The following is a 57,671-nucleotide window of genomic DNA, read 5'->3' as shown; positions in this document are numbered from 1 at the left end:
TTATTGCCTGACTTTACATCGTCTACATATTGCGGATAATAATTTATTATGTCTTTTGGTTGTATTACATTTTTATCCTGTTCTTGTTTATATATCACTCTACATTCCAAAGTCAAAGGCAACTGCTTTATTCCGGGTACACTTATTATTTCAGCTTCTTCAAGTGTAAGACCTAAATGTTTTATCTTGTCTACATCTCTACCTGATTTTGTTCCGCAAAAGCCTATTATTTTTTTGTCAAAATCACCTATAGGAACGTTTATTGTAAATTCCGGATTTTCGTCCAACATAGATTTTGTAAATCTTCTTTCTCTGACAAATGTATTAAAAATAGGCTTATTCCATTCTATGCCCAACATTCCCCAAGCAATTGCCATTGTGTTCACTTTTTCATCTACTTTTGTAGTTATAAGTATGCCTTGGCTTAGTGATTTCATAATATGACCTGCATATTCAAATAAATCTATTTTTCTTTTCATAATTTGCCTCCTTTTTTAAAAACTCTTTATTATATCCCTGTCAAGCTCTTTTATTATTGCTGTTGCCAACTTGACCATATTTTCATAATCCTGATATGTTATGATACCGTGATGAGTATGAGGATATCTCACAGGTACGCCGATTACAATAGTAGGAACACCTGAATTTGATGTGTGTATAGCACCTCCGTTTGTTCCTCCTCCTGTTCTTACCGCATCTTGACAAAGTATGTCATATTTTTTTGCAATATCAAGCGCAAATCTTTGAAATCTCGGATTTGCTATCATTCTTGGATCCATATGTCTAAGCATAGGTCCTTTTCTCAATTTTGTCTGCATTTGATAAGGTTCTGCAAAAGTATCATCTGCGGGTGTACCCTCCATAACTATAGCTATATCCGGTTTGACAGCATTTGTAGCCACAATTGCTCCACGAGTTCCCACTTCTTCTTGTGATGTTAACGTACCTATCAAATTCACTTTCAAATTTTCATTTTCAAGGTTGTTCATAATTTCTATAACGCTCGCACAACCTGCCCTGCAATCAAATGCTTTGCTTTTAATTATGTCGAAATCTTCATCATATTCAAACACGCCCTCTAATATGACAGGCATTGCAATGTCTATTTTAAAATGTTCTTTCACCTCTTTATCCGTACTTGCTCCTATGTCTACAAACATATTTTCAAGCGAAAGCTCTTTATCCTGTCCTTTGTAATGAACAGGTGTGCTTGTGATTATACCTGTTATATATTTGTTTTCAGAGTTTCGTATTTTTACTCTGTGGGCAGGCAAATTATGTGCTACAAATCCGCCTATCGGAATTATCCTGATGAGTCCGTTAGGCTTTATAGATTGTGTTATAAAACCCACTTCGTCTATATGCGCATCAAGCATAACCGTAGGCAAAGACGTGTCATTTTTTGTCCTCTTTATGTATAAATTCTGCATAGAATCTCTGTATGTTATCAGAGTGTCCGAAAGATATTTTTTTGCCTCTTCTACAGCTTCTTCTTCAAAACCTGATATACCGTTTGCAAGTGTCAAATCTTGCAACATTTTTAAATTTAATTTTTTATCCATATGCACTCTCCTCAATTTCTTTTAACTAATATTAATAATTATATCATATTAAGCAAAAAAAATGTTATAATATATTTTAATGTATAAAATATTTTTACATAATGATAAATTTTTTAATAATTTTAATAAGCCTATAAAGATACTTTTAAAATTATAATATCTTTAATATTTAAAAACCTAATTAATTGCAATTATACATATCGTCAATTAATTTCTAAATAAAGTAGATCACGATAACTGTAATTTCAATCAAAGACAAAGTATTGTAATAAAATTGATTATAAAGGAGTGCAAAATGATACCTATACTAACAATTGCAGGCTCTGATTGTAGCGGTGGAGCCGGAATACAGGCAGATTTAAAAACTTTTTCAGCACACGGACTTTTCGGTATGAGTGTAATCGTAAGCGTTGTAGCTGAAAATACCGCAACAGTTACAAGCGTTGAAACAATATCTGAAAAAGTCATAATAGACCAAATAAACTGCGTGTTTGACGACATATATCCGAAAGCTGTAAAAATAGGCATGCTCCCAAGCATAGAATCTATGAAAGCAGTAGCAAAAAAATTAAAGGAATATGATGCAAAAAACATAGTAGTAGATCCTGTTATGTATGCGAAAAACGGATTTCCGCTTATGGACGTGGAAAACATAGACACGCTTATAAAAGAAGTAATTCCTATAGCAGATTTAATAACTCCTAATATACCTGAAGCTGAAGCTATATCCAAAATGAAAATAGAAACTGTAGACGATATGAAAAAAGCCTGCGAAAAAATAATAGCAATGGGACCGAAAGCCGTACTTGTAAAAGGCGGCCATCATATAGGAGATGCAATAGATGTATTATTTGACGGCAAAGAATATCACACATTTAAAACGAAAAGAATAGAAACCAAAAATACTCATGGCACAGGCTGTACACTTTCATCAGCAATAGCCTCCAACTTAGCACTCGGATTTGATATGTATAACTCCGTAAAATCAGCTAAAGATTATGTTACAACTGCAATAGAGCACTCATTATCACTTGGCAGTGGTTGTGGACCTACTCACCACTTTTACGATTTATACAAAAAAGCAGGCATTATAAAAGAATAAAAAAACATCACCTCAAATCAATGTCAAGAACTTATTAAAAAAACAGACGTTATAAAATAATGAAAAGGGAACATACTATGATTAGCTCAAAACAATTTTTAGAAAATATAAAAAATAAATCTCCTCTTGTACACCACATAACCAACTATGTCACTGTAAATGACTGTGCAAACGCAACTCTTGCAATAGGTGCATCACCTATAATGACAGCTCAGATAGAAGAGTTGGAGGACATAATTTCAATATCATCCGCTCTTGTTGTAAATATCGGAACTATGGATAAAATAGAGGCTTTTTTGACAGCGCCTAAAATTGCAAACGCAAAAAATGTACCTGTCATACTCGATCCTGTAGGGGCAGGGGCAAGCAAAAAAAGAAATGAAGTAGTAGAAAATATGCTTATAAATTCAAAGTTTGCAGTTATAAAAGGCAATTTGTCAGAAATCTTGTCAATCGCAGGTATAAGCGCAAACACAAAAGGCGTAGATGTATCAGAAGAGGCTAAAAATACAAGCACAATAAAAATATCTCAAATTGCAATGAAACTTGCAAAAACTTATAACTCCATAATAATAGTGACAGGAAAAGATGATATAGTTGCAGATGAAAACAACGCCTATAAAATATCAAACGGTGTCGCTTATATGTCTAAAATTACAGGTACCGGCTGTATGAGTGCGTCAATTTTAGGCTCATTCATAGGAGCAAATGAAGACTATCTCACTTCATCAATAATTGCAATATCAACTATGGGAATAGCAGGAGAACTTGCATATGAAAAGACAAAAAATATAGGTAGCGGAAGTTTCAGAGTATCTCTCATAGACAATTTGAGCATGATGAATGAAAAAATATTTGAAAAATACGCAAAAATAGAAAAAATATTTTAATTTTAAATAATTTATACTTAATAACAAAAAAATTTTAACAACTATTATAAAATCAAAAAAATAGGAGAATATATGAAAAATATTGACTATACAATGTATTACGTCACCGATGAAGACCTTTTGAGCAGTAATCACACCTTGGAAACATCTGTGCAAGATGCCATTTTAGGTGGCTGTACAATGATACAGCTTCGAGAAAAACATTCATCCACTCTCGATTTTTATAACAAAGCCGTAAAAATTAAAGCTATTTGCGACAAGTACAACATACCTCTTATAATAAATGACAGAATAGACGTAGCTCTTGCAATAAATGCAGACGGAGTACATCTCGGACAAGACGATATGCCTCTTGATATTGCAAGAAAAATTATGGGAGATGGCAAAATTATAGGAATATCAACCTCAACTTTAGATGAAGCTCTAATCGCTCAACAAGGCGGTGCAGATTATGTAGGTGTAGGTGCTATGTACAGCACAAACACAAAAACTGATGCCAATTTGACAACTATAGACGAGCTTACAAAAATAAAAAACAATTTAAAAATACCTGTTGTTGCAATCGGCGGTATAAACCTTGACACTATACCCGCTCTAAAACCTGCGCAAATAGACGGAGTTGCAATAGTATCCGCTATATCTATGCAGGAAGATACCGTATCTGCAACAAGAAAATTAAAAAATACTTTTTTGAAACAATATCAAACTAAAGGCGTAATATTCGATATTGACGGTACTCTGCTTGAAACTATGAACATATGGGACAATGTACTTCTAAATCTTATGAATACGCTTAATATCCGCTATACCGAAGATGAAATACAAAAGATATGGAATATGGGTTTTGCAGAGCTTGCACAGTTCAGCATAAAAAAATTCAAGCTTGATATGAGTGTAAAAGAATTTTGGCAACTTATAAAAAAATTATCAGTCGAAGAGTATAAAAATAGCAAAATACACTTAAAAAAAGGTGCAAAAAAACTGCTTGAGTATCTCAAAGAAAAAGGTGTAAAATTAGCCATAGCAACTGCCCTTTGCAAAGAACAGTATGAAATAGTGCTTACAAAGACAGGTATCATAGACTATTTTGACATAATAGCATCAAGCGTAGATTTAAAAATGGAAAAATCAGATAGACAAATATTTGACTATATAGCAAAAAATCTACAAGTTCCAAACAAAAATTTTATTTTCTTTGAAGACGACATAAACTCGTCAACAGGTGCAAAACGTGCAGGAGTAAAACTGTGCATTGTATCAAACAAGAAATATAATGGTAACAGCAAATTTGACGCTCTCATAGATTATAAAATAGATGATTTTGAAAATAAATTGATATATGATGAAATAATAGTGGAGAAAAATTAGTGAAAATTTTACTGCAACTGTCAATAATATTGGATATATTTATTTATGTATGCTTTTTTATAGGTTTTGCACTTGGAATTGTAGGCGTGGAAATCGGCTTTTATATGATTGGATTTATTTTCAGATATGGACTTATAATATTCATAGCCGGCATTTTATTAAAGCTCGTTGTTATTATTTTGAGTTTTAGTAGAAATAAACATACATTTTCTATTGCCTTATCTTCTATGCGGAATCTACTTATTATTGGCGGATTGATAGCAGGAATTTACTATATAGGTAAGATTATGAGTGCTGTAGGATAGCATTTTAGAAAATTTTAAATTATTGGCAAAAAATTATTTTATGACCACAAGTAAGGAGTATTATTTATGAAGTTAAGCGAAATTTTATTCAATTCGGTAGAACATATATGGAACAGCTATTTAACTCACCCTTTTATAACAAAAATGGCTGACGGTACGCTTGAAATAGAAAAATTCAAATATTATATGCTTCAAGACTATGTATACCTCAAGGACTATATAAAAGTTTTTGCTATAGGCAGTACAAAATCGGATGAATTTGATGAAATTAAATTTTTCTGCGACAATATGTATGCAGTATTAGACGAAACATACAAGGTACATATACCATATATGAAAAGGCTCGGAATAACAGAAAAAGATATAATGAATGTAAAACCGCACATAGACAACACAAGCTATACCAAATATATGCTCTATGAAGGGCAAAACGGCAATATGCTCTCCTGTCTTATAGCTATACTGTCATGCTCATGGAGTTACGCATTCATATCAAAAAAAATCGTAGAAAAAAACAAATCTTGCCTTGAAAACGAAACATACGGCGAATGGTTCAACGGATATTATTGCAAAGAATATCAGGAAACAAACGAAAAATTAATACAAAAAGTGGATAATCTATCAAACAATCTATCTCAAAAAACTATAGACAAACTCACAGAAATATTTGTAAATTGCAGTATATACGAAGCAAAATTCTGGGATTTGTCATATGATAGCAAAAACCATTAAGATTAAAACTATTTTCTAATAAAATTATGGGCAACTTATATAAACATATAACATTTATATGAATTATTTATTAGAAAAATTAATTTTAGTTTTATAATATTAAATACAACACTTAATTATGATAATTTCCATTATTTTATAAATTTTTACTACAAATTTTATTTATAGAATCATCACTATAAATTATCTATTATTCTATTGAAAATTGATACAAAAAATGCCCTACGCAAAATATATTTAAGCATCATATTAAAAAACATCTATAATTTACTTGGAAATAGTATAAAATCATAGTTTGAAGCCATGGTTTTATACTATTTATTATATTGTTTAAATATACAAGCTATTTTGTTTTTCATATTTCTATATAATTTTTTATCAGATATAATCATCGAGCCTTTATCATTTCAAGTGCGTTATAATTTGCTTTTATAGTATATTTTATATCTTCCTCACTCATAGCTGTATTGAAAAATATAGCTTCAAACTGTGCAGGAGGTATCAGTATATTCTGTTCAAGCATTGACTTGAAATATTTTGCATATAATTTTACATCTGATGTCTGCACATCTTCATAATAATTTACTTCTTTTTGTGTAAAAAATAATGACATCATAGAATGAAATCTGTTTATTTTAAAATCTAAATTTAATCTTTTAATATTTTCTTTAAAGCCTTTCTCAAGCTTTATCGCTTTTTGCTCTAAATCTTCATATACTTTTGGATTGTCTTTCAATTTCTGTAGAGTTTTAACTCCTACGCTCATTGCAAGCGGATTTCCTGATAGCGTTCCGGCTTGATATACTTTTCCAAGCGGTGATACCATACCCATTATATCTTTATGTCCTCCATATGCACCTACCGGAAGTCCTCCACCTATTATTTTTCCAAAACACACCATATCAGGCTCAATATTAAATATCTGACTTGCACCGCCATAAGACAATCTGAAACCTGTTATTACTTCATCAAATATGAGTATTATATTTTTTTGCCTTGTAATTTTTCTCAGCTCTTTCATAAAATTTTCGCTCGGCGCAACAACTCCCATATTTCCTGCCACCGGCTCTATTATTACTGCTGCAATATCGTCATCTATCGCATCTATAACCGAATTAATATCGTTATATCTGCATACTACTGTATTTTTAATAAATTCATCAGGTACTCCAAGGCTTGTAGGTGTATTAAAGGTAAGAGTGCCTGAACCTGATTTTACCAAAAGTGAATCGCTATGTCCATGATAGCAACCTTCAAACTTGATTATTTTTTTCTTGCCTGTATATCCTCTTGCAACTCTTATTGCCGACATTGTAGCTTCTGTTCCTGAGTTTACCATACGCACCATTTCACAGGCAGGATAAGCGTCTGTTATCATCTGTGCCATTTCGACTTCAACATATGACGGTACACCGTAGGTTATTCCGTTTTCTATGGCTTTTATAAATTCCGATTTTATATCTTCATCATTATGACCGAATATTAGAGGACCCCATGAAGATATATAATCCAGGTATTTATTGCCGTCTACATCATATATATATGCTCCGTTTGATTTTTGTACAAATATCGGAAAAGTATCAACACTGCCAAATGCTCTTACAGGGCTGTTTACTCCGCCTGGTATTATTTTTTTTGCATGTTCAAATGTAGATAGTGATAGCTCTCTGTTCATCATATTCCTTTCATCCTTGATTTTGAAACTATTCGATAAAATTGCAAATTAAAACTCATTTTTTTGCCTTTTATAGCTATAAAATCATAAATAATATAAAAAATTATTTTTATTGAAGTATTATTTTAAAACTTGAATAACTGTTTTAAAGATAAATATATTAATAAATCTTGCAAAATTAAACAAGGCGGTCAAAAGTATTTATTTTTTCAATAACTCTGCTAAATATTTTGCAAAATATGTGATTATTAAATCCGCTCCGGCTCTTTTTATGGCAATCATAGTTTCGTATATGACATCTTCTTTCATTATACCGTTGTCTACTGCATTTTTAAGCATAGAGTATTCTCCGCTCACATTATATGCTACAAGAGGCATATCACATTTTTCTTTGAACATCCTGATTATATCGAGATATGCCAAGGCAGGCTTGACCATAATCATATCTGCACCTTCTTTTATGTCAAGATATGCTTCTCTAAGTGCCTCTTTTGAATTGTGATAATCCATTTGATATGATTTTCTGTCGCCACTGCTTGGAGCAGAGCTTGCAGCTTGTCTGAACGGACCGTAATATGACGAAGCATATTTGGCTGTATATGATAATATTGCTACATTTTCATAATTATTTTCATCTAAGCATTTTCTGATTTTTCCTACTCTGGCGTCCATCATATCCGACGGTGCTACCATATCAGCCCCGGCTTTTGCGTGACTGAGTGCAATTTTAGCAAGATATTCTAAGGTTTCATCGTTTTGCACATACCCTTCTTTTAATATCCCGCAATGTCCGTGTGAAGTGTATTGACACATACATACATCTGTTATTACGTAAAAATTTTCGTCTATTTCTTTTATTTTTTTTACAGCTTTTTGAACTATTCCGTTTTCATCATATGCACTGCTGCCACATTCGTCTTTATAAGAAGGTATACCAAATAATATAACTGCACATATACCTAAGGATTTCAGCTCATTTATCTCATCTTCTATCTTATCAACTGAATAATGATAGCAATCTTTTAGAGAATTTATCTCCTCTTTTATGTTTTCTCCTTCTACTATAAACATAGGATATATAAGCTCTTTTACAGATAAGCTCGTTTCCCTTACCATATCTCTTATGATTTGTGTTTTTCTAAGTCTTCTCGGTCTTTGCATTATATCCATAATGATTTTATTCCTTTTTAATATTATTTTTATTTCTGTTTTATACTGTTATCTGATATCGAACAGCTCTTCTAATATTTTTATATATTCATTTTGTCTTTGTTTTTCATCTGTCTGTTTCAATACCTGTATAGGTACTTTTATCATTCTTTTGAGTGCCGACAAAAGCATTTTTTCCACTATTTTTTGCTCTCTGTGATTTAATTCTACTTTTCTGTTTATATATGACATCGTGTCTTTGTATATTATATCACATTGTTCGTTTAATTTTTTTATAGCTTTGTCAACGCTCATATTATCTGCCCATTTGCAAAATTCACTTATATCGTCTTCTATGATGTTTATAGCTTCAACACCTAATTTTTGGCGTCTTTGTATGTTTTCTTCAGATATTTTACTTATGCTGTCTATATCATAAAGCTCTACGTTCTTTAAATTTTTTACATCATTTTCAATATCTCTTGGCATTGATAAATCCAGCATAATAACTTGTTTATAAGATTTTTGAATATCTTTTTTGTGTATGATTGTATGTGGAGAGGTAGTTGAAGTTATAAGTATATCTGCATCTTTTATGAGATTATATCTATCATCATAATCAAAATGTTTTATAAAGGGATAGATTTTTATCAATTTTTGCACTTTATCATAGCTTCTGTTGACACAGAGTATGTTTCTCGCTCCGTTTTCGGCTAAATAGCTTATGGTCAAAAAACCTATCTTGCCGGTTCCGACAACAACTATTTTTTTATCTTTTAAATCATTTAATTTTTCACATAACATCTTTACAGCGATATAGCTTATAGATATAGGATTTTCAGATATTTTAAGTTTGTTTTTTATTTTTTTTGCAGTTGTTATAGCTTCTCTGAAAAGCTTGTTGAGATATTTTGAGCTTGTGCCTAAATCAATGGAGTTTTCAAGAGCGTCTTTAACCTGTCCAAGTATCTGATCTTCTCCAACTATCATCGAATCTAAGCCGGCAGCTACTTTATATATGTGATTTATTGCGTCAATATCTTTTTTTTCAAAAAGATAATCATCTATGTTTTCTACGTTAAAATAATTTACAAAAAAATCTTTTACAATTTTGCAGTCTTTTTCCATATCTTCAGTTGAAACATAGATTTCACAACGATTACAAGTAGACAATATTATTACTCCGTCAAGCCCTTTTTCAGATAATATCTCCAATGTTTGTATTTTTTTATATTCCGAAAAAAATATTTTTTCTCTTATATATATGGGTGTATTTGCATGAGATACACCGATTAAATAGCAATGCAACGAATCACTTCCTGTTTTTATTCATATTTCTATCATTATAATACTATTATTTTGAAAAATAAAGCATTTTTCTGTAATTTATATAATACAGATAAACTCTTATATCAGATAAAATTTTATTAAAATAAAGAGTTTTGAATTTATATTTTGCTTCTTTATTACAATAGTATATTAGACAAAATTCATATATTTTAGTATAATAATATTATATCATTTTATATTATTACTCAATTAAATAATAGATACTTATCTTTAGCTTTAAAGTATTTATTTTACAGCATCTCAGTAAAATTTAAAGCTGTTTTAAGCAAAATTTAAAAAAGTGAGGTTATAATGGAATTCAAATTCGTTCATAATAATTTTAATGTACTTAATTTGGAAAAAAGTCTTGAATTTTATAAGGAGGCATTGGGCTTTACAGAAAGCAAAAGGATAGTGGCAGATGATAACAGTTTTATCCTTGTGTATCTTACAGACGGAAAAAGTGAACATTTGCTTGAGCTTACTTATTTAACGGATAGAGCAAATCCATATGATTTGGGAGAAAATGAGTTTCATCTTGCAGTGGAGACCGATGATTTTGACGCATCTTATAAAAAACACTTGGAAATGGGCTGTATAGTATTTGAAAATAAAGCGATGGGCATATATTTTATAGCAGATCCCGACAATTATTGGATAGAGATACTTCCGTCAAAAAAGTAAATTTTGAAATGTTTTCATTGATGTCCTCTTATAAAATAGAAATTTTAGATTACAAAATAAACTGCAACAAAAAATGTTATTGCTTTATTTTATCTTTATAAATAGGATTTGAAAGGAACATTAATGAGCTGGGAACATAAATTTTTACAACGCATACAAAACTATAATACACCTTTTTTCGTAGATAAGTTTATGCGAATGTCATCGTATATCACCGATAACGGTATTGTTTTTATTTTTATTTCGCTTATGCTTATCATGACAAAAAAATACAAAACTGTAGGATATAGCTGTATGCTTTGTTTGCTTATCAACGCATTTTTATGTAATATCGTGCTGAAACCTATGTTTGCAAGAATGAGACCTTTTAACAGATATTATGACTTGAATGCACTGTTGTCAAAATTGCCTGTCGATTATTCTTTTCCGTCAGGTCACACAAGTGCATCATTTGCATTTGCTACAGCTTTGTTTTTATATGACAAAAACCTCGGAATTATAGCATATGTTTTTGCGACATGCGTAGCTATGTCAAGAATGTATCTCATGGTACATTATCCTACAGATGTTTTATGCGGTGCATTATTTGGAACTTCTGTTGCTATAATATGCAATAAAATTATCACATTTTAATGTGTTTTTTATTTGAAGAAGGGTATCAATATTTAAGGTTAATAATATACAACTTCTAAAATTAATTGGAGTTGTATTTTTAATATATATTTTGGTGTTTAAGGGAGCGGATTTAATGGAATATTCTACAATTAAAATACAAGATAACTTGTATTACATCGGTGTTAATGACAGGCACACACATATGTTTGAAAATATGTGGCCTCTTGAAAAAGGTGTGAGTTACAACTCTTTTTTGATGACAGGCGAAAAAAATATCATAATAGACTCTGTTCACGCTGAAAGATTTGAAGTATATATAAGTAAGATAAGATCTGTTATAGGCGATAACGGCATTATTGATTATCTCATAATCAACCACATGGAGCCTGACCATTCAAGTTCTATAAACTTACTTTTACAAGCATATCCGAATATGAAACTTATCGGAAACAGCAAAACGGAAGAATTTATACAAGCATTTTATAAAATAGATACCAAAGATATATTTATAAAGGTTGAAGACGGCGAAAAACTGAAATTAGGTGAACATGAATTCACTTTTTACAAGACACCTATGGTTCACTGGCCTGAATCAATGGTTACTTACTATGAAAAAACAAAGACTCTTTTCTCTCAAGATGCTTTTGGAGGCTTCGGAACATTAGATGGCGGAATATTCGATGATGAAGTGAATTGGAGAGAACATGAATACGAAACAAGAAGATATTTTACAAATATAGTAGGAAAATTTTCTCAACAGATACAAGGTGCTTTGAAAAAATTATCCGCATTGCAAATAGATGTAATTTGTCCTGTTCATGGCTTAATTTGGAGAAAAGAACCACAAAAAATAATATCTCTTTACGATTCTCTTTCCAAATACGAAACAAGAGAAGGGGTTGTAATAGCATACGGTTCTATGTATGGAAATACTGAGAAAATGGCAGATATGCTTGCCAACACACTTTCTAAAAACGGAATAAAAGATGTACTCGTATATGACGTTTCAAAAACTCATATATCTCACATATTAGCTAATATATGGATATACAAAGGATTATTGCTTGGAAGTTGCTCATACAACAATTCTTTATATCCTGTAATGGAACATGCTTATCGTGTGCTTGAAATCAACAAACTGAAAAACCATACCTTGGGAATATTCGGAACTTACGGCTGGAGCGGAGGCGGAGTAAAAACTTTAGTAAACTTGCCTAAATCAAACCCTGCGTATGATTTTATAGAAGAAGTTGTAGATGTAAAATGCTCACCTTCATATGAAGATTTCCAAAAATGTATAGCACTTGCAGATGAAATGACAAAAAGAATAAGAGCATAAATAAAAAAGTGATTGTTATAGACAAATACCTTGTTTATAATAATCACTTTTATTTTTTATAATATAGTTTTTTCTAAAATATGCTTTCAAATTCTCCAAAGTCCATTCTGTCATCTAAGCCAAGATATTTTCTTTCCATATCATCCAATATAGATAAACAGCGTTGTTGTACTCCGTTACTTTCTGCATCTTCCTCAAATTTTTCACAATCCCTATCTATTTCGTTCATAATTTCAGGAGAAAGGTTCCTTTGAGCAAATGTGTATACCAATTCATTTTCTTTATTGATATGTCTTTCCAAAAGATGTGTGTAGGATATAGAATTTGCTATTATGTCGAGTACAGAATCAATATCACCCATTTTATAATTATCTAATGCTATACCAAGCTCTGACATAAATAGCCTGCCCATATCGTGTTCAACAAGCATACCGTGAGTTACCAATTTTTGTGCTGCAGGACCGAGATGCTTAACCATACGATTAAAAAGCAGTCTTTCTTCTTTTCCATGATGATGTTTGTCTGCATAATTTTTAATAAAATATATCATTTTTTCAAAATCATCAAAGTTGACTTCTTCTTTATCATATAATTTTCTACAAAAAATTCTCACTATTTTTAACATTCTTTTTATATTTCCATGCTCAAGCATCATAAGCTCTATAGAATTCATCGCTTCCTCCCTAAACCTTGTAATACACCATTAAATAATTTATAATAAATGAATTTTAGCTACTTTAAACATTTTCAACTTCAAATTAAAACATCTGTTAAATTTATACTAAAGATTAATAGAAAATCATAATAATTGATTTTTCCGGTAGACTATTTATATTAATGTTATATCATTATATAAGTTATCTATAATTTTATTAGAAAATAGTATAAGAATTTATTAGCTGAGTAAAATTAAGCAAATTTAAAATAAACAACCTATATAAATATATCTAATAATTAAACAGATATTTGTATTATTTATAATTTGATAAAAATATTTAAATCTTAACTATTGAAAATATATTTTCCTCTATATTTTCATAGTCTTCATCGTTTAACTTCACTTCAAAAGTAAGGCTTTCATCAAGTGCATTGATAAATGATTTTATCCACTCGTTTCTTAAAATATAAAAATATTTTATGCTTATACCTACTTCATCCCAATAATCTCTATGAAGACATCTTGTATAATGAAAAGATATTTTACTGTCATCATTTGCAAGAAATTCTGTAGTTCTATCGCAAGGCATCCCCTCCAAAAGAAAGTTGTTCAATATTTCATAGGCATCTTTCGGTGTTAAATCATCAGATTTAAGCGGTGTGCCTATTTTATTTCCGTGCGCTTTAAACACTTCTTTCAATTCATCAATATTTGAACTGTCTGAATCAATTATATATTTTACAAGATATGCCTGCCTATATTCCGCTTTTTGTATCTGATTTTGTAACCAACCATGTATGTTTGACGTATCTATTTGTTCTTCCAAAGGTTTATCTTCTGTAGGATAACCGAATTCATCATACATCTTATTTATATCTATTGACACGCCTTTTTTATCGGCAAACTTCAATATATCGGTCTCCAAATTTTCAAAACATCTTATCTTATCGAATAGCCAAAAATGTATTTTCCCCAAAAAAAGACTCATAACTTCTCCTTTATTTCTTAATACTAAAACCTATTTAAAAAGATAATACTAAACTCCCATAAAAATAACGGTGCAAAAGAGAAGAATAAGAGATGATACCTTTCAAAAAAAACATGCTCAAAAGTATAACTTTAAAGGATTTGAACATGGCATCTATTTGATGGAATATTAGTATAAAATAATAGTTAACAATAAAGTTTATTAAATGTTACTACTTTAATTAGGCAATAGTATGAGTATATCTTAAATTCAAATAAAATTCTGTATTAATTGTTATTTAACGCTTCAATTATTTCATCTGCGTTTAAACCATGAATCATAGCAGCTTCTTCTATTGTTTCCGCTTGTGATGACGGACATCCTATGCAACCCATTTGAAATCCCATAAGTATTTCAGCAGCCCCTTCTTTCATTCTCAATATTTCACCTATTGTCATATCTTTAGTTAATTTCATTTTATTATCCTCCTGAGTATATATTTTTTATTTTTTAGATCTTATTTTTTCATATAATACTAAATCTCTGATAAAAAAACTAATGTATGTGAGAAATTCATAAATATCCTTATATTTTATTAAATTTACACTATACTATTGTTCTATCATTATATTAAGTTTTGGTATGAAATCCATATCTCATTTATAATCATATTATAATCAAATAATGTGAATAATTCTGTAACCTATATTACATTTAATGAATATTTTATAAATTTTTTGTAAATAATATTTAAGTTTTTATATTTTATCTTATATGATATAATAAAAAATAATTGAAAAATAAAAATTTTTAGGAGGACTATTATGAAAAGATTACTTAAAAATTCATCGCTGATAGCATTCGGCTTAATAACGGGCTTAACATTATCCTCATTTGCCTCTAACGAAAGTATAATGGCTGTTCGTGATAACATAACTTCTATATTTGTAAAAGGAGAACAGATAAATACAAAACCTGATGATGCTCCAATAAATTATCAAGGCAAATTATACGTTCCACTAAGAACAATATCTGAGAAAATGGGTCTTGTAGTAGATTACAACAAAAGTTCAAAAAGTGTATATATAACTGAAAAACCTTTGACAAAAGAAGAAAAGTTGGCACAGCACGCAGAAATATATAATGAAGCTATGGCGGATTTCCAAAAAGCTCAAGCTAAAAACGTAGAAGATGCAAGAAAAGAAGATATAAAAAAAGAAAGCTCCATAGATTATAAGGACCTTCCTATATCATTTAGAAAAGATAAATTTTTTATGAAACTTACATTAACTGTTAAATCAAATTCAGACAACAACAGCGAATTTTATTTTGATGTTAAAAATGACGGAGATAGCGGAATTGTAATAGATCCGTTTTCTGCTAAATTCGACTATTCAGATGCTCATGCTGAAAGACAATTGGATACATCTGATGTAAATATAGGTCTGTTTGACAAAAAGGTTCTGTCAAGTATAGATGCCGGATTTGATGACAGATTGTATTTGACTCTTAAGGAGATACCGAAAGATATTAAACAAGGAACTTTAAGCTTTAACATATATCCTGTTGGAGAGGACTCCAATATAACTAAGGTTATAATGCCTATAAAATTGGATTAATATGTTTAATATAGCTTGTATAATAATGGCATCCGGTCTGTCCAAAAGAATGGGTAAAAACAAACTTCTCCTTCAATTTAAGGAAAAAGAGATTTTTAAATATGTTTTGGATGCCGTAAATTTATCTGATATTTCTCAAAGAATTGTAGTATCCTCATATGATGAAATATTAGACTATGCTGAAGGATTAAAAAATTTTAAAACTGTAAAAAATAGCGAAAATACTCTTGGACAATCAAAAAGCATATTACTCGGCATAAATAATTCCGATATATGCGACGGATTTATGTTCTTACCTTGTGATATGCCTTTTATAACACATAGTTTGATAAATGATATATGCAGTTTTTTTTATCAAGACAGCAAATGTATAGCTGTGCCGAGAGTTAACACAAAAAACTCTATGCCTACTATATTTCCATATTATTTAAAAGCAGATTTACTTAATATATCAGGTGATGTAGGCGGTAGAGAAATAATACGCTCAAATCCAAAAATACTTAGATATATTGATATAAAAAATCCTCTTTTGTTACAAGATATTGATACAAAAGAGGATTATATAAAATTTAAAAATGTTTGATTAAAAACTCATTTACAGTTGCCCAATAATTTTGGGCATCTTTTTTTGCACCTTCAACGTGTTTACAACCTTTACTTATATAGATATATTTGGGATTATCTGATTGTAATAATTCATATGTTTTATGTGCATTATCCAAAGGTACAAAACCGTCTTTATCTCCGTGAAGTATAAGCGCAGGCAATTTATTGGCTATAAGTGAATCCGTTGCATTAACCTCTTCAATATAATAACCTGCTTTGATTTTTGTAATTATACTTGCCAAAGAAATGAATGGAAAAGACGGAAGATTGTATAATTTTTTAAGTTGATATCTAAGCTCTTCTTCGGCATCTATATATCCGCTGTCTCTATAAATACCTTTACATTTTTTGTAAGCTCTTCATCCAGCACATTCATAACAGTTGTAGCACCCATACTTATTCCAAACAGTGCTATATCAGGCTTATCATGCGTATCGTTTAAGACATCTATCCATTTTTTCATATCTTTAGAATCATAACCGCCCATAGATATAAATTTACCCTCACTTTTTCCAAGTCCAATCAAATCAGGCGCAAATACATTATATCCCAAATCATAGAATTTTTTAATATAATATGCCATATTATATGCATTTGAACCATAGCCATGTGTTACTATAACCCATTTATCAGACTTATCATTCAAAAACTTATATCCAACTAAATTAAAACCTGTTACAGAGGTCATTTTAACTTCTTTTTTATTATTTAAAAACCAATTCTCTTCTTCAATATAATATTCTTCCTCTTTTTGCTCCTGATTGCTTATGCTGCTCTTATCAGTTGAAGAATCAATAGCCACAGTATAAAAATAATCTCCGATAAACACGAGTAAAAACAAAATTGATGCCAATATTACCGCTATTATAATTTTAAATTTTTTCATAAGCCCTCTTACTAAGATGCATTTTTATAAATTCATTTCTCTTAACTGATTTTCTATAATTTCTTCTTCATCCTTCATCGCCAATAGTGTTTCTTCCAAAAGTCTATCTATGTCCCAACCGAGCATATCTGCACCTTTATTTATAATATCTCTGTTGCAACCTGCTGCAAATTTTATATCCTTAAACTTTTTCTTTAAACTTTTAAGCTCCATATCTTTGCAACTTTTTGACGGACGCATTAAAGCACACGCACCGATAAGCCCTGTAAGCTCATCACAAGCATAAAGTATTTTTTCCATCTCATGCTTAGGCTCTATATCCACTCTATGTCCGTAACCATGAGAACATATAGCATCCACCATATCATTATCCACGTTTACATCTTTTAAAAGCTCAACCACTTTTATACAATGTTCATCAGGCCACATCTCATAATCCAAATCATGTAATAATCCTACAATACCCCAATAATCTTCTTCTTGAGAATATCCGAGTTTATTTGCAAAATATCGCATTATCGACTCCACTGTAAGAGCATGCTTTATATGAAATATTTCTTTATTATATGTCATAAGCAATTTCAACGCATCTTCTCTTGATATTTGGCTTTTTCTCATATTATTTTCCCTTCTTTTTCATTATGACAAAATCTGCAATTAAATAAACATAATATATAGAATTTATAAAATATACTATGTACTTAATTACAGATTTCTAATATAGTAAATAAAATTTATTAAATCTGATATTTTTCTAATTTCAAAAATTTAATTATAAATTAATTTACTAAAAAATTTTTATAAAACTATTTATTTTTATCTTTCTTTAAAAATTTATCTTTCTGCGTTTTGAAGCCACGTTTTCAATAAGTCCTATAGCAATCATACTCATAAGCATAGAACTGCCACCATAACTTACAAATGGTAAAGGTACACCTGTAACAGGCATTATTCCTATAGCCATGCCTATATTTTGTATAAATTGATATAAAAACATAGAGAGCACACCGACTATTATAAGACTTCCGTACAAATCTTTTGATGACATAGCTATGCCAAGCATTCGGCTCATAAATAAAAAATATATGCCTATAACTATAAACATACCCATTATTCCATATTCTTCACCACATACTGAAAATATAAAATCCGAATCGCTCACCGACAAAAATCCGAGATTGTTCTGTGTGCCGGAAAATGCTCCTTGTCCGAATATTCCACCTGAAGCTATCGCTATAATAGAACGAAAAACTTGATAATTATCTGCCGTAGCTGTCGAAGAAAAAGCAAAAAAATCCTTTATTCTGCTCATTTGATACGGCTTTAATATCTTGTCCAAAACATATAAATATATCAGTGGAAAAGTAAGAACAGTGACTATTATAGCTCTATTTACCACTTTCATATTTATTTGCGCAAGAAACAGCATACCGAATATTATACAAAAAAATACTATCGCTCCTCCAAGATCCGGCTGAGCAAGTAATAACAATATTATCGGCATAGGTATTATAAAAGCTTTTACTATGTCCTTTAATGTATTTATATTTCCTGAATTTTTTTCAAGATATTTTGCAAACACCAATATAAAACCTATTTTTGCTATCTCAATAGGCTGAAAATACATAATTTTCAAATCTATCCAGCCTCTTGCACCTCCCATTGTTTTTCCAAGTCCCGGAACATACACCAACAGCAAAGATAGTATTGAAATTATATATATGTGTTTGTCATATCTCTTAAAATCGTCATAATTTATCATTTTCATAGCAAATATCATAACTATTCCAAGCATAAATGCACCGAATTGAACTATAAGTCTTTTCGGACTTGCTCCATCAGGCACGTGAATAGCTGATGCTATAAGCACTTCCCCTATCAAAAAAAGTATTGTAACTATCAGAAGAAGTATTTTGTCAAAACCTTTATTACTATCCATTTTTTTACCTTAAAATATCTTTTTTATAGGTACATTAGCTGTAAACTGCGGAGAGTAACTTTCATTAGTGGAATCTTTTTTGTTAACTATGCTTATCTCCACATTGTCTCCATCAAGCTCAATATACTTGCTGAGCACCTCAATCAAATCTTTTTTTATAAGTTCTCTTTTTTCAGGCGAAAAATCTCCCCTGTCATGTATCAACACCAATTTTAATCTGTCTTTTGCGACATCTTTGGAATTTTTATTAGAGGTCTTAAAAAAATTAAATAAATTCATAAATATGCCTCCTTATTTACCACTAAATAAAGATTTTAATCTGTCAAAAAATGATTCTTGTACTTCCATATCTACAAACTCTACCTTTTCGCCTTCCAACCTTCTGGCTATATTTTTATAAGCTTGTGACGCCAAACCTTTATTTTCTAATATTACAGGCTCTCCTTTATTGGTAGATATAACTATGTTTTCATCATCAGGTACTATTCCGAGCAAGTCTATTCTAAGTATGTCAAGCATATCTTCAACATTAAGCATATTTCCTCTTTTTACCATTTCAGGTCTTATTCTGTTTACTATGAGTTGAGGATTATATACTTCTGAAGCCTCTAATAACCCTATTATTCTATCAGCATCTCTTACAGCTGATACTTCAGGTGTTGTTACAACTATTGCATCTGTAGCACCTGCCACAGCATTTTTAAATCCGTTTTCTATACCTGCAGGACAATCTATAAGAACATAATCATATTCTTTTTGCAAATCTTCACAAAGCTGTTTCATTTGCTCAGGTTTTATAGCATCTTTATCTCTTGTTTGAGCTGCCGGTATCAAAAATAAAGACTCAAATCTCTTATCTCTTATAGTCGCTTTTTGATAAGTGCATCTGCCTTCGATAACATCAACTATATCAAATACTATTCTGTTTTCCAATCCCATTACCACATCAAGATTTCTAAGCCCGATGTCTGCATCTATTATTACTACTTTTTTTCCAAGTTGACTCAAGGCACTTCCTATATTAGCTGTAGAAGTTGTCTTTCCAACTCCACCTTTTCCGGAAGTTATAACTATAACTTTTGACATATTTCCTCCATTAATTTACTTGTTGTATTTCTATTCCTTTTTCTTTTATTAATGCCATCTGAACACCTGAATATGATTTTTTGTCATCTTTTGGCGGTATGGCTATAAACTCTGCTATTCTAAGCTGTGTTGCCACTATTTTATTTGCTATCACCATTGCTTTTTTATCGCCTTTTGCCCCTGCATTTGCAAAACCTCTAAGTACACCGAGCACTATTATACTTCCGCTTGCTATAAGCTCTGCACCTGCATTCACATCTCCTATTACCAATATATTGCCGTCATAACTGACAGATGCTCCGGAGCGAAGCGGACTTTTTATTATCTTTGTTTTATAATTGTCATCTTCAAGTATATCAGCTTTTACTACTTTGGGAATGTTTTCCTTCAAAATTTCTTTTTTCGGTTCTTTTGTATTTTTTTTAATAATCTTTTTTTCTTTATAGTCTATGTTAAGCTCTGTTTTCAAAAAATCTTTTATTCTTTGTATATCTATTATGTTCAAATCTTTAGCATTTATAGAGTTTATAACGCTTATATCTTTTAATATAGAGTCTCTTTCAAATTTTTGTTTTATATTGTCTATTGCCTTTTTATAATCATCAGTAAAAATATTAAGAATAAAATTAGAATTATGTGATTTTAATTCAACTATTTCATTATCCGCTGACATTTATTATACACTTTCCTCCCCAACTAATCTTATTGAAATATCATACCATATTTTTAAATAACATTCAATTTTTATATTAAATAAAATTTTATGTGTATTTAATAAAGGCATAACTTTAATAAGCTACGCCTTTATTTTTTGCTGATATTATTAAAATATAGGTGATTCGTTGCCTGATGAATTATCACTGCCTTCAGTTGATGATGGATCAGGTGTTGTAGGTTGCACCGGTTCTTGATTATTTGTAGTCTCTGTTTGTTGATTTGTATTTTCTGTCTGTCCTTGTGTTTCGCCGGTAGTCTTATTTGTATCATCTACTACCGAATTGTTTATAGATTCGTCTGTAACAGGCGGTTGTACATCCGTATTTGCATCTGTGTTTTGATTTTGCTGATTTGCTTCATTTTTCTGCTCATTTTCGAATAATACATCATCTGTTTTTAATTGAGTTGATTCCACTGTTTTTTTAGTGCTTGCCGGTGCATTATCTTCACTTTCCTCATTACTGTTGTAACTGCGTACATATCCGCTGTCATTACCTCTTCTTAATGCAGCCGCTTCAAACTCTTTGGATGGGTTCAAATCTTCGTCCGTTATTATAGAATTATTTATTATCTTTTGCATAAGTGCCTGTGTTTTATCTATATCGGCTAAATAATACCATAATTGGTTAAAATATGAAGGTGTTCCCACTTCCTGATAAAAATGTATATTTTCTTTAGGCATACTTGCTGCATCTGCGACAAGTCCCATAACTTGTGATAAATCCAAACTTGTTTCTACACTGGCGAATGCTACTTCTATAATTTTAGGTAGGGTTGTCGGATTGAGAGATTTTTCCAATATTTTTTTCATAAAATTTTGTTGTCTTTTTACTCTACCTTCATCGCCCTCTTCTCCATGCGAACCGTCATTATTATGTCTCCATCTTAGATATTCTATCGCATTACTTCCGTCAAGATATACATTTCCTTTTGAAAAATGTACATGCAAAGGAGGATCTGAATACGGATCGTCATAATACATATTAAAAGGTATATTTACTTCTACTCCGCCAACTGCATCAGTTATTTTTGCAACTGCATTATAATCCACCATAACATAGTCATGTATAGGTATACCGAGTATCTCTGATACTTTCTCAGCCAATCTTTCTACTCCGCCTTTTGTAGACGGCATTTCATATACTGAATTTATTTTTTTCAAAGTTCCGTCTCTATATGAATTTTCAACATAAGTATCTCTCGGTATGGAAATCATATTGAGAGTTTTTCCCTTAGGATCAAAAGTTGCTACCATTATCATATCTGTTCTTGTATGCTCCATGCCCAGCACCAACACGTTCAATCTGTCTTTTTGACCTTCAGGTAAATTTTTTCCGCTTTTATCTACTACATTAAATTCTTTTTTTACATTTTCATTGAATGCTTTTTGAACTGCAAAAGCAAGTCCTCCAAAAACTAATATAAGAATAACGAACACTGCTATAACGATATTCTTCTTTTTTAATTTCTTCAAAACTGAAGCCTCCTACATACTGCATTATTATATTTTTTTCTAAAATATAATATCTTAATTAATTTTATAATATATTTTAATGGGTTTATATGTTATTTTAAGCAAATATCATATAATCATTATAAAAATATACTTATTCTATCACTGATAACTTAAATTTATCTTTACGATTTTTCAGGCACATCCGATTCCATCAATTTCTTATCATATGGATAGGTTTTTACCAAATCGCCTAAAACGAAATATCTCTTACCCGTTTTTGATGAGTAATAGCAAGTCATAAGCGATATTATCGGATTTCCTCGCTTTTGAGATTCTTCGTTTTTTATCATATATATTGCTGTGTCGTCCACAGTTTTTGTGGCATAAACTTTATATTCATATATTTTATTTTTGTCTGTAACTTTTATAACATCATCTATTTTTACATCCATTAATGCACCGAATAATATGCTTTTATCCTTGTTGTAATGCCCTGCAAGGGTAAAATTATTCTCTCCCATTTTGTCATCAGGTTTCATAGTTGCAACGCCTGCCAAAAGATTGTTATCCGTTGCTCCTTTAAAAATAGTCAGATTCATATCTACAGACGGTATTACTATCTGCCCTATAAAAAGTGACTTATCTATATTCTCAACACCTAAAAAAGTGGATGTAGGAGATATTTCCTTAACTTTTGAAAAATCAAAATATTCATTTTTCAATACTTGTTCATCATTTTTTTTCAGCTCATCTGCCGGCATATCATCGACAGATATCGTAGCTTCGTTCATATTTTGCTTGATCTTATAATCATTGTAAAAAGGCATAATCATAATTAAAATCCCAACAATTATAAGTAACAGGAAAAATATTTTTTTTATCTTCATCTTTTTCCTCTAAATCTTAAAATAAAGCTTGTATTGTCCATTTTTTATACTAAATACTGATTAAAACTGCATTATAATTATATGCTTAAAAATTTATGTTTTTCAACAACAAATAATATCAAGTTTGGATATTTTATAATTCATAATAATATTTAGTATAATCTACATTTGTTCAGGTGATTTTATACCGAATATATTAAGAGCACTGCTTATCCCATATGTTACAGCTTTTGTTAGTGCCAATCTGTCTTTTTTCATCTCTTCATCATCTATATTCGCTATTGAATTTGAATGGTAGAACTTGTTAAAAGCCTGTGACAAATCTAAAACGTATCTTGCAATGTGATGAGGCTCATTTTTGAGCATAGCTTTTTCAAGTGCATCATCGAATGTACCTAATATCTTTATTATTGAAACGGCATCTTCATTGTCTGCAAGTGTCTTATAAGTAGCATTTGAATAGTCAAATCCGTTTGACTTTCTGATTACTGAACAAGCTCTTGCATGAGTGTATTGAACATATGGACCTGTCTCTCCTTCAAAGCTCAAAGTTTTTTCCATAGAAAATATATAATCTTTTGTTCTTGAGTTTGACAGCTCTTGAAATACTACCGCCCCTATTCCTATTTGTTTTGACAACTCATCAATATTTTGTAAATTAGGATTTTTTTCTTCAATTATAGTTTTTGTCTTTTCAATTGCATTATTGAGCACATCTTCCAAAAATACCACATTACCTTTTCTTGTAGATAAAGTACCCTCTTCAAGTGCTACCATACCAAAAGGAACGTGTATACAATCCTTGGCGTAATCATGTCCCATAAGCTCTATTATTTTTTTGAATTGCTTGAAATGCAGTATTTGCTGTGAACCTACTACATATATATTTTTGTAAAAATCGTATGTTTTTTTTCTATACATTGCAGCTGCAATATCTCTTGTAAGGTATAATGTTGAACCGTCACTTTTTTGAACAAGTGCCACGCCTAAATCGTATTGCTCCAAATCTACAACTCTTGCACCTTTTGAATCTTGGAGAAGATTTTTTTCTTTAATTTCTTCTATTACAGCCGGCATCTTATCGGAATAAAAACTCTCTCCGGCATAAGAGTCAAAGCTTATACCAAGCATATCATATACCTTTGAAAATTCTTTTAAAGACTCTTCTCTGAAAAATGTCCAAAGTCTGACAGCTTCTTCGTCTTTTTCCTCCAGTTTTTTAAACCAAGCTCTCGCATCATCTGTAAGTGTAGAATCTTTTTCTTCTTCCTCGTGAAATTTAACATATAATTTCAATAGAGTTTTTATAGGCTCTTGTTTCAGCTCGTCCACATTACCCCATTTTTTATATGCCACTATCAATTTTCCAAACTGTGTTCCGTAATCTCCAAGGTGATTTATACCGACAGTATTATATCCCATATATTTATACAGTTTATATAAAGCGTGTCCTATAACTGTTGTCCTTATATGACCTATGTGAAACGGTTTAGCTATATTAGGAGATGAATACTCTACAATTACGGTTTCCTTTTTAGGCTCTTTTTTACAATAATTTTCCTTTTCTAAAAGCACTTTATCAAGCACCTGCTTAATAACCATATAGTTGTTGAGATAGAAATTTACATATCCTCCCAAAACTTTTATTTCGCTTATAAAATCAGGTTTTTGTATATTTTCACTGATTTCACTCGCTATTATTTGTGGCGCCTTTCTCATAACCTTTGACAGTTTAAAACACGGGAAGGCAAAATCTCCCATATCTGAATTTGGCGGTATTTCTATAATATCCAATATTTCTTCTTCGCTTAATGATTCTATACTGCTTTTCAAAAGCTTTGCAATTTCAACTTTAAAATCCATACTATCTCCCTAAATTACTTTTTATCTATACAATTTTTACATATACCTCTTATAGTTATATCTAAACTTGTTATTTCATTGCCTTGTTTCGACAAAAAGTCAAAATTCATATTGTCTGTTATGTCAAAATCATATATACTTCCACATTTATTGCACAAAAAATGACCGTGTGACGATGTTATTAAATCATATCTCGATTCGCTTGTGTCAGCATTTATACTTCTTGCCACTCCCTCTTTTATAAAAAGGTTGAGAGTATTATAAACCGTAGTTTTTGATAAAGACGGTATCTGCGCAACCAAATCCGTATAAATCTGATTAACTGTCGGATGGTCTTTTTTACTGCTCAATCTTTGTAATATCTTAACTCTTTGGAATGACGGTTTTATGTTATGTTTCATCAAGAAATCGCTCAATTCTTGAATGTTATCGTAATTTTTCATAAAAATCTCCTCAGATTTTAAAAATGCTTAAAAAATTAATTTTCTTTAAATATGTATTATATCATATGTTACACGAGTTTTCTATATAAATTTAAAAACAAATCAATTTTATAGTGCCTAATAAATAAGTTAAATATATATATTTTTTTATAAAATTTTATGAAAATATTTAATTTCATCTTTTAATTAATCTTGATATTACTCAATTTTAAAATTTTTCAAAAAAAATATTGACCAACGGTCATTTCAGTGTTATATTATATATTGACCAACAGTCATTATCAATATAGATTTATTTTAAATGTATAATTTATATTTATACTAATACTTAATGGAATTTTATATTGTTTGAATACTGAATTATTTTAGTTTTAATTTACTAAAAAATAAATTTTAATATATTTATGAAATACAGTATTAATTTTAATTTAGCACTTGGATAACGTATCTGACAAATGAAAGGCGAAGGTGTATACTTATAATGTTACGTAACTGAACCTTGATATGAAGTCCAACGAAGTTAGGCAAGTGATAAATTAAAATTTTATTGACGAGGTGAAAATTTATGAGCTCTATAAAAAGCACATCTGTAAAAACGGATAAAAAAGAAAATTTAATTAACTCGGCTATGGAAATATTTAAAACAAAGGGTGTAGCCAATACAACAGTTGCCGATATAGCAAAGTATGCCGGAACTGCAAAAGGCACGTTTTATTTATATTTCAAAGATAAAGATGAGATAATACGCACAATCATAATGAATGAAGCATCTAAATTACTTGAAAATGCAATTAACCTTTCAAAAAATTTAAAAACAGAAAAGGCAAGCGACAAGGTCATATTCGTTGCAAATGAATTAATGAATGCGTTTTTAGAAAATATAAAGTATGTGGAAATAATACACAAAAACTTATATACCGGTCTTTTTTCAAAATCCGATAATGATGTGTTTTCAAATGCTGTGAAAGAGTTTGTCGCAAACGGAAAAGAAAAGGACACTGTAAAAGCTGAAAAAAAACTGTATATAATAATTGAAATGGTAGGAGGAGTTTTTTATAACTCGATAACAAACAATGAACCATATTGTTTGGATGATATAAAAGATGAGCTGTTTGAATGTATTCGTAGTATTGTTGACAACTAAATTTATACTTATTCATTTATGCTTGAGTAAAATTTGTTCTATAAAACATATAGTATTAATTTTAATTTAGCACTTGAATACAAATGAAAGGCGAAGGAGCGTACTAATGCTATGTGACTGAGACTTGATGTGAAGTCTAACGAAGTTAGGTAAGCTGATAAATTAAAATTTTATGATTAGTCTTTAAATTATTTATTGCTTAAGCAGTAAAAATTTTTTATAAAATGAATTTTTTTGAAATATTTCATCAAATTCAGCATAGTATAAAAATTAAGAAAAGAGATGATATTTTGTTAAATTTTTTTGCAAAACTTATTACAAAGAACAATAAATTGGTTGTACTTATATCTGTTTTGCTAATAGTACCTTGTATTTACGGAACAGTTATGACACGTATAAACTATGATGTTCTTTCTTATTTGCCTAAGGATAAAGAGTCCGTAATAGGTGAAAATGTACTTGAGGATAAATTCAAGACTGCTGCTACCACGTTTTTGATGATAGATAATATGCCTCAATCAGATGTCAAAAAACTTTCTAAAAAAATAAAAGAAATCCCTGCTGTAAATGATGTAATCTACGTCAGAGATATAATCGGCATAGGAATACCTAAGGATTTTTTACCAAAAGAACTCTCCGATATATTTTATTCTGAAAAAGGTGAGCTTTTGATGATAAAATACGAAGAAAAAGCGGCATCAGAGTCTACAATGCAGGCAATAGATGAAATGAACAAATTATTAAATGAGCAATGCTTTATAAGCGGTCTGTCTGTCTTGTTAAAAGATATAAAACAATTAATTTTAACGGAGATGCCAAAATATGTTTCACTTGCAGGTATACTTTCGCTTATTGTATTGATTGTTTGTTTGGAGTCTTGGATTTTACCTTTCATATTTATGGCTACGATAGGTATTGGAATCATATATAATTTTGGAACAAATATATTTTTAGGTGAAATATCTTATATAACTCAAGCCATAGCATCTATACTTCAACTTGCTGTAACCATGGACTATGCGATATTTGTAGTACACAGATATGATGAAGAAAAAAATAACTATGCTGAAAAAAATGTTGCTATGCAACACGCAATCGTAGGTGCTTTTTTATCACTTGCCGGCAGTTCATTAACTACAGTTGCAGGTTTCGGTGCCTTATGTTTTATGAGTTTTACTTTAGGTATGGATTTAGGTCTTGTTATGATGAAGGGCGTTATACTCGGCGTGATTACTTGCGTAACTTTTTTACCTGCCTTGATTTTAATTTTTGACAAAGCTATCCATAAATATACACATAAATCTTTAATACTTGAATTTCATAAACTTACAGATTTTATACTTGAAAGAAGAAAAAGAGCAATTTTAATATTTTTAATAGCATTTTTACCTGCTCTTTACTATCAATCACATTTGTCTATATATTACGATATAAGTAGAGCTTTACCAAAAACTCTGCAATCCAATATAGGCAAAGATAAGTTGGAAAATGACTTCGGTATGGGTACTTCACATATGATAGTTATGAAAGATGGTATAGAAAGCAGAAAAATGAAAAAAATGTTCAATGAGCTTGACGATATAAAAGGAATAAAAAGATCCGTAGGATATGAAAAATTTGTAGGTCCTGCAATTCCTGACAGTTTTATACCTCAAAGTTTAAAAGATATGTTCAAAAAAGATTCAAGCCAAATGATTCTAATAAGCTCGCAGTATTTACCGGCAACGGACGAAGTAAATGAACAAATAGATAAAATCATATCAATAGCAAAAAAATATGACGATACTTCACTTGTAACAGGAGAAGCCGCACTTACCAAAGATTTGACTGATACTGTAAATAGGGATATTCAAACCACAAATTTTTTATCAATATTAGCAATATTTTTAATAGTAGCAATAGTTTTTAAATCGGTTTCGATACCATTTATATTAGTATCGTGTATAGAACTTGCTATATTTATAAATATGGCTATACCATCTGTGCTTTCTCATTCAGTTGCATTCGTAACACCTATTGTAATAGGAGCTATACAGCTTGGAGCAACAGTTGATTACTCAATACTTCTGACCACAAGATTTCAGGAAGAACTGCAAAAAGGACTTGATAAAAAAACAGCCATACAAACAGCAACACAATCCTCTGCAAAATCCATAATAACGAGCGTGCTTGTATTCTTATCTGCAAATCTTGGCGTAATATTTATGTCAACGATTGATATAATAAAAGGCATATGCGTTACACTCGCAAGAGGCTCCATAATATCAGGTCTTGTAATATTATTCATATTGCCTCCTATACTTTATGTATCAGAAGGATTTATTAATAAGACTTCATTAAAATGGAGAAATTAAATCAAAATGAGGTGAATAAAATGAAATACAATAAAATAAAAAAACATCTAAGTTTACTGCTTTCAATGTCTTTAATTTTTTCTGTCATCTTGGTAAAACCCATATACTCTCAAAACGAAATTACAAAATACGAAACAGTTTATACAAATTTGCGAAGTGACGGACAAGAAAAAGAAACAATAGTTTCAAATTGGCTTAAAGACAGCCGTTTTTATAATGAAGTTATAGACAAATCAAGTATATCAGATATTAATAATATCTCTAATGATGATATGCCCATATTTAAAAATAATGACATAATGTGGAATACAGACTCAAAAGACATATATTACCAAGGTGAAACAACAAAAACATTGCCAATCAGCACAAAAATAACCTATTATCTTGACGGCAAAGAGATTTCTGCAAATGATATAGCAGGAAAAACCGGAAAAGTAAAAATAAATATAAAATTTATAAACAATACTATCAAAAGCGTTAATGTGAACGGAGTACAAAAAGCTGTTTCCACACCATTTACCGTAGCAACAGTAATAGGTTTTGACAACGAAAAATTTTCAGATATACAGGCGGAAAACTCCAAAATATTTTCGGACGGCAACAATCAAATGGTTATGTTCATGGGTTTCCCCGGACTTAACAACTCACTTAATCTAAAATCTACTTCAATAGAACAATTAGAAGATATAGACATACCTTCAGAATTTACAATAACAGCAGATGTCAAGGAATTTGAATTAAGCTCAATAGCAATAGTGGCATCTCCACAAATACCTGAAATGCTCAAAGACATCAAAGGCATAGACGATTTGGAACAAGCCAAAAAAGACATAGATACAGCTATAAACGCAAAAGACACCATAAAAAAAATAGATGAAAAAGACACTATAAAAGAACTCATCAAAAACCCTAAAAAAACAGAAAATGCCAAATTATTGATAGATGATTTATTTGAATATTATGAATTGGACAAAGAATTATTTGACATACTGCCAAAATATATAACAGATGAAAATATAAAACTCTACGATGACACAAAAAAAGATTTAAAAGATGCAGATATAAACTACGTATTGGATAATCAAGTATTAAGATATATACCTGACAGATTAAACGACAAGCAAATAGACAAAACAAGATTGTTAATATCAGATTATGACGAAATAAAAACTTTCGATATGGACAGATTTGACAAAGCATTGGAAATAATAAACGATTATGACAATATGCAATTAATGATAGAAAGCTCTTCAAATCTGTATGATAAAATTAAAAAACACGATAAAGAACTCGACACACTAGAAAAAATGACAAAATATAGCGACAGAGTTTTTGACCTAATGGATAGAGTAGAAAACGAAGGTTTTGGAGGTTCTCTTACACAAAGCGATATAGACTATATGCTAAAAGCTCTCGCAGAGAAAAAAACAAAAGAAATGAGTCATATGTTCACATCACTTCTTCCCGAAAATGAAACAGATCCACTTTCAAATGAGCAAAAAGCAAAGCTTACCGTACTCATAGACCAAGGAATGAAAAAAGGACAAATCGGAGTTACTACCGCAAGTCAATTAAACGCACTTATAAATACAGGATATATTCCTGAGCCTTACAGAACACAAATATTACAGATGTTCACACAAGGAGCACAAAGAGAAATAATGAATCAAATAAGCTCAACAACTTCCCAAGTAGAAAGTTTATTATATGACCTAAGAACAATCCAAATAGATATACAAAACGATATAGGCTATAATTATAGAAGTGATTTGAGAACTGCACTTGAATTTACAAATGAAATAATGCCTGAAATAAGAACAATACGAGAACAAGAGAAGAAAAACGAAGAAACAGTAAAAAAAGCTATAGATTTAGCAAAAAACAAAGATGATATGAAATATTTTCAGTATTGGGCAAACAGAATAAAAGAAATGAAAAAAGATATGGATTACAACGATGAAAATATAAACATAATGAAGGATTTATTAAACGAATACAACGATCCTAAAATAAAACATTTCTATGAAAAAATACCAACTCTTAGAAAACACATAGACAAGATAAGACCTATATTAAACTCACTCTCAGACGAATTGGACATAAAAAAATACAATGATTCTTTACACAAATCACCTCAAACAGTAAAAACATTATTAAAAATGAAAGAAGATTTGGACAATAACAAAGATATAGCAGATACATTAAAACTATCATTAGATGACGAAGTTATAAAAGTTGCAAGACAAATGATAGAAGTTATAGAAAGACGAGATGAAAAAGGAGATTTGGAAAAATCAAAAAATAAATTGGATGACTTACAAGATATAATAGACAGAAAAGATGCAATAATCACATTATCCGATAATTATACAACATTTACAGGAAAACAAAACGATATGAATTCAAGTGTAACATTCGTCATGAAAACCGATGAAATAAAAATACCTGAGAAAAAGGAAGCATTTGTTCCTAAACAAGAAGAAAAACAAGGCTTTGTAGACTGGGTAAAAGGAATTTTCATAAAATAATACTAATAATAAAATGATAGAAAAATAACATTGTATAAATTTATAAAATAGAACAATATCTATAAACTTCTTAATAATAAATTATGTATGATTCTATGAGAGATTAGTATAATACTACTCCAAAATATAATATGAAATATATTTAAACATTACAAAAAGTACCCTACTTAATAATGAGCAGGGTACTTTTATATTTATTTTTATTCTTCTTCTGTATTTTCATGTCTGTTGGAATATCTTCCTCTATTGTGATTGAATCCGCCTTTTTTCAATGATAATACTATTCTTCTGTTAGGTTCTTCTCCTTCAGAAAATGTATTTATTCTGCTGTCATCTTGAAGAGCATAGTGTATAACTCTTCTTTCATATGGATTCATAGGCTCCAATTTTATATTTCGTCTTTGGAATATTACTTTTTTTGCCATTTTTTTAGCATATGCTATGAGTGATTTTTCTCTTTTTTCTCTATAATTTTCTATGTCGAGTATTATCTTTTCATGTGAATCAAGAGCTTTACTTACTACGATATTTGTAAGCATTTGTAATGAGTCCAAACTCTCTCCTCTTTTGCCTATAAACATAGCTGCATCTTCACCTTTTATTTCTACTCTTGTATTTTCCTCAGTTTGCACTATATTTATGTCGCATACTATATCCATAGACTTAAATACTTTTCCTAAGAATTCTCTTATCAAATCTTCTCTATCAACTATTTTTTTTACTTTTATTATATAGTCTTTTGCTCCTATTCCCAAAAAACCCTTACTGCCTTCATCTACAACTTGTATATCCAACTTACTTTCATCTACGCCTAATTTTTCTATAGCTTTTTCTATTGCCTCTTGTCTTGTTTTTCCGCTTATTTGTATATATTCCATAATTGCTCCTTTATATATCTCATTATAAAATGATATTATTAATTTTCATACGCAATTTGCTAATAATTAAAGAAATCATATTATATACAACATTGTATTATCTGTTATTTTTCTTTTTTATAGAAGCTTGGCTATCTCTTTTGTTTGATCTATCATCATCTCTAAAATTCATATGATATTCATACTTACCTATTAAATATTGTTGTAAAATCTGTACCAATGTTCCTGTTGCCCAGTAAAGTATAAGACCAGCCGGTAAATTAATACCCCATATAAGCATCATAAGAGGCATCATATATGTCATCGTCTTGTTCATACCTTCTGCTGTCGCATTTGAAGAAGAAGATGATGATGATCTGCTCATAGACATCTGCATTTGTACATATGTGAAAAGTGCTGATAATACAGGTAATATATATGGTAAATTTATACCTTGTATAGCTATGACATCAGGAACTTCAAGTGATTTTATCCAGAAAAATCCTTTATCCACAAGATTATAAGCAGTTTCATTCAAAAACACATATTTTATAGGTTCTCTTACAACTCTGTACATAGCTATCAATATAGGAAATTGTATAAGCAAAGGTAAACATCCTGCTGCAGGATTTACTCCGTTTTCTTTATATAATTGTGATAATTTTTCACTCTGTTTTTGCGGATTACCCTTATATTTTTTATTTATTTCGTCTACTTTCGGCTGTATAGTTTTCATAGCATTCATAGAACGCATTTGTGAAAATGTAAGTGGTAAAAGTATAAATTTTGTAACTATTGTAAATAAAATTATTGAAAGAGCATAATTATTGCTCATATCATAAAAAAGTTTAAGTAAATGCCCAAACCATATTGATATCTGATTCAAAACTTCCTCCTGTGAATACCATATAAACTGCAACAGTTTAGTATCAATTTATTTCAAAGGGTCATATCCGCCTTTGTTAAACGGATTACACCTTAATATTCTCCATATACTTAAAAAACTGCCTTTAAAAAAACCGTATTTTTTATATGCAGATAAACAATAAGCCGAACAAGTCGGATAAAATCTGCAACATGGTCTTTTCATAGGCGATATATACTTTTGATAAAATCTTATTATCTTCATCATAATTTCTGACATATACTCATCTCTTCATCTTTTTATCATTATAAAATATAAAAAAATATAAATTCCGTTTTACACAAGCATATCTGTCTTTTTTAATACATGTCTTATGGAACTTCTCATAGAATAATAATCAAGGTCATCTGAGCCTATTCTTGCCAAAAAAATAATACTATATCCGCTTTTCAAATCTTTCATCAATCTGATATTTTCTTTTATAAGTCTTCTGAGATGATTTCTAACTACTGCTTTACCTACTTTTCTTGATATGCTTATACCTATTTTTAAATCATCGGTATTATTTTTCATATAGTATATGACCAATTTTTTATTGGCAAATGACTTTCCTCTTGTATATATTTTTTTAAAATCTTCTTTTTTTCTTATCATGTCAAAATTCATAACAAAAATAACTCCTATTGAGGCTAAAACAAGCCACCTTAATGTAGATTAAAGTGGCTTTATTTTTAAACATCCGAATAACATATTTATGTTTATTCTCAATTATGCTGAAAGTCTTTTTCTACCTTTAGCTCTTCTATTTTTTATTACATTTCTTCCGCCCGGAGTTCTCATTCTTTTTCTAAAACCATGTTCTTTACTTCTTTGTCTTTTTTTAGGTTGGTAAGTTCTTTTGCTCATGTTGCACCGCCTTTCACTGTTCTGTTTTGTTAGTTTTAATCTTAACGGATGTATTCAGACATTAAAAAAATCCCTCAAAGGATTCGGTCATCTTCCTACAATCAATAAAATTCTTGATAAATACATCCCAAATTCAATAAATATTACTAATCATATATTATAGTAAAAACCGCCTCAAAATTAGTATATTACAAGTATATGATGTAATTGTCAGGTTTTAATATTAAAACCACATAAAATGATAGCAATATTATACGGTTTGTAGGGCGATTTGTCAAATTCTTTTTAATTTTTTTATTTTATTATTTTTTTATATCTAATCAAAATATAGTTATCCACAGATAAAAATTTACTACATATTGTAATTTTTTTCAAATTTTTTCATAAAAATATTTTTTTTTTAGCTAAAAAAGTGAGTAATAAAAACACTTTTTAAAATTTTTTTATTGAAACTTTTTGTTATATTTGATATATTATCTATACCAAAAAAACTGTTAAGATGTTTATAAATTTTATCCACTTATTAACATATTGTTAATAAGTTTGTGGATAACTTTATATTTTTTGTGTATTTATCCACAAAATGTTATTATTATATTGTTGATAATGTGTATAAATTTAAAAACAAATTGTTGATAATTATTTTTTTGAAAATTTTATTAACAGTTTTTTTTGTCTTATACACAAATTTTTTATACTTGAGGTTAATAAAATGGAAACTGATGGTTTGATAATATGGAAAAAAGTATTAAATTATCTGAAAGAAAATGAAAATTCAACTTATATAAATACTTTTTTTTCAGATAAAGCATCTTATATGCACGAATTTTACAATAACACTTTATTTATAAAATGTGAAAATTCCTTTATTCTTGAACATATAAAACAAAATATCGAAAAAATAAATTCTATAATCAAAAATGAATTAAATATAAATAATGTAACTGTACAGCCTATATTAGACGATTCCGAGATTAAAAAAATAATAAATCCACCTGTAAAAAATTCGGATAATATACTTGCAAAATATACATTTGACTCTTTTGTAATAGGAAACTCAAATAAATTTGCACATGCTGTATGTGTATCTGTAGCTGAACATCCTTCATTTGAAGTAACAAAAGATGCACACAATCCTCTTTTCTTGTATGGTGGTGTAGGACTTGGAAAAACTCACTTAATGCACGCAATAGCGAACAGATTGAAAGAAAAAAACAGCGATTACAAAATAGCTTATGTAACATCCGAAAAATTTACAAATGAACTTATAAATTCGATAAAAGAAAAAAATAATGAAGAGTTCAGAAAAAAATATCGCTCATTAGATGTTCTTTTAATAGATGATATACAGTTCATTGAAGGTAAAGAGGCAACTCAAGAAGAATTTTTCCATACTTTTAACGAATTACATTCAAATAACAAACAAATAATAATCTCAAGTGATAGACCTCCACAAGAGCTCGTTACACTTGAAGACAGACTTCGTTCAAGATTTGAAAGCGGAGTTCCTATAGACATACAAGCTCCTGATTTTGAAACAAGAGTAGCAATATTAAAGAAAAAATGTGAAATAGACCAAAGAGATATATCAGATGATGTTTTGATACTGATAGCCAAAAATATAAAATCCAATATAAGAGAACTCGAAGGCTCATTAAATAAAGTATGGAGCTATTCAAAAATGATGCAAACTCCTATAACATACGATATGGCTACCGAAGTATTAAAAGATATGTTAAAAAACAAAGAGACAAAAGAACTCAATATAGATTATATAAAACAGGTAGTTGCAAAAGAATTTAATATAAAAATAGATGATTTATCATCAAAAGCAAGACCTAAAAACATAGCATATCCAAGACAGATAGCAATGTATCTATCAAGAGAGCTCACTAATTTATCACTTCCGAAAATAGGAGAAGAATTTGGAGGCAGAGACCATACAACTGTTATGCATGCCTGTGATAAAATTAAAGATGATATTGAGAAAAAAACAGATAAAATAGATGTTAAAATAGACAAGATTATAGCAATATTAAAAGATTGATTTATAAATGTTGATAACTTAATAGTTATTAAATATTTATTCATAGGTTATCAACAACATTATTAAATAAAAAAAATTAATTTTTTCAAGTAATACACAGACTTATCCACATATTCACAGCTACTACTAATATTACTACTAAAATTTTAAATATTTTTTTATATTTTTAAAACAAAAAACACCAAAACTACAAAGTAAACTAACTAAATAAGAACCAATAAACAATATAAAATCATACAATAAGTTTATAACTTATTTATAGCAACAATTATATAGAAATTTAATAACTATTTATTCAAAACTATATCAAAAATACAAATTATTTTCATTTATTTATATTATATATGACTACAAATCATTAATTATAGAAAGATTACAATGATTTTATAAAAATATATATCAAAAAAATAATAATAAAGAAAAATATATAAATAATATTTTAATACTAATAATCATTTATAGTTCAAGTATTTTATATTGAATTACTTTATAATATTTTATTTATTATAAATAATTTTGTTATAGTGTAATTACATGGCTATTTAATTGTTTTTCAGTATAAATAAAAATTTCTATATTGATTACAAAAAAAGCGGAAAGAGGATATTATGAAGTTTAAAATAAATCAAACGCAACTTTCAAAAGCTATTAATATAGTTGCAAAAGCTGTATCTACAAAAACTACTATGGAAATATTAAAAGGTATATATTTTGAAATAGAAGACAACAATCTCGTTCTTACTACAAACAACCTTGAATTAGGTATACAAACAAGTGTACCTTGCGAAGTATATGAAGGTGGTAAGATAGTAATAGAGGCTAAGATAATTTCTGATATAATAAGAAAAATGCCTAATGACACTATACATTTTCAAAGTATTGAAGATACTGATTTTATTGAACTCAGATGTAAAAATTCAAAATTTAATATCAAATATTTAAAATGTGATGATTTTCCAATGCCTGCATATATAGATGAAAGAACATTTGTAAGGCTTGATGCACAAGATTTTAAAGATTTGGTTTTAAAAACAGGATATGCAATATCTAATAACAATCCTAATCCGGTTTATATGTCACACTTTTTTAAAGTAGAAAAAGATGAATTTGTTATGTTTTCAATAGACGGTTTCAGGTTCAGCTTTATGAAGAAAAGATTTGAAGAATCGTCATTTGATGAAAAAAAATTGATATTAAAAGGTAACACTTTAATAGATATCGCTAAAACAATAGAAGATTCTCAAGAAAGTATAAAATTTTCATATGATGATAAGCATATCTGCATAATTATAGATAATACAACAATTACAAGCAATCTTATAGTAGGAAATTTTTTAGATTATGAATCTATAATACCTCAGGCACCTACTTCAACTGCGAAGATAAAATTGTCCGACTTAAAATCAGCAGTGGAAAGAGTATCGCTTTTATCAAATAACAAACTCATAAAATTTGAATCAAAAGATTTTATGATGAATATAACCTCAAGAAATGATCAAATAGGAGATGCGAATGAAATAGTTGACATCGAGTTGAACGGAGAAAACTTTACAATAGCATTTAACTGTGATTATATATTGGATGCAATGAAATATATAGATGATGAATATTTGATTATGAATGTAATAAACAGTGTAAGTCCATGCACAATAACTCCTGAAAGCAATGAAGATTACAAAAATGTAGTGTTACCTGTAAGAATAAGATAGTTATATGAGGAGATTTTTATGAAAATTGGATTTGTCAGTGATACACATGGCGATGAAGAATCTCTTGAAAGAGCTGTATCATTTATGAAAGATTATGATGCCATAATACATACAGGAGATGTATTGTCTTATGGCTACAACTCACCTTGTTTTTTGACAGAATATATAAAGACTTTATCAAATATATATTTTGTAAGGGGCAACGGAGATTATTTTGACGGTATGACGCTAATGAATAAGAGTATTGATGATTTTGAGAAAATATTCACGTTCGGAAATTTGAAAATATTTGCAACTCACGGTTTTGTTCATTCTATAGAGCATTATAAACAAAAAGCTCTTGATGCAAAATGTCAAATATTGGTATACGGTCATACACATGTCAAAAAAATGGAAAAAGTAGGAGATTTAATACTGCTCAATCCGGGCTCAACTTCAAGACCGAGAGATTTTATAAAATCTTTTGCATATCTTGAAGATGATGTTTTAAAACTATATGATTTAGAAACATTTGAAATTTTAGATCAAATGAAAATATTTTATTAATACTAAATACTATTAAAATTAAGATATTTTCAAATAATTAAAGAAATATATGTTTAATAGATAATAGTATAAATATATTTTATATTTTTATAAAAGACTTTATACTTATTATATATTAAATAAGACAGAATAATCTTTAAAAAAAGTACTAATTTTTCAAATAAAACTTTTACTTTTAAATCATAATTTTAAATAAATTTGTTATTACTTTTAAAGATAATATTTGCAAAAATATTATCTTGTTTATTTTAAAAAAATATGGGTATAATCTTCACGAAAATATTAGCATATTAGTATTATATTAAATATTTCATAATATGATTTTTTGTTCATTGAAGATATAAATTTTAATTTATAGCTTTACCTAATTTCGTTAGACTTCATATCAAGTCTTAGTTATGTACAATAAGTACGCTCTTTAGTTTACCTGTATATTTATCCAAAGTTTAAATTAAAATTTATACTATATTTTTGAATATAAATTAAAGGATATTTTTTGGTGAATTAAAACTAAACAGCTTAGTATTAAAATAATGTAAATTATAGTAATTTATAAAAATATTTTGATTATTTTTTATTACTATAGTACTTCATTAACTGCTGTTTGAGTAAAATTTGTTCTATAAAACATATGGAGCAAGACGGACAAATATATCTAAAATGTGTGTGTTGAAACTACATATAAGTGAAAGATATATTAAGTCTAACGATGTAAATGTACAGTTTTAGGACAAATTTCGATAAATTATAATTTATTGAGGAGACAATTTAATGATATTTAACGCAGGAGATTATGACGTAATAGTTGTAGGAGCAGGTCATGCAGGCTGTGAGGCCTCACTTGCATCAGCAAGGATGGGACTAAAAACTCTTGTCATAACACTCTCTTTAGAGGCAATAGGATATCTACCATGCAATCCTTCTATAGGAGGCACAGGTAAAGGGCATCTTGTTAGAGAATTAGATGCACTTGGCGGACAAATGGGTATAAGTGCTGATGCCACTTTTATACAAAGCAGAATGCTTAATACTTCAAAAGGTCCTGCAGTACACTCTTTAAGAGTTCAGTCTGACAAAGAACAATATCACATTCATATGAAAAAAACTTTAGAAGATCAAATAAATTTAGATATAAAAATGGATGAAGTCATAGAACTTTTATCTGATGACAATAAAATAACAGGTGTTGTTACAAAATTAGGAGCAAAATATACTGCTAAAGCTGTTATAATATGTACCGGAGTATATTTGGATTCAAAGGTCTATATAGGAGAAGTAAATTTTAAATCAGGTCCTCTTGGATTAAACGGAGCTTACGGTTTAAGTGAAAGTATAGAAAAATTAGGTATAGAGCTTAGAAAATTTAAAACAGGTACACCTGCAAGAATACACAAAGATTCAATAGATTTCAGTAAGATGAGTATTCAAGACGGAGATGAAAAAATAGTGCCGATGTCATTTTTAAATGAAGGCGAAGATATAGGCACAAACAAAGTAAGTTGTTATTTAACAAGAACTAACGATAAAACTCATGAGATAATAAAAAATAATTTGAAACGTTCATCACTTTTTAGAGGAGATATGGATGCAGTGGCAGGGGCGAGATATTGTCCTTCTATAGAAGATAAAGTCACAAGATTTGCAGACAAGACTTCTCATCAATTTTTTGTTGAGCCTGAAGGGATGGATACTAAAGAATATTATATACAAGGATTTTCTTCATCATTAGCCTATGAAATACAGCTTGAGATGTATCAAACAGTTGCGGGACTTGAAAATTGTAAGATGATGCGTCCTGCATATGCCATAGAATATGATTGTATAGATCCTCTTATATTAAAACCCACACTTGAAACAAAAAAAATTCAAGGGCTTTATTTTGCAGGTCAGATGAACTCTACAAGCGGTTATGAAGAAGCCGCTGCACAAGGTTTGGTAGCAGGTATAAATGCATCTGCAAAAATTCAGGGAAAAAATGAATTTATACTCACAAGAGACAACAGCTATATAGGAGTTCTGATAGACGATTTGGTAACAAAAGGAACTAATGAACCATATAGAATAATGACTTCAAGAGCTGAATATAGATTACTTTTAAGACAGGACAATGCAGATGAAAGATTGACCGAATTTGGAAGATATTACGGATTGGTTGACGATAAAAGATATAATAAATTTATCCAAAAATATAAAGATATAGATGAAGAATTGCAGAGATTGAAAACTCAAAAAGTTAAACCTGATGAAATAAATGAAAAATTATCATCTGTAGGTGAGAGTGATTTATTAGGTCAAATAAGTCTTTATGAGCTTTTAAAAAGACCTAAAGTAACATATACACTATTGGAAGAAATGAATTTGGGAAATAAGTTGTTGAGTGAGGAGGTAAAAAAAAGATGTGAAATAGAGTCTAAATACGAAGGATATATTAAAAAGCAAAAATTACAAGTAGAAAATTTTGTAAAATTAGAAAATAAAAAACTTTCAGACAAGCTTGACTATGAAAACATAAAAGGCTTAAGATTGGAAGCAAGACAAAAATTAAACAAGATAAAACCGATAAATATCGGGCAAGCATCAAGAATATCAGGAGTATCTCCATCAGATATATCAGTATTACTAATATATCTTCAATCTATGAGGGATAAAAAAGATTTATAAAACTATTATTTTTCTGTTTTTAGTAAATAAATTTTGGTATTAAGATTTGTTAAATTTTATCATTTTAATTTTTCATATCCTTTAATTTTAAGAAATATATTTTTCTTAATTTTTTTAATTCTAATTATTTTTATTTTATGTTAATATATGCAAAACTGAATTTTAAAAAAATAATATATAGTATATTGTACAACAGCATTTAAGTTTATATGTTTTGCATACATTCATTATTTCATAATAAAGGAGATTAAAAATGAATCTTAAACAAAAAATGCTTACTTTTATAGGATTACCGGTGTTATTGGTAATATTTTTATTATCAGCAATATCATATTTTTACGCTAATAATGTACTGATAAATGAAGAAAAAAATGCAATGGATGAGATGGCAGAAAAATATGGTGAAAAAATTGAAAAAAAATTATTAAAAAACAGTTCATATTTGGAATCACTTACATTGAAATATTCAAATGATATGCCTAAAGATGATATGTTGTTAAAAGATTTAAACAGTTTTACAACTACATTTGATGAAATAAATTCAATTTATATAGGTTTTCCAAATAAGAAATTTTTAGACGGTGCAGGTTGGATACCTGATTCAAGCTATGATCCTACACAAAGAGGCTGGTACAAAGATGCTTCAAGTACAGATGGTGTAGCTATATCCAAACCTTATATTAATATATCTGATAATCTTTTAGCTATTACATTAAGTAAAAGCATAAAGTCAAATAATTCTCTTTTAGCTGTTTTATCTATAGATATTTCTATGAAAGATTTGGTTGCATTGATAGAAGGAATAACTATAAAAGATACAGGAAAAGCTACATTATACGATAGAGATGGAAATATAGTTGTTCATCCTAAATTTAAATTCGGAGACAATGTAAAAGAAATTGAAAATGGTATATTTAGAGAGTTTGCAGATAAATTTGCAACAGGAGAAAAAGAATTTTTTGAAACAAAAGTAAATGGAGTGGAAAAATTTTATTTCACATATCCTATAAAAGGTACAAGTTTGGTTTTAATGCTTGATGTTCCTAAAAAAGAAGTTCTTGCACACTCAAATAAACTTGCAAAATTTATGTTGATATTGGGAATGGTTTCATTATTAATGATTTCAGCAATTATATATTTTGTATCAATATCTATAACAAAACCTATTACAAAATTAAGTTTATATATACAAAAAATGTCTGAATATGATTTTACTTTAGATAGTACATCTCCTTCATATGTATATTCAAAAAGAAAAGATGAAATAGGTGTAATAGCAAGAGCTGTATTACAATTAAAAAATATGATGAAGGATGTAATGAAGGGTGTAAATGAAGTATCAGCTAAAGTTGCAGCATCATCTGAAGAACTTACAGCTTCAAGTCAACAATCGGCATATACTGCTGAACAATTATCAAAGACTATTGAAGAAATATCACAAGGCGCTATGACTCAAGCTGAAGATATGCAAAAAGGTCAAGAAGCTATGTCAGTTATGCAAAATGTAGTTGAAGAAAATGAAAAAATAATAGAAAATTTAAATTCTACATCAAGAGGAGTATTTGAAGCAAGAGAAAAAGGAATGATTTCAGTAAATGAACTGATACAGGCATCAGAAAAATCTAAGGAATCATCAATAGAAGTAAGTAAAGTTATAAAAAATACAAATGAAAGTGCAAAGCAGATATCATCAGCAAGTGATATGATAAAATCAATAGCTGATCAAACAAATCTTCTTGCATTAAATGCAGCAATAGAAGCAGCAAGAGCAGGAGAGGCAGGAAGAGGATTTGCGGTAGTTGCTGAAGAAATAAGAAAATTGGCAGAACAGTCAAATACATTTACAGAAGAGATAAAAGTTATAGTGTCAAACCTTACTTCAAAAACAGAAGAAGCCGTTAAAATAATGGATGAAGTAGGAGAAATAATGTATAATCAAACAGATAAAGTTGAAAATACTAAAAAACAATTTGACAGAATCTCATTAGAATTGAATAAAAATATACAATCAGTAGAAAATTTGAATAAATCAGGTAAAGATTTGGAAAATACTAAAGAATCATTGCTTAGAATTATAGAAAATCTGTCAGCTTTATCACAACAAAATGCCGCCTCAGCGCAAGAAACAACAGCAAGCATACAAGAGCAAACAGCCTCAGCACAAGAAATAGCACAAGCAAGTTCACATTTAGCAGAAATGGCACAAGATTTAAGTTCAATGGTAGCAAAATTTGAAGTATAAAAACTTTTAAATTCAAAATATAATATTTACAGATTAGATAAATATATAACTGACATAAAATAATAAGATGAAAATAAGACAGGATAATAATTTTGTTATATATTAAAAAAGACAGATGTTTTTAATTAAGTATCTGTCTTTTTTTATACATTATACTTTTATATGATTAATACTATTTCCTGATTATATTAAACTTATATAAAACAATAGTTCAAAAGAGAAAAATAATATATAATCCCTTTCAAAAAAATATCCTCAAAAGTATAACTTTAATGGATTTGAACATATTATCTATTTGGTTGAATATTATTATTAAATTGTGTTATAATAAAAATGCTAAATTGAATGTATTTTTTATTTATTATTACCTATTTATTTAAATTTAGTGTGAATATAGATATTTTTATATTTTAGCTTTACAATATAAGTGCAACACTAAATTATTAATTTTTATTTCTATAAATATTATTTTATAAATTGAAATTTAATTTGTATTTTTAAGTTTAACAGATACTATATATGGTAAATATAGTATGTCATATGTATAATTTCAAATATATTTTACAAAAAAATATACATAAAATATAAAAATGATGGGAGAGTTTATATGAAGTTAAGAAGTAAAATGTTGGCATTCATAGGATTGCCTGTATTATTTGTATTATTGATACTTTCAGTTATATCATACAAATATTCAGACAGTTTATTAGTTAACGAATCAAAAAATTCAATGAAAATGACAGCAGAAAAATATGGCTCGGATATAGAAAGTATAATGTCAAAAAATACAGCATATGTAGATATCATAGCATTGCAATTAGCTAATGAAACAAACTCTAATGAAAGAATATTAGATACTTTGAGGCATTATTCAAAAAGTATTCCTAATACATTAGGTTTTTTTATGGGTTTTGAAAATGGAGAATATTTGGACGGAACTGATTGGGTGCCTGATGCATCATTTGACCATAAGACAAGAGAATGGTATAAAAATGCAATTGCAAATGATATAATTGCAATCTCAAAACCGTATTTAAATGCAACTGATAATGCATTGATAGTATCTATAAGCAAACAAGTAAAATCAGACGGTAAATTAAAAGGAATTGTAGCGACAGACATATCAACAAAAGAATTAGTGGAAATGGTAAACAGCATAAAGATAAAAGACACAGGAGCAGCATTCTTGTTAGACGGAGACGGAAACTTTATGGTGCACTCAAAATACACACTTACAGACAATATAGCAACAGTAGAAAACGGAGCATTACAACCATTTATGGATAAATTTTTAGACACCGAATCAGACTTTTTTGAGGCAAAAGTAGGAGGAGTGCAAAGATTTTATTTCACATACCCGATAAAAAACACAAGTTGGGTATTAGCCCTATCAGTACCAAAAGCAGAAGTATTAGAAGGCTCATCAACATTAGGTAAATTTATGCTATTAATAAGCATAATATCACTGATAATAGTAATAGCAGTAATATACTTAGTAGCAAACTCAATAACAATACCAATAATAAAACTAAGCGAATGCGTAAAAGGAATGGCAGAGTACGATTTAACCCTAACAGAAAAATCAGCCTCAGTAATATACTCAAAAAATAAAGACGAAATAGGAATAATATCAAGAGCCTTAATACAAGTAAAAACAACAATGAAAGAAATAATGACAAACGTAAACGATTTGGCAAGTCAAGTATCAGCCTCATCAGAAGAATTAACAGCAACAAGTGAACAATCAGCCCAAGGAGCAGAACAAATATCAAGAGCAATAAACGACATATCCCAAGGAGCAATGACCCAAGCAGAAGACATGCAAAGAGGAGCAGAATCCATGGAAGTAATGGAAAAAGCCCTAAAACAAACAGAAGAAATAATAGAAAAACTAAACCAAACAACAAAACAAGTATACGAAGCAAAAGAAAACGGAATGACAGCCCTAAGAGGATTAATAAAAGCAACAGAAGAATCACAAACAGCAGCAGGAGGAGTAGCGCAAGTAATCCAAAACACAAACGAAAGCGCAATAAAAATAGAATCAGCAAGCGACATGATAAAATCAATATCAGACCAAACAAATCTGTTAGCCCTAAACGCAGCAATAGAAGCAGCAAGAGCCGGAGAAGCAGGGAGAGGATTTGCAGTAGTAGCAGAAGAAATAAGGAAATTAGCAGAACAATCAAACACATTCACAGAAGAAATAAAAGAGATAGTATCAGAGCTTACAGAAAAGACAGGACAAGCAGTAGAGACAATGGAGAAAGTAGGAAAGATAGTAGAGCAGCAATCAGTAAAAGTAGAAGACACAAGAGAACAATTCAACATAATATCAAAAGAATTAGACAACAATAAAGAAGCAGTAGAGAAATTAAATGAGTCAGGAAAAGAATTAGAAAAGACAAAAGAAAGTCTGATGGGAATAATAGAAAGTCTATCAGCCCTATCAGAAGAAAATGCAGCATCAGTACAAGAGACATCAGAGACAGTAGAAGAACAGACAGCATCATCTGAAGAGATAGCAGCATCAAGTGCACACTTAGCAGATATGGCACAAGAGATGAGCGAGATGGTAGCTAAATTTAATCTTTAAAAATTTTAACATATAAATTAATTTAACTACAATAAAAATCATTATAATATATTTATTTTATTAAATAAATTTAGTTGTATTTTATATTAATATGAATATTTGAAATAAAAATGGCTATTTTCAATTAAATTTGATAATAGCCATTTTTATTGTAGCTTTAGCGAAAATAAACCCCCAGTTCAACTGGGGGAATAAAATTCTTTAGATAAAAGTAGCCTCCTTTTGCTATAATAAGTATAGGTCCGCCAACCTATAATAAAAAGCAAAAGGAGGAAAGTCTAATGAAAGACATAAATAGTTTATCACATTCTAAGTGGAGATGCCAGTATCATATAGTATTTGCTCCAAAATTTAGAAGAAAAGAAATATATGCAAAAATAAAAAGTGATATAGGAAAAATATTAAGAAAGTTATGTGAACAAAAAGGAGTAGAAATAATACAAGCCCAAGCATGTCCAGACCACATTCATATGTTAGTTAGTATACCCCCAAGTATAAGTGTGTCACAATTTATGGGATATTTAAAAGGAAAAAGTAGTTTAATGATATTTGATAGGCATGCAAATTTAAAATATAAATATGGAAATAGACATTTTTGGTGCAGAGGATATTATGTAGATACAGTAGGAAGAAATAAGAAAGCGATAGAAAAATATATAAAAAATCAACTACAAGAAGATATAATGAATGACCAAATATCATTCAAAGAATATATTGACCCGTTTACGGGTAGCAAGAATACAAAGGCATAAAAAAAGCTGCTTTAGCAGTAGCCTGAAAATATTATACGGTTGACGGACTTATTCAGTACCTCTTGAGAGGTTGTAAGTAATATGCCCTTATAGGGCTAGTGCAAACCACCAGTTCAACTGGTGGTTATGATTTTTATAATTATTGTAAAAAAACATAGCCTTTAATTTTTGATTTAAGAAGAGTTTATAAAAAAATAGATGAATTATATTATAAAAATAAAAATACTCTTAAAACTAATTTAAATGAATTTTAAGACTATATTATTATTTATCTTAATTTTATATTTATAATATTAAACATTATTACAAAAAAATATATAATTTATTGTTTTAAAAAATATAAATTATTAAGAGTATAATCTAATACAGTTTTGATTAGTGTTTAGTATAAAATATAAAAAGTTCAATTAATATTAGCTTATAATTGACAAAAAAAATATAAATAGTATAATTAAAATGTAAAATTTAGAATGCTTACACTCAGTTAGTGGAGGTAAATATGCAAGAGTTTGATAAAAAAATAATTTCTGTTATATCACAAGATCCGGAAGAAATATTGATACATCTTAATGAGTTTAAAGAGTTGATGTTATATTACAAGTCGGCAATAAGAGAAGTAAGAACGAAATTGGAAGTGTTAAATGATGATATATCTATAAAAAATCAGCGTAATCCTATACAATTTGTAAAGAGCAGGCTCAAAAAGCCTTCAAGTATAGCACAAAAATTAAGACGAAGAGGATTGGAAATAAGTACCCAATCAATAAGAGAAAATCTTACAGATGTAGCCGGTATCAGAGTAGTTTGCAGTTTTGTAGACGATATATATGATATAGCAGAGATGCTTGAGTTACAAGATGACATAAAGATAATAGAAGTTAAAGATTATATAAAAAATCCAAAGCCTAATGGATATAGTTCACTTCATTTAATAGTAGAGATACCGATATATCTTTCTCAAAAAAAAGAATGTATAAAATTGGAATTACAGATAAGAACAATAGCTATGGACTTTTGGGCATCATTGGAGCATCAAATGAAATATAAAAAGACTATGAAAGAAGCACCTGAAATTATAAAAGAATTGAAAAAATGTGCAGATAAAATATATCAGATAGATGAGCATATGCTTAAAATCAGAAAAAAAATAGAAAAACTTGATATAAGCGAAGATAATACTTATTTTTAAAAAATATTTCAGCAAAAAGTGGAACTTGGTTCCACTTTTTTTATGTTAATACTAAAATCTTATTAGAATTATGAAAATTTATAAGTAGTTTTATAAAAGTGTTATACTTAACTTGATTATCTATCATTAATTTTTAAAATAAAACATTTATATTAATGCTGTATAATTATGTTATCTGTCTATAATTTTATTAGATAGTAATATAAACTTGTGTAATTTTATACTAAACACTATTACAAAGTATAAAATCTATAAACTTTATATAATCTATTATTTTTAAAATTTTAGATGTGTAATTATAATGTATTTTTAATAGTGTTTAGTGTTAGCTGTAATAAAAAATCATACTAATTTTATGTATTTTATGGTATAATATATAAGTTAAGGAAGTGATAAGACATTATTATTTTGTAAAAATATATTTTTTTATATATTGATTTTATGAAAAATAATCATAATCTTAAATGATTTGTTGAGAATAAATTTGAAAGGATGTATTGTTTTTGATGGATAATGATATAAATCAAACTGCATATGGAGCTGAGCAGATACAGGTACTTGAAGGTCTTGAACCTGTAAGAAAAAGACCAGGTATGTATATAGGCTCTACAGGCAGTAAAGGACTTCATCACCTTGTATATGAAGTTGTTGATAATGCTATAGATGAGGCTCTTGCAGGTTTTTGTGACAAAATTTATGTTTCGATAGATGTAAATAATGGAATTACAGTAATAGATAATGGTAGAGGTATACCTGTAGAAGTACATCCAAAAACAGGAAAGTCTACTTTGGAGACAGTGCTTACAGTATTACACGCCGGTGGTAAATTCGGTGCAGGCGGATATAAAGTATCAGGAGGTTTGCACGGAGTCGGTGTGTCTGTTGTAAATGCACTTTCTAAATCGCTCACTGCAGTTGTAAAAAAAGAGGGTAAAATATATAAACAAGAATTTGAATATGGAAATGCAGTTACAGATATTAAGCAGATTGGTACTTGTCCTTTGGAGGAAACAGGTACTTGTATAAGTTTTTTGCCTGATGAAAAAATATTTGATGAAACTATATACAGTTTTGAAACATTGGAGCATAGATTAAGAGAGCTTGCTTTTCTTAATAAGGGTATATCAATTACACTTGAAGACAACAGAACTTCTGATAAAATATCTAAGACTTATCATTATACAGGCGGTATAATTGAATATGTTAAGTCTATGAACAAGTCAAAAGAACCGCTTCATGAAGATGTTATATATTTTGATAAAATTGACGGTACTTATGATATAGAGATAGCTATGCAGTATACTGATGCTTATAGCGAAAATATATATTCATTTGCTAATAATATTAATACAGTTGAAGGTGGTATGCACCTTATAGGTTTTAAATCAGCTCTTACAAGAGTTATAAATGATTATGCAAGAAAAAATAACTATTTGAAAGAAAAAGATGAAAATTTTACAGGTGAAGATATTAGAGAGGGTTTGACTGCAATAATATCAGTAAAATTGCCTGATCCTCAATATGAAGGTCAAACAAAAACAAAGCTGGGCAATCCTCAAATACGTTCTTCTGTTGAACAAGTTACGGTTGAAGAAATAAATATATTTTTAGAGGAAAATCCTGCTTGTGCAAGAATAATAATGGAAAAATGTATGCGCTCACAGCGTGCAAGACAAGCTGCTAAAAGAGCCAGAGATTTGACAAGAAGAAAAGGTATATTGGAAAGTACTTCTTTGCCTGGAAAATTGGCTGATTGCAGAGAAAAAGATCCTTCAAAATCAGAAATATTTATAGTCGAAGGGGATTCAGCAGGCGGTTCTGCAAAAGAGGGTAGAAATTCACAAAATCAAGCTATATTACCACTTAGAGGTAAGATATTGAATGTTGAAAAATCAAGATTGGACAAAGCTCTACAATCAGATACTATAAAAAATATGATTACCGCTTTCGGATGTGGAATAGGCTCTGAATATGATGAGAGCAAATTGAGATATCATAAGATAATAATAATGTCGGATGCCGATGTTGACGGTGCACATATAAGGACACTTATACTCACATTCTTTTTCAGATATATGCGTCCTCTTATAGAAAACGGATATGTGTATATAGCTCAACCGCCATTATTTTCAATAGAAAAAGGTAAGAAAACTTTCTATGCTTATTCTCCTGAAGAATTGGAACAAAAATTGAATGAGATAGGTAGAGAAAGAGTGCTTGTCAGCAGAAACAAAGGTCTTGGAGAAATGGACGCAGAGGAACTTGGAGATACTACAATGGATCCTAAGAACAGAGTGTTGTTAAAAGTTAATTTGGAAGATGCGGCAGAGGCTGATGAAATTTTTAGTGTATTAATGGGAGATAAGGTAGAACCAAGACGTGATTTTATACAACAAAATGCCAGATATGTAGAAAATTTGGATATATAATTTTGAATATCAGTTTTTTGATTTAAAAATCAATTTATTATTAATTTTTTGAATTTTACATGAATTTGCTTATGAAATAAATTATTTAATACTGACATCTGTTTTAAATATGGATATTATCATCTTATAAATATATATTATTTTTTTGTGAATTTAAAAATAATTATCCATTGTTTAATCAGATGACAGTAATACTTTAAATTAAGATATGTTTAAATTGTTTTGTGAAATATATTTTTTGAAGATGTTTATACAAAATTGCTTTTAGCAAAACATATTTGATCATTATATTAAAAAAATCTATATGAAATACTTATTTTATATAACAAGGAGATAAAATGAGCGACGATATACAAATAGATGATATACACGGTAAGATAGAAGATGTAGACCTGAAAAAACAAATGGAAAAATGCTATATAGATTATTCTATGAGCGTTATTATAGGTCGTGCTCTTCCTGATATAAGAGACGGTTTAAAACCTGTTCACAGAAGAATACTTTATTCTATGAGTGAACTTGGACTTACTCCTGATAAGCCGTTTCATAAATCAGCCAATGTAGTAGGACATACTATGGCATATTATCATCCGCATGGAGATTCTTCTATATATGATGCGATGGTAAGAATGGCTCAGGATTTTTCTATGAGATATATGCTTGTCGAAGGAAAGGGTAACTTCGGTACATTAGACGGAGATCCGCCTGCTGCATACAGATATACTGAAGCAAAGATGAATAAAATTTCATCAGAAATGCTTAGAGATTTGAACAAGGATACTGTAGATTTCAGACCTAATTTTGATGAGAAAAAACAAGAACCTGTAGTATTGCCGTCAAGATTTCCGAATTTACTTGTAAACGGATCAAACGGTATAGCAGTAGGTATGGCAACATCAATACCTCCTCACAATCTAAAAGAAGTCATAAATGGTACTATAACTCTTATAGATGATAAAGAAGCTACATTGGATGATGTAATGCAGCATATAAAAGGTCCTGATTTTCCAACCGGCGCAGTTATTATGGGAAAAGATGCAATAAGAAAAGCATATGAAACAGGCAGAGGAAAAGTAGTAGTAAGAGCAAAATCAGAGATAGAAGAATTACCTAATGGAAAATCTGAAATAATAATAAGACAAATACCTTATCAAGTTAATAAAGCAACTTTGGTAGAAAAAATTGGACAGCTTGTAAGAGATAAAAAAATAGAAGGAATAACAGATTTAAGAGATGAATCAAGCAAAAAAACAGGTATAAAAATTGTAGTAGAAACAAGAAGAGATGTGAACCCTACAATAGTTTTAAATAATTTATATAAACATTCTCAACTTCAAGAAGTATATTCTATGATTTTATTATCAATAGTAGATGGAGAGCCTAAGATACTGAATCTTGTGGACATACTCAAATACTATATAAATTATCAAAAGGAAGTTGTAACAAGAAGAACAAAGTTTGATTTAAACAAAGCTGAAGAAAGACTTCATTTATTATTAGGATTATTAATAGCAATAGATAATATAGATGAAGTAATAAATATAATAAGAAATTCATATTCAGATGCTCAAGAAAAATTGATGAGCAGATTTGACTTATCTGAAGTCCAAGCAACAGCAATATTGGATATGAGACTGAGAAGACTTCAAGGTTTGGAAAAAGAAAAGCTTGAAGAAGAAAAATTGGAATTAAATAAAAAGATAGAATATTACAATTCAATATTGGCAAGTGAAGAAAAGTTGTTATCTATAATCAAAGAAGAAATGATAGAAATAAGAGACAAATATAAGGATGCAAGAAGAACACAGATAATAGCAAAACAAGAAGAAATAGATATAAAAGATACTATACCGAATGAAGATGTTACAATAACACTTACTCATCAAGGTTATATAAAAAGATTGCCGGTAGACACTTATAAGGCTCAAAAAAGAGGCGGTAAAGGTATAGCATCAATGACTACAAAAGAAGAAGACTTTGTTGAAAAATTGATAATAACTTCAAATCACGAAAAACTTCTATTTATAACAACTTTAGGTAAAATATATACGCTTAATGCCTATGAAGTACCACAAGTATCAAGAACTGCAAAGGGAACAAATGTTATAAACTTGTTACCGCTCGAAAAAGGTGAGAGCATAACAAGTATAATAACTACAAAAGCAGATCAAGACAATAATTATCTTGTTATGTGTACTAAAAAAGGTGTTATAAAGAAAACAAAAGTATCTGAATTCACCAAGAGCAAGCGACAAGGACTTATAGCAATAAGTTTGGATGAAGGAGATGAGCTTGTAAATTCATTGTTGACACAAGATAATTCTCAATTTATCATAATAACTAAAAAAGGTATGGCTATAATGTTTGAAGATAAGCAGATACGCCCTATGGGAAGACAAGCAAGAGGAGTAAGAGGTATCAAGCTCAAAGGTGATGATGAAGTGGTATCTGTAGAGATAGCATCACAAGATAAGCAACTCTTAATAATATCTGAAAAAGGATACGGTAAAAGAACTGATATAAATAAATATAAAGTTCAATCAAGAGGTGGAGTAGGTTTAAAAACTTACAAAATCACAGAAAAAACAGGAAATATTGCAGATGCAAAAGTAGTAGACGAAAAAGACGAAGTTATGATAATAAATTCAGATGGAACGTTGATAAGAACAGAAGTATCTGAAATATCAGTATTGTCAAGAGATACAAGCGGTGTGAAAGTTATGAGAAGCACAGAAAATGACATAATATCAGCAATAGAAATAATAGCTAATGATGATGGCGAAGACGAATAATTTTATTCATGATATTTATTTTGATATTTTCAGTAAAAAAATAATGTAAAGTCATTTATTTTAAGTTATTATGATAAAAAATAATAAATTGCTTTTAAACATTTTTTGCAATGTAGTAACAGTTTTATAGTAAAATAAAAAAATGGAGAATTCAAATAAAATATTGTATAATAACTTTGTAATAAAAAATACAATAATAAAAATACATTTTGAAACAAATTTAAGTAAAGGAGAACAGCTATGAGAAGATGCCCGTTTTTAACATTTGTATTCGGATTATTTTTTGGTGTTATAATTGGAGTTTTAATAGCTCCAAAAAGCGGTAAAGAACTTAGAGTGGAACTTAGTGAAAAAGCCGACGATACAAAAAAAACAATTAAAAAAAGAGCAAGTGACGCACGTTACGACATAGACGGAGTAAAGGACACAATAAAAGATACAATAACATTATATACAGGTGCATCAATACAAGATGTAGAAGAAGAAAGCGTGTTTGAAAGAGAATTTGACGTATAATTTTATATAAATTACAAATTCTATATGTTTAACAAAAACTTGCAAAACTTGGAGTTTTAAAGGAGGAGCGTATGTGGGAAGTAGGAATATTACTCATAGGTGTAGGATTTTTATTTTTCAGCGTATACTTGGGAATGGTATTAAAAAATGCCAGTGACACAATCAAAGAAGTAAATAGAATAATTATCAGAAATTCAAGAGAAATAGAAGAATTGATAATATCAAGTTCAGGCATACTTACATCTGTAAATTCATTATCAGGAGTTGTATCAGGTGTATCAAGAGCAACAGCTTTTTCGGCAGCAGCAAAAGGAGCGATGTCGATAGCACAAATGAGAAAAAATAGACAGAAAGGGAGGAATTAGCAAGTGTCTTTAAATGTAGATGTTAATTTTAATAAAACAGATGATAAGTGGAATGTAGCATTAGAAGGAGAAATTGATATATACACAGCTACAAAATTGAAAGAATCCCTAAGCGTGATAAACGAAGAAAATATAAAAGATGTCGTAATAAATATGCAGAATTTGGAATATATAGACTCCACAGGACTTGGAATTTTAGTAGGTGTATTAAAAAGATTAAAACAAAAAGAAAAGGATATATATATATTAAATACTAAAGCAAATGTAAAAAAAATATTCACAATTACAGGATTAGATAAAATATTTAAATTGGAGGGATAAATTTGTCAAATCAAAATTCCGATTATATGAAGAGTATAGACAAAGTTAATATGTCTCTTCCTTGCAAAGCTGAATATGTTGGAGTTGTAAGACTTACGGTATCTGCAATAGCAAATAGAATGGGATTCAATATAGAAGAAATAGAAGATATAAAAGTAGCAGTAGCAGAAGGATGCACCAATGCTATAAAGCATGGCTTGGATGAAAAGTTTGACATAAATATAGATGTATTTGAAAATAAGCTGCAAATACAAATAAGAGATACAGGCAAAGGATATAAAGTTGAAGAAGTAGGAAGTCCGGATCTTAGCAATCCTAAAGAAGGAGGACTTGGAATATTCATAATTAAAACTTTAATGGACGAAGTAGAGCTTAAATCTCAAATAGGTATTGGAAGCGAAATAAAAATGGTTAAATTCTTAGGAGATGGTAGATAATGCAAGATACTCCCTAAAGAAAGGAGTCAAAGGAAAATACTATGAGCATTATTAATAAATATGACCATTATGACGATAAAGAATTGTTTTCTATTTATAGCAGTGACAAAAATATAGAAATAAGAAACGAATTAATTAAGAGAAATCTATATATAGCTGAGATACTGTCAAAAAAATATATAAATAAAGGTATAGAATATGAAGACATATATCAAGTAGCATCACTTGGATTGATATTTGCTATAGAAAGATATGACATATCAAAAGGGTTTGAATTTTCATCATTTGCAACGCCAACGATAATAGGCGAAATAAAAAAATACTTTAGAGATAAAGGTTGGTCAATAAGAGTACCAAGAAGAATACAAGAATTATCAAAAAGAGTAAATCAAGTAAAAATTGAGTTACAACAAGAAACACATAAAGTACCTAAAATATCAGATATAGCCGAAAGATTGGGATGCACACAAGAAGAAGTTATAGAAACCTTGGATGCATCACACGCATATGCTCCAATATCCCTTGATATCAAATACGATAATGAAGGAGAAGAAAAAGATGTAGCATTACACGAACTTATCGGTGAAGATGACAGGAGATTTTTAGAAATAGAAGACAATGACTTCTTTAAACACATGATGAGTCAATTAACAGAAGTAGAAAGAAAAATAATAATAGACAGATATTTTGAAAATAAAACACAGATGGTAGTGGCAAACGAATTAGAAGTATCACAGATGACAGTATCAAGGATGGAAAAAAAGATATTGGCAAAATTAAAAAAAGAATATGAAAGACAATTATAATATGATTTTTAAAATATCCTTATTTAAAATATAAGGATATTTTTTTGCAAAAAATTAACATTAATTTAAAACTAATTTAATGAAAAACATAGTATAATATGAGATATATTTGAACATATCTTAATTTAAATAGATTTTATACTACTATATAATAAAATTATGTATATTATATAACATTAACTATTATAAATTTCCATTACTCTATAAGATTTCAGTATTAGTATAAAATTAACATTAATATAAAATGTTTCACGTGAAACAATTGGAGGAAAATATGAAAAATAAGAAAATATTAGCTGTTTTATTAAGTTTAGGAATGATGTTTAACTCTACAGCTTGTAATGCCACAACAAAAACATCAACAGGACAAACAAAAACAACAGTTACACAACAAAAACAAGAAGAAGTTAAAATTCCTAAAGAAAATAATAAACTTACAGAACAACAAGTATTCGACAAATTAAAAAAATCATTAGAAAATTTAAAATCAGTAACAGCAAATTATAAAGTAAAAGTCTCACAATTAGATTCAGCAGGCAAAGAAACTGGAAAAGGTAATAATGTAGATATAACATCAAAGATAATATATTCAGATAAAAAAGACAAAGACGGCTTTAAAACTGTATCTAAAATGTATGACGAAACAAACATAGACGGAGTAAAAACAAAAGCATATGTAGATATGATAAAAAATAAAATATACTTAGACAGTGATCAAAAAGGACTGAAAGAATATACAGGACAAGATATGAAACCTCAAACAGAAAGCAGTTATATAGGAATGGTAAAAGCCTTCAGTTTATCAACAAATTTGTCACAAGATAAAAGATTTAAAATGACAGAAACAGATACAACATACGACTTCACATATAAAGGTAAAAATGGAGATTTGTTTTATATGGTAGACGGATTGTTCGGCTTAGGAATAGAATTGAACAAATTAGATGATGTAGAAGTAAATCTGACATATAAGATAAGTAAAAAAGACTTTTCAATAATAGAAGTCACACATGAAGTAAAACAAACAGTAGACAATATAAATTATAAATCAATCGGACAATTTAAGCTATTAAGCATAAACGATATAAAAGAAATAGAAGAAGCAAAAGATTTAAAATAACAAATATAAAGTAAGTTATATGATAAGTATACTATTATTTAATTAAACGTAAGTATTTTTTAGTATAAAACTTAAAATATAACTTACTTTTTTAATTAATACTAAAATATTTATACTAAACTTCCACAAAATAACTAAACAAAATAGAAAAATAAGATATAATACCTTTCAAAAGAGATATGCTCAAAAGCATAACTTTAAGGGATTTGAACATGATATCTATTTGGTTGAATATTGGTATTATAAAATAACAGAAAAACATAATAATTAATTTTTCAAATAAATATTTTTGTTTTCGAAAACTCTATTATACAAGTTTTTATTTTCTAAGTCATTATTTTTTTATTAAGTGTTGCACTTATATTGTAAACCTAATATTATAAGATAGTATAATTAAAAATCAGAACGAAAAAACAAAATAATAGAATAAAGTATATAATCAAATAAAGGATAAAAAACAATAAAAATAATAAAAAGGACAAGAAAATAAAAAAAGTGAAAAAAAATAAAAAAAACTGTTGACTAAGCATAAGTAAATATGATAATATGATAAAGCTCTCAGTGAGAGAGTAAAAAAAGAAAATAAAAAAAGTAAAAAAAAGTACTTGACAG

53 protein-coding genes (1 of these 53 running past the window's edge) are annotated in these 57,671 nt (G+C 29.0%); 29 read left to right on the top strand and 24 right to left on the bottom strand.

Annotation, left to right across the window (positions count from 1 at the left end; translation table 11 throughout):
- A protein-coding gene (locus HMPREF9630_RS07280; RefSeq protein WP_009527858.1) for a flavin reductase family protein crosses the window boundary here: on the bottom strand, window positions 1–479 show its 5' portion. It extends 58 nt beyond the left edge of the window; only the first 479 of its 537 coding nucleotides appear in the window; it begins with the start codon at window positions 477–479; the stop codon falls past the left edge of the window.
- Between the two features lie 15 nt (window positions 480–494).
- Window positions 495–1,562: a M42 family metallopeptidase gene (locus HMPREF9630_RS07275; protein WP_009527857.1), complete on the bottom strand. Its 1,068-nt coding sequence runs from the start codon at window positions 1,560–1,562 to the stop codon at window positions 495–497.
- 295 nt (window positions 1,563–1,857) lie between these two features.
- Here HMPREF9630_RS07275 and thiD point away from each other — a divergent pair, with 295 nt between their 5' ends.
- The 5 genes from thiD to tenA all read left to right on the top strand — a co-directional run bounded on the left by thiD (window position 1,858) and on the right by tenA (window position 5,959).
- On the top strand, window positions 1,858–2,664 hold the full coding sequence (gene thiD / locus HMPREF9630_RS07270; protein WP_009527856.1) for a bifunctional hydroxymethylpyrimidine kinase/phosphomethylpyrimidine kinase: 807 nt from the start codon (window positions 1,858–1,860) through the stop codon (window positions 2,662–2,664).
- 77 nt (window positions 2,665–2,741) lie between these two features.
- Window positions 2,742–3,554 carry a hydroxyethylthiazole kinase gene (thiM, locus tag HMPREF9630_RS07265; protein ID WP_009527855.1) on the top strand — a complete coding sequence of 271 codons (813 nt, stop codon included), beginning with the start codon at window positions 2,742–2,744 and terminating at the stop codon, window positions 3,552–3,554.
- A gap of 72 nt (window positions 3,555–3,626) precedes the next feature.
- Window positions 3,627–4,922 carry a thiamine phosphate synthase gene (gene thiE / locus HMPREF9630_RS10655; protein WP_009527854.1) on the top strand — a complete coding sequence of 432 codons (1,296 nt, stop codon included), beginning with the start codon at window positions 3,627–3,629 and terminating at the stop codon, window positions 4,920–4,922.
- Window positions 4,922–5,227 carry a hypothetical protein gene (locus HMPREF9630_RS07255; RefSeq protein WP_009527853.1) on the top strand — a complete coding sequence of 102 codons (306 nt, stop codon included), beginning with the start codon at window positions 4,922–4,924 and terminating at the stop codon, window positions 5,225–5,227. Before thiE ends, HMPREF9630_RS07255 begins: the two co-directional genes overlap by 1 nt.
- 66 nt (window positions 5,228–5,293) lie before the next feature.
- Window positions 5,294–5,959: a thiaminase II gene (gene tenA / locus HMPREF9630_RS07250; RefSeq protein WP_009527852.1), complete on the top strand. Its 666-nt coding sequence runs from the start codon at window positions 5,294–5,296 to the stop codon at window positions 5,957–5,959.
- Window positions 5,960–6,347: 388 nt separating this feature from the next.
- On the opposite strand, the gene hemL is transcribed toward tenA, so the two are convergent.
- The 3 genes from hemL to hemA form a co-directional block, all read right to left on the bottom strand.
- Entirely contained in the window at window positions 6,348–7,637 is a 1,290-nt protein-coding gene (gene hemL / locus HMPREF9630_RS07245; protein WP_009527851.1) for a glutamate-1-semialdehyde 2,1-aminomutase, read from the bottom strand.
- Window positions 7,638–7,835: 198 nt separating this feature from the next.
- Window positions 7,836–8,804 (bottom strand): porphobilinogen synthase, encoded by a 969-nt coding sequence (gene hemB, locus HMPREF9630_RS07240; RefSeq protein ID WP_009527850.1) that lies wholly within the window; start codon window positions 8,802–8,804, stop codon window positions 7,836–7,838.
- A 48-nt stretch (window positions 8,805–8,852) separates the two neighbouring features.
- Window positions 8,853–10,091 (bottom strand): glutamyl-tRNA reductase, encoded by a 1,239-nt coding sequence (hemA, locus tag HMPREF9630_RS07235; protein WP_009527849.1) that lies wholly within the window; start codon window positions 10,089–10,091, stop codon window positions 8,853–8,855.
- A gap of 333 nt (window positions 10,092–10,424) precedes the next feature.
- Here hemA and HMPREF9630_RS07230 point away from each other — a divergent pair, with 333 nt between their 5' ends.
- The 3 genes from HMPREF9630_RS07230 (at window position 10,425) to HMPREF9630_RS07220 (ending at window position 12,750) form a co-directional block, all read left to right on the top strand.
- Window positions 10,425–10,796 carry a VOC family protein gene (locus HMPREF9630_RS07230; protein WP_009526021.1) on the top strand — a complete coding sequence of 124 codons (372 nt, stop codon included), beginning with the start codon at window positions 10,425–10,427 and terminating at the stop codon, window positions 10,794–10,796.
- 123 nt (window positions 10,797–10,919) lie between these two features.
- A complete protein-coding gene (locus HMPREF9630_RS07225) occupies window positions 10,920–11,429 on the top strand; it encodes a phosphatase PAP2 family protein (protein ID WP_009527848.1) in 510 nt (169 codons plus the stop codon).
- A gap of 115 nt (window positions 11,430–11,544) precedes the next feature.
- Window positions 11,545–12,750 carry an FprA family A-type flavoprotein gene (locus tag HMPREF9630_RS07220; RefSeq protein WP_009527847.1) on the top strand — a complete coding sequence of 402 codons (1,206 nt, stop codon included), beginning with the start codon at window positions 11,545–11,547 and terminating at the stop codon, window positions 12,748–12,750.
- A gap of 73 nt (window positions 12,751–12,823) precedes the next feature.
- On the opposite strand, the gene HMPREF9630_RS07215 is transcribed toward HMPREF9630_RS07220, so the two are convergent.
- From HMPREF9630_RS07215 to HMPREF9630_RS07205, 3 genes are all read right to left on the bottom strand, one after another.
- On the bottom strand, window positions 12,824–13,423 hold the full coding sequence (locus HMPREF9630_RS07215) for a hemerythrin domain-containing protein (RefSeq protein WP_009527846.1): 600 nt from the start codon (window positions 13,421–13,423) through the stop codon (window positions 12,824–12,826).
- Between the two features lie 322 nt (window positions 13,424–13,745).
- Window positions 13,746–14,396: a hypothetical protein gene (locus tag HMPREF9630_RS07210; RefSeq protein ID WP_009527845.1), complete on the bottom strand. Its 651-nt coding sequence runs from the start codon at window positions 14,394–14,396 to the stop codon at window positions 13,746–13,748.
- Window positions 14,397–14,662: 266 nt separating this feature from the next.
- Window positions 14,663–14,851, bottom strand: coding sequence for a DUF1858 domain-containing protein (locus tag HMPREF9630_RS07205; RefSeq protein ID WP_009527844.1), 189 nt, complete (start codon window positions 14,849–14,851; stop codon window positions 14,663–14,665).
- A gap of 348 nt (window positions 14,852–15,199) precedes the next feature.
- On the opposite strand from HMPREF9630_RS07205, the gene HMPREF9630_RS07200 reads away from it, so the two are divergent.
- Both HMPREF9630_RS07200 and HMPREF9630_RS07195 read left to right on the top strand, forming a co-directional pair.
- Window positions 15,200–15,994, top strand: a complete 795-nt coding sequence (locus tag HMPREF9630_RS07200) for a stalk domain-containing protein (protein ID WP_009527843.1) — start codon at window positions 15,200–15,202, stop codon at window positions 15,992–15,994.
- Window position 15,995: 1 nt separating this feature from the next.
- Window positions 15,996–16,577: an NTP transferase domain-containing protein gene (locus HMPREF9630_RS07195; RefSeq protein WP_009527842.1), complete on the top strand. Its 582-nt coding sequence runs from the start codon at window positions 15,996–15,998 to the stop codon at window positions 16,575–16,577.
- Here the strand turns inward: HMPREF9630_RS07195 and HMPREF9630_RS10555 are convergent.
- From HMPREF9630_RS10555 to HMPREF9630_RS07145, 11 genes are all read right to left on the bottom strand, one after another.
- On the bottom strand, window positions 16,564–16,842 hold the full coding sequence (locus tag HMPREF9630_RS10555; RefSeq protein WP_009527841.1) for an alpha/beta hydrolase family protein: 279 nt from the start codon (window positions 16,840–16,842) through the stop codon (window positions 16,564–16,566). The two genes, HMPREF9630_RS07195 and HMPREF9630_RS10555, sit on opposite strands and share 14 nt — an antisense overlap.
- 68 nt (window positions 16,843–16,910) lie before the next feature.
- Window positions 16,911–17,486, bottom strand: a complete 576-nt coding sequence (locus HMPREF9630_RS10550) for an alpha/beta hydrolase (RefSeq protein WP_009527840.1) — start codon at window positions 17,484–17,486, stop codon at window positions 16,911–16,913.
- A gap of 24 nt (window positions 17,487–17,510) precedes the next feature.
- Complete coding sequence (locus HMPREF9630_RS07185) at window positions 17,511–18,104, bottom strand: HD domain-containing protein (protein WP_009527839.1); 594 nt, start codon at window positions 18,102–18,104, stop codon at window positions 17,511–17,513.
- Between the two features lie 208 nt (window positions 18,105–18,312).
- Window positions 18,313–19,425: an FtsW/RodA/SpoVE family cell cycle protein gene (locus tag HMPREF9630_RS07180; protein WP_009527838.1), complete on the bottom strand. Its 1,113-nt coding sequence runs from the start codon at window positions 19,423–19,425 to the stop codon at window positions 18,313–18,315.
- Window positions 19,426–19,434: 9 nt separating this feature from the next.
- On the bottom strand, window positions 19,435–19,704 hold the full coding sequence (gene minE / locus HMPREF9630_RS07175) for a cell division topological specificity factor MinE (RefSeq protein WP_009527837.1): 270 nt from the start codon (window positions 19,702–19,704) through the stop codon (window positions 19,435–19,437).
- Window positions 19,705–19,716: 12 nt separating this feature from the next.
- Window positions 19,717–20,511, bottom strand: coding sequence for a septum site-determining protein MinD (gene minD / locus HMPREF9630_RS07170; RefSeq protein WP_009527836.1), 795 nt, complete (start codon window positions 20,509–20,511; stop codon window positions 19,717–19,719).
- A 10-nt stretch (window positions 20,512–20,521) separates the two neighbouring features.
- Window positions 20,522–21,184, bottom strand: a complete 663-nt coding sequence (gene minC, locus HMPREF9630_RS07165; protein ID WP_009527835.1) for a septum site-determining protein MinC — start codon at window positions 21,182–21,184, stop codon at window positions 20,522–20,524.
- A gap of 150 nt (window positions 21,185–21,334) precedes the next feature.
- Entirely contained in the window at window positions 21,335–22,702 is a 1,368-nt protein-coding gene (locus HMPREF9630_RS07160) for an LCP family protein (RefSeq protein WP_009527834.1), read from the bottom strand.
- A gap of 164 nt (window positions 22,703–22,866) precedes the next feature.
- Window positions 22,867–23,571, bottom strand: a complete 705-nt coding sequence (locus HMPREF9630_RS07155; protein WP_009527833.1) for a class A sortase — start codon at window positions 23,569–23,571, stop codon at window positions 22,867–22,869.
- Window positions 23,572–23,733: 162 nt separating this feature from the next.
- Window positions 23,734–25,434: an arginine--tRNA ligase gene (gene argS / locus HMPREF9630_RS07150; RefSeq protein ID WP_009527832.1), complete on the bottom strand. Its 1,701-nt coding sequence runs from the start codon at window positions 25,432–25,434 to the stop codon at window positions 23,734–23,736.
- A 14-nt stretch (window positions 25,435–25,448) separates the two neighbouring features.
- Window positions 25,449–25,877: a Fur family transcriptional regulator gene (locus HMPREF9630_RS07145; protein WP_009527831.1), complete on the bottom strand. Its 429-nt coding sequence runs from the start codon at window positions 25,875–25,877 to the stop codon at window positions 25,449–25,451.
- Between the two features lie 565 nt (window positions 25,878–26,442).
- On the opposite strand from HMPREF9630_RS07145, the gene HMPREF9630_RS07140 reads away from it, so the two are divergent.
- The 3 genes from HMPREF9630_RS07140 to HMPREF9630_RS07130 all read left to right on the top strand — a co-directional run bounded on the left by HMPREF9630_RS07140 (window position 26,443) and on the right by HMPREF9630_RS07130 (window position 31,903).
- Window positions 26,443–27,021, top strand: coding sequence for a TetR/AcrR family transcriptional regulator (locus tag HMPREF9630_RS07140; RefSeq protein ID WP_009527830.1), 579 nt, complete (start codon window positions 26,443–26,445; stop codon window positions 27,019–27,021).
- A 290-nt stretch (window positions 27,022–27,311) separates the two neighbouring features.
- The gene (locus HMPREF9630_RS07135; RefSeq protein WP_009527829.1) at window positions 27,312–29,375 is read left to right on the top strand and encodes an efflux RND transporter permease subunit; all 2,064 of its coding nucleotides are present in this window, start codon (window positions 27,312–27,314) and stop codon (window positions 29,373–29,375) included.
- A gap of 20 nt (window positions 29,376–29,395) precedes the next feature.
- Entirely contained in the window at window positions 29,396–31,903 is a 2,508-nt protein-coding gene (locus HMPREF9630_RS07130) for a hypothetical protein (protein WP_009527828.1), read from the top strand.
- 200 nt (window positions 31,904–32,103) lie between these two features.
- Here HMPREF9630_RS07130 and jag read toward each other — a convergent pair whose 3' ends face one another.
- The 5 genes from jag to rpmH all read right to left on the bottom strand — a co-directional run bounded on the left by jag (window position 32,104) and on the right by rpmH (window position 34,531).
- On the bottom strand, window positions 32,104–32,781 hold the full coding sequence (jag, locus tag HMPREF9630_RS07125) for an RNA-binding cell elongation regulator Jag/EloR (protein ID WP_009527827.1): 678 nt from the start codon (window positions 32,779–32,781) through the stop codon (window positions 32,104–32,106).
- 97 nt (window positions 32,782–32,878) lie between these two features.
- The gene (locus HMPREF9630_RS07120) at window positions 32,879–33,646 is read right to left on the bottom strand and encodes a YidC/Oxa1 family membrane protein insertase (protein ID WP_009527826.1); all 768 of its coding nucleotides are present in this window, start codon (window positions 33,644–33,646) and stop codon (window positions 32,879–32,881) included.
- Window positions 33,647–33,694: 48 nt separating this feature from the next.
- Entirely contained in the window at window positions 33,695–33,904 is a 210-nt protein-coding gene (gene yidD, locus HMPREF9630_RS07115) for a membrane protein insertion efficiency factor YidD (protein WP_009527825.1), read from the bottom strand.
- Between the two features lie 57 nt (window positions 33,905–33,961).
- The gene (gene rnpA, locus HMPREF9630_RS07110) at window positions 33,962–34,291 is read right to left on the bottom strand and encodes a ribonuclease P protein component (protein ID WP_009527824.1); all 330 of its coding nucleotides are present in this window, start codon (window positions 34,289–34,291) and stop codon (window positions 33,962–33,964) included.
- A gap of 102 nt (window positions 34,292–34,393) precedes the next feature.
- Entirely contained in the window at window positions 34,394–34,531 is a 138-nt protein-coding gene (rpmH, locus tag HMPREF9630_RS07105; RefSeq protein WP_009526048.1) for a 50S ribosomal protein L34, read from the bottom strand.
- 712 nt (window positions 34,532–35,243) lie between these two features.
- Between rpmH and dnaA the strand changes: the two genes are divergently transcribed.
- The 16 genes from dnaA (at window position 35,244) to HMPREF9630_RS07025 (ending at window position 57,059) form a co-directional block, all read left to right on the top strand.
- A complete protein-coding gene (gene dnaA / locus HMPREF9630_RS07100; RefSeq protein WP_009527823.1) occupies window positions 35,244–36,578 on the top strand; it encodes a chromosomal replication initiator protein DnaA in 1,335 nt (444 codons plus the stop codon).
- A gap of 608 nt (window positions 36,579–37,186) precedes the next feature.
- On the top strand, window positions 37,187–38,287 hold the full coding sequence (gene dnaN / locus HMPREF9630_RS07095) for a DNA polymerase III subunit beta (RefSeq protein WP_009527822.1): 1,101 nt from the start codon (window positions 37,187–37,189) through the stop codon (window positions 38,285–38,287).
- An 18-nt stretch (window positions 38,288–38,305) separates the two neighbouring features.
- Window positions 38,306–38,833 (top strand): phosphodiesterase, encoded by a 528-nt coding sequence (gene yfcE, locus HMPREF9630_RS07090; protein WP_009527821.1) that lies wholly within the window; start codon window positions 38,306–38,308, stop codon window positions 38,831–38,833.
- 771 nt (window positions 38,834–39,604) lie between these two features.
- Window positions 39,605–41,494 carry a tRNA uridine-5-carboxymethylaminomethyl(34) synthesis enzyme MnmG gene (gene mnmG / locus HMPREF9630_RS07085; protein ID WP_009527820.1) on the top strand — a complete coding sequence of 630 codons (1,890 nt, stop codon included), beginning with the start codon at window positions 39,605–39,607 and terminating at the stop codon, window positions 41,492–41,494.
- A 253-nt stretch (window positions 41,495–41,747) separates the two neighbouring features.
- Window positions 41,748–43,736, top strand: a complete 1,989-nt coding sequence (locus tag HMPREF9630_RS07080; protein ID WP_009527819.1) for a methyl-accepting chemotaxis protein — start codon at window positions 41,748–41,750, stop codon at window positions 43,734–43,736.
- A 607-nt stretch (window positions 43,737–44,343) separates the two neighbouring features.
- Complete coding sequence (locus HMPREF9630_RS07075) at window positions 44,344–46,332, top strand: methyl-accepting chemotaxis protein (RefSeq protein WP_009527818.1); 1,989 nt, start codon at window positions 44,344–44,346, stop codon at window positions 46,330–46,332.
- A gap of 281 nt (window positions 46,333–46,613) precedes the next feature.
- Entirely contained in the window at window positions 46,614–47,084 is a 471-nt protein-coding gene (gene tnpA, locus HMPREF9630_RS07070; RefSeq protein WP_009527817.1) for an IS200/IS605 family transposase, read from the top strand.
- Window positions 47,085–47,583: 499 nt separating this feature from the next.
- Window positions 47,584–48,273 (top strand): GTP pyrophosphokinase, encoded by a 690-nt coding sequence (locus HMPREF9630_RS07065; RefSeq protein ID WP_009527816.1) that lies wholly within the window; start codon window positions 47,584–47,586, stop codon window positions 48,271–48,273.
- Between the two features lie 506 nt (window positions 48,274–48,779).
- Entirely contained in the window at window positions 48,780–50,702 is a 1,923-nt protein-coding gene (gyrB, locus tag HMPREF9630_RS07060; RefSeq protein ID WP_176662123.1) for a DNA topoisomerase (ATP-hydrolyzing) subunit B, read from the top strand.
- A gap of 338 nt (window positions 50,703–51,040) precedes the next feature.
- The gene (gyrA, locus tag HMPREF9630_RS07055; RefSeq protein WP_009527814.1) at window positions 51,041–53,494 is read left to right on the top strand and encodes a DNA gyrase subunit A; all 2,454 of its coding nucleotides are present in this window, start codon (window positions 51,041–51,043) and stop codon (window positions 53,492–53,494) included.
- Between the two features lie 240 nt (window positions 53,495–53,734).
- Window positions 53,735–54,010, top strand: a complete 276-nt coding sequence (locus HMPREF9630_RS07050) for a YtxH domain-containing protein (RefSeq protein ID WP_009526428.1) — start codon at window positions 53,735–53,737, stop codon at window positions 54,008–54,010.
- Between the two features lie 71 nt (window positions 54,011–54,081).
- On the top strand, window positions 54,082–54,375 hold the full coding sequence (locus HMPREF9630_RS07045; protein ID WP_009527813.1) for a DUF948 domain-containing protein: 294 nt from the start codon (window positions 54,082–54,084) through the stop codon (window positions 54,373–54,375).
- 3 nt (window positions 54,376–54,378) lie between these two features.
- On the top strand, window positions 54,379–54,696 hold the full coding sequence (locus HMPREF9630_RS07040) for an STAS domain-containing protein (RefSeq protein WP_009527812.1): 318 nt from the start codon (window positions 54,379–54,381) through the stop codon (window positions 54,694–54,696).
- Window positions 54,697–54,698: 2 nt separating this feature from the next.
- Window positions 54,699–55,133 carry an ATP-binding protein gene (locus HMPREF9630_RS07035; protein ID WP_009527811.1) on the top strand — a complete coding sequence of 145 codons (435 nt, stop codon included), beginning with the start codon at window positions 54,699–54,701 and terminating at the stop codon, window positions 55,131–55,133.
- Between the two features lie 41 nt (window positions 55,134–55,174).
- Window positions 55,175–55,939, top strand: coding sequence for a SigB/SigF/SigG family RNA polymerase sigma factor (locus HMPREF9630_RS07030; RefSeq protein WP_009527810.1), 765 nt, complete (start codon window positions 55,175–55,177; stop codon window positions 55,937–55,939).
- Window positions 55,940–56,213: 274 nt separating this feature from the next.
- Entirely contained in the window at window positions 56,214–57,059 is an 846-nt protein-coding gene (locus tag HMPREF9630_RS07025) for a hypothetical protein (protein WP_009527809.1), read from the top strand.
- Window positions 57,060–57,671: the final 612 nt, after the last annotated feature.

This window comes from Peptoanaerobacter stomatis (assembly GCF_000238095.2).
GTDB classification, from domain to species: domain Bacteria; phylum Bacillota; class Clostridia; order Peptostreptococcales; family Filifactoraceae; genus Peptoanaerobacter; species Peptoanaerobacter stomatis_A.
Note: the sequence above shows the minus strand (reverse complement) of the source record. Positions and strands in the feature narration are given on the sequence as shown.

Excerpts from the sequence above, each read along its gene's own strand:
- HMPREF9630_RS07275 (WP_009527857.1), bottom strand. The coding sequence starts at position 1,562 with ATGGATAAAAAATTAAATTTAAAAATGTTGCAAGATTTGACACTTGCA.
- thiD (WP_009527856.1), top strand. The coding sequence starts at position 1,858 with ATGATACCTATACTAACAATTGCAGGCTCTGATTGTAGCGGTGGAGCC.
- thiM (WP_009527855.1), top strand. The coding sequence starts at position 2,742 with ATGATTAGCTCAAAACAATTTTTAGAAAATATAAAAAATAAATCTCCT.
- thiE (WP_009527854.1), top strand. The coding sequence starts at position 3,627 with ATGAAAAATATTGACTATACAATGTATTACGTCACCGATGAAGACCTT.
- tenA (WP_009527852.1), top strand. The coding sequence starts at position 5,294 with ATGAAGTTAAGCGAAATTTTATTCAATTCGGTAGAACATATATGGAAC.
- hemL (WP_009527851.1), bottom strand. The coding sequence starts at position 7,637 with ATGATGAACAGAGAGCTATCACTATCTACATTTGAACATGCAAAAAAA.
- hemB (WP_009527850.1), bottom strand. The coding sequence starts at position 8,804 with ATGGATATAATGCAAAGACCGAGAAGACTTAGAAAAACACAAATCATA.
- HMPREF9630_RS07230 (WP_009526021.1), top strand. The coding sequence starts at position 10,425 with ATGGAATTCAAATTCGTTCATAATAATTTTAATGTACTTAATTTGGAA.
- HMPREF9630_RS07225 (WP_009527848.1), top strand. The coding sequence starts at position 10,920 with ATGAGCTGGGAACATAAATTTTTACAACGCATACAAAACTATAATACA.
- HMPREF9630_RS07220 (WP_009527847.1), top strand. The coding sequence starts at position 11,545 with ATGGAATATTCTACAATTAAAATACAAGATAACTTGTATTACATCGGT.
- HMPREF9630_RS07215 (WP_009527846.1), bottom strand. The coding sequence starts at position 13,423 with ATGAATTCTATAGAGCTTATGATGCTTGAGCATGGAAATATAAAAAGA.
- HMPREF9630_RS07210 (WP_009527845.1), bottom strand. The coding sequence starts at position 14,396 with ATGAGTCTTTTTTTGGGGAAAATACATTTTTGGCTATTCGATAAGATA.
- HMPREF9630_RS07205 (WP_009527844.1), bottom strand. The coding sequence starts at position 14,851 with ATGAAATTAACTAAAGATATGACAATAGGTGAAATATTGAGAATGAAA.
- HMPREF9630_RS07200 (WP_009527843.1), top strand. The coding sequence starts at position 15,200 with ATGAAAAGATTACTTAAAAATTCATCGCTGATAGCATTCGGCTTAATA.
- HMPREF9630_RS07195 (WP_009527842.1), top strand. The coding sequence starts at position 15,996 with ATGTTTAATATAGCTTGTATAATAATGGCATCCGGTCTGTCCAAAAGA.
- HMPREF9630_RS10550 (WP_009527840.1), bottom strand. The coding sequence starts at position 17,486 with ATGAAAAAATTTAAAATTATAATAGCGGTAATATTGGCATCAATTTTG.
- HMPREF9630_RS07185 (WP_009527839.1), bottom strand. The coding sequence starts at position 18,104 with ATGAGAAAAAGCCAAATATCAAGAGAAGATGCGTTGAAATTGCTTATG.
- HMPREF9630_RS07180 (WP_009527838.1), bottom strand. The coding sequence starts at position 19,425 with ATGGATAGTAATAAAGGTTTTGACAAAATACTTCTTCTGATAGTTACA.
- minE (WP_009527837.1), bottom strand. The coding sequence starts at position 19,704 with ATGAATTTATTTAATTTTTTTAAGACCTCTAATAAAAATTCCAAAGAT.
- minD (WP_009527836.1), bottom strand. The coding sequence starts at position 20,511 with ATGTCAAAAGTTATAGTTATAACTTCCGGAAAAGGTGGAGTTGGAAAG.
- minC (WP_009527835.1), bottom strand. The coding sequence starts at position 21,184 with ATGTCAGCGGATAATGAAATAGTTGAATTAAAATCACATAATTCTAAT.
- HMPREF9630_RS07155 (WP_009527833.1), bottom strand. The coding sequence starts at position 23,571 with ATGAAGATAAAAAAAATATTTTTCCTGTTACTTATAATTGTTGGGATT.
- argS (WP_009527832.1), bottom strand. The coding sequence starts at position 25,434 with ATGGATTTTAAAGTTGAAATTGCAAAGCTTTTGAAAAGCAGTATAGAA.
- HMPREF9630_RS07145 (WP_009527831.1), bottom strand. The coding sequence starts at position 25,877 with ATGAAAAATTACGATAACATTCAAGAATTGAGCGATTTCTTGATGAAA.
- HMPREF9630_RS07140 (WP_009527830.1), top strand. The coding sequence starts at position 26,443 with ATGAGCTCTATAAAAAGCACATCTGTAAAAACGGATAAAAAAGAAAAT.
- HMPREF9630_RS07130 (WP_009527828.1), top strand. The coding sequence starts at position 29,396 with ATGAAATACAATAAAATAAAAAAACATCTAAGTTTACTGCTTTCAATG.
- jag (WP_009527827.1), bottom strand. The coding sequence starts at position 32,781 with ATGGAATATATACAAATAAGCGGAAAAACAAGACAAGAGGCAATAGAA.
- yidD (WP_009527825.1), bottom strand. The coding sequence starts at position 33,904 with ATGTCAGAAATTATGATGAAGATAATAAGATTTTATCAAAAGTATATA.
- rnpA (WP_009527824.1), bottom strand. The coding sequence starts at position 34,291 with ATGAATTTTGACATGATAAGAAAAAAAGAAGATTTTAAAAAAATATAT.
- rpmH (WP_009526048.1), bottom strand. The coding sequence starts at position 34,531 with ATGAGCAAAAGAACTTACCAACCTAAAAAAAGACAAAGAAGTAAAGAA.
- dnaA (WP_009527823.1), top strand. The coding sequence starts at position 35,244 with ATGGAAACTGATGGTTTGATAATATGGAAAAAAGTATTAAATTATCTG.
- dnaN (WP_009527822.1), top strand. The coding sequence starts at position 37,187 with ATGAAGTTTAAAATAAATCAAACGCAACTTTCAAAAGCTATTAATATA.
- yfcE (WP_009527821.1), top strand. The coding sequence starts at position 38,306 with ATGAAAATTGGATTTGTCAGTGATACACATGGCGATGAAGAATCTCTT.
- mnmG (WP_009527820.1), top strand. The coding sequence starts at position 39,605 with ATGATATTTAACGCAGGAGATTATGACGTAATAGTTGTAGGAGCAGGT.
- HMPREF9630_RS07080 (WP_009527819.1), top strand. The coding sequence starts at position 41,748 with ATGAATCTTAAACAAAAAATGCTTACTTTTATAGGATTACCGGTGTTA.
- HMPREF9630_RS07075 (WP_009527818.1), top strand. The coding sequence starts at position 44,344 with ATGAAGTTAAGAAGTAAAATGTTGGCATTCATAGGATTGCCTGTATTA.
- tnpA (WP_009527817.1), top strand. The coding sequence starts at position 46,614 with ATGAAAGACATAAATAGTTTATCACATTCTAAGTGGAGATGCCAGTAT.
- HMPREF9630_RS07065 (WP_009527816.1), top strand. The coding sequence starts at position 47,584 with ATGCAAGAGTTTGATAAAAAAATAATTTCTGTTATATCACAAGATCCG.
- gyrB (WP_176662123.1), top strand. The coding sequence starts at position 48,780 with ATGGATAATGATATAAATCAAACTGCATATGGAGCTGAGCAGATACAG.
- gyrA (WP_009527814.1), top strand. The coding sequence starts at position 51,041 with ATGAGCGACGATATACAAATAGATGATATACACGGTAAGATAGAAGAT.
- HMPREF9630_RS07050 (WP_009526428.1), top strand. The coding sequence starts at position 53,735 with ATGAGAAGATGCCCGTTTTTAACATTTGTATTCGGATTATTTTTTGGT.
- HMPREF9630_RS07045 (WP_009527813.1), top strand. The coding sequence starts at position 54,082 with ATGTGGGAAGTAGGAATATTACTCATAGGTGTAGGATTTTTATTTTTC.
- HMPREF9630_RS07030 (WP_009527810.1), top strand. The coding sequence starts at position 55,175 with ATGAGCATTATTAATAAATATGACCATTATGACGATAAAGAATTGTTT.
- HMPREF9630_RS07025 (WP_009527809.1), top strand. The coding sequence starts at position 56,214 with ATGAAAAATAAGAAAATATTAGCTGTTTTATTAAGTTTAGGAATGATG.